This window comes from Catellatospora tritici (genome assembly GCF_019083965.1).
In the GTDB taxonomy this organism is placed as follows: Bacteria; Actinomycetota; Actinomycetes; order Mycobacteriales; family Micromonosporaceae; genus Catellatospora; species Catellatospora tritici.
This window is the reverse complement of the sequence record NZ_JAHRCY010000026.1, coordinates 57672-106529: the sequence shown is the minus strand read 5'-3', so window position 1 is coordinate 106529 and position 48858 is coordinate 57672. Positions and strand designations below refer to the sequence as shown.

Annotated in this window: 41 protein-coding genes (1 of these 41 cut by a window edge); 22 read left to right on the top strand and 19 right to left on the bottom strand. The window is 70.1% G+C overall.

Going from position 1 to position 48858, the window contains the following annotated elements:
• Positions 1–506, top strand: a 506-nt coding sequence (locus tag KUA19_RS36420; protein WP_217403528.1) for an RNA-guided endonuclease InsQ/TnpB family protein, incomplete at its 5' end; no start/stop codon positions are given.
• 105 nt (positions 507–611) lie between these two features.
• Here KUA19_RS36420 and KUA19_RS36415 read toward each other — a convergent pair.
• Entirely contained in the window at positions 612–2126 is a 1515-nt protein-coding gene (locus KUA19_RS36415) for an FAD-binding oxidoreductase (protein ID WP_217403526.1), read from the bottom strand.
• Between the two features lie 224 nt (positions 2127–2350).
• Between KUA19_RS36415 and KUA19_RS36410 the strand changes: the two genes are divergently transcribed.
• Positions 2351–4027 carry a protein kinase domain-containing protein gene (locus KUA19_RS36410; RefSeq protein ID WP_217403525.1) on the top strand — a complete coding sequence of 559 codons (1677 nt, stop codon included), beginning with the start codon at positions 2351–2353 and terminating at the stop codon, positions 4025–4027.
• A gap of 151 nt (positions 4028–4178) precedes the next feature.
• On the opposite strand, the gene KUA19_RS36405 is transcribed toward KUA19_RS36410, so the two are convergent.
• The 4 genes from KUA19_RS36405 to KUA19_RS36390 form a co-directional block, all read right to left on the bottom strand.
• Positions 4179–5594, bottom strand: a complete 1416-nt coding sequence (locus tag KUA19_RS36405) for a carbohydrate-binding protein (RefSeq protein ID WP_372451983.1) — start codon at positions 5592–5594, stop codon at positions 4179–4181.
• 181 nt (positions 5595–5775) lie between these two features.
• Positions 5776–7329 (bottom strand): DHA2 family efflux MFS transporter permease subunit, encoded by a 1554-nt coding sequence (locus tag KUA19_RS36400; RefSeq protein WP_217403523.1) that lies wholly within the window; start codon positions 7327–7329, stop codon positions 5776–5778.
• 376 nt (positions 7330–7705) lie between these two features.
• On the bottom strand, positions 7706–8596 hold the full coding sequence (locus tag KUA19_RS36395) for a Sco1979 family transcriptional regulator (RefSeq protein WP_217403521.1): 891 nt from the start codon (positions 8594–8596) through the stop codon (positions 7706–7708).
• A 71-nt stretch (positions 8597–8667) separates the two neighbouring features.
• Positions 8668–8898, bottom strand: coding sequence for a DUF397 domain-containing protein (locus tag KUA19_RS36390; protein WP_217403519.1), 231 nt, complete (start codon positions 8896–8898; stop codon positions 8668–8670).
• Between the two features lie 264 nt (positions 8899–9162).
• On the opposite strand from KUA19_RS36390, the gene KUA19_RS36385 reads away from it, so the two are divergent.
• Complete coding sequence (locus KUA19_RS36385; protein WP_217403517.1) at positions 9163–9426, top strand: hypothetical protein; 264 nt, start codon at positions 9163–9165, stop codon at positions 9424–9426.
• A gap of 98 nt (positions 9427–9524) precedes the next feature.
• On the opposite strand, the gene KUA19_RS36380 is transcribed toward KUA19_RS36385, so the two are convergent.
• The 3 genes from KUA19_RS36380 to KUA19_RS36370 form a co-directional block, all read right to left on the bottom strand.
• Positions 9525–10589: a cobalamin-independent methionine synthase II family protein gene (locus KUA19_RS36380; RefSeq protein WP_217403515.1), complete on the bottom strand. Its 1065-nt coding sequence runs from the start codon at positions 10587–10589 to the stop codon at positions 9525–9527.
• A 372-nt stretch (positions 10590–10961) separates the two neighbouring features.
• The gene (locus KUA19_RS36375; protein ID WP_372451984.1) at positions 10962–11765 is read right to left on the bottom strand and encodes an SAM-dependent methyltransferase; all 804 of its coding nucleotides are present in this window, start codon (positions 11763–11765) and stop codon (positions 10962–10964) included.
• A 186-nt stretch (positions 11766–11951) separates the two neighbouring features.
• A complete protein-coding gene (locus KUA19_RS36370) occupies positions 11952–14702 on the bottom strand; it encodes an AbfB domain-containing protein (protein ID WP_217403511.1) in 2751 nt (916 codons plus the stop codon).
• 185 nt (positions 14703–14887) lie between these two features.
• Here KUA19_RS36370 and KUA19_RS36365 point away from each other — a divergent pair, with 185 nt between their 5' ends.
• The 10 genes from KUA19_RS36365 (at position 14888) to KUA19_RS36320 (ending at position 30260) form a co-directional block, all read left to right on the top strand.
• Positions 14888–15964 carry an ABC transporter substrate-binding protein gene (locus KUA19_RS36365; protein WP_254550665.1) on the top strand — a complete coding sequence of 359 codons (1077 nt, stop codon included), beginning with the start codon at positions 14888–14890 and terminating at the stop codon, positions 15962–15964.
• Positions 15965–16039: 75 nt separating this feature from the next.
• Complete coding sequence (locus KUA19_RS36360) at positions 16040–17548, top strand: sugar ABC transporter ATP-binding protein (protein ID WP_217403509.1); 1509 nt, start codon at positions 16040–16042, stop codon at positions 17546–17548.
• Positions 17545–18495, top strand: coding sequence for an ABC transporter permease (locus KUA19_RS36355; RefSeq protein WP_217403507.1), 951 nt, complete (start codon positions 17545–17547; stop codon positions 18493–18495). The genes KUA19_RS36360 and KUA19_RS36355 overlap by 4 nt, the downstream gene beginning before the upstream one ends.
• Positions 18492–19514, top strand: coding sequence for an ABC transporter permease (locus tag KUA19_RS36350; protein ID WP_217403505.1), 1023 nt, complete (start codon positions 18492–18494; stop codon positions 19512–19514). Before KUA19_RS36355 ends, KUA19_RS36350 begins: the two co-directional genes overlap by 4 nt.
• 53 nt (positions 19515–19567) lie before the next feature.
• Complete coding sequence (locus KUA19_RS36345; RefSeq protein WP_217403503.1) at positions 19568–20590, top strand: LacI family DNA-binding transcriptional regulator; 1023 nt, start codon at positions 19568–19570, stop codon at positions 20588–20590.
• Positions 20583–21467, top strand: coding sequence for a phosphotransferase family protein (locus tag KUA19_RS36340; protein WP_217403501.1), 885 nt, complete (start codon positions 20583–20585; stop codon positions 21465–21467). Before KUA19_RS36345 ends, KUA19_RS36340 begins: the two co-directional genes overlap by 8 nt.
• 202 nt (positions 21468–21669) lie before the next feature.
• Positions 21670–24897: an NACHT domain-containing protein gene (locus KUA19_RS36335; protein ID WP_217403499.1), complete on the top strand. Its 3228-nt coding sequence runs from the start codon at positions 21670–21672 to the stop codon at positions 24895–24897.
• A gap of 75 nt (positions 24898–24972) precedes the next feature.
• Positions 24973–26370, top strand: coding sequence for a dihydrolipoyl dehydrogenase (gene lpdA, locus KUA19_RS36330; protein ID WP_217403497.1), 1398 nt, complete (start codon positions 24973–24975; stop codon positions 26368–26370).
• A 90-nt stretch (positions 26371–26460) separates the two neighbouring features.
• Positions 26461–27804: an alpha-lytic protease prodomain-containing protein gene (locus KUA19_RS36325; protein ID WP_254550664.1), complete on the top strand. Its 1344-nt coding sequence runs from the start codon at positions 26461–26463 to the stop codon at positions 27802–27804.
• Positions 27805–27896: 92 nt separating this feature from the next.
• Positions 27897–30260: a M4 family metallopeptidase gene (locus KUA19_RS36320; RefSeq protein ID WP_217403495.1), complete on the top strand. Its 2364-nt coding sequence runs from the start codon at positions 27897–27899 to the stop codon at positions 30258–30260.
• A gap of 30 nt (positions 30261–30290) precedes the next feature.
• On the opposite strand, the gene KUA19_RS36315 is transcribed toward KUA19_RS36320, so the two are convergent.
• Both KUA19_RS36315 and KUA19_RS36310 read right to left on the bottom strand, forming a co-directional pair.
• Positions 30291–30830, bottom strand: a complete 540-nt coding sequence (locus KUA19_RS36315; protein WP_217403493.1) for a hypothetical protein — start codon at positions 30828–30830, stop codon at positions 30291–30293.
• 149 nt (positions 30831–30979) lie between these two features.
• Positions 30980–31891, bottom strand: coding sequence for an NADP-dependent oxidoreductase (locus KUA19_RS36310; RefSeq protein ID WP_217403491.1), 912 nt, complete (start codon positions 31889–31891; stop codon positions 30980–30982).
• Positions 31892–32559: 668 nt separating this feature from the next.
• Here KUA19_RS36310 and KUA19_RS36305 point away from each other — a divergent pair.
• Complete coding sequence (locus tag KUA19_RS36305; protein WP_217403489.1) at positions 32560–33378, top strand: AfsR/SARP family transcriptional regulator; 819 nt, start codon at positions 32560–32562, stop codon at positions 33376–33378.
• An 18-nt stretch (positions 33379–33396) separates the two neighbouring features.
• On the opposite strand, the gene KUA19_RS36300 is transcribed toward KUA19_RS36305, so the two are convergent.
• Complete coding sequence (locus KUA19_RS36300; RefSeq protein ID WP_254550662.1) at positions 33397–34119, bottom strand: ScbR family autoregulator-binding transcription factor; 723 nt, start codon at positions 34117–34119, stop codon at positions 33397–33399.
• Here KUA19_RS36300 and KUA19_RS36295 point away from each other — a divergent pair.
• The 5 genes from KUA19_RS36295 to KUA19_RS36275 all read left to right on the top strand — a co-directional run bounded on the left by KUA19_RS36295 (position 34079) and on the right by KUA19_RS36275 (position 38895).
• Positions 34079–35020 carry a ScbA/BarX family gamma-butyrolactone biosynthesis protein gene (locus KUA19_RS36295; protein WP_254550661.1) on the top strand — a complete coding sequence of 314 codons (942 nt, stop codon included), beginning with the start codon at positions 34079–34081 and terminating at the stop codon, positions 35018–35020. The two genes, KUA19_RS36300 and KUA19_RS36295, sit on opposite strands and share 41 nt — an antisense overlap.
• Positions 35021–35023: 3 nt before the next feature.
• Positions 35024–35953, top strand: coding sequence for an NAD-dependent epimerase/dehydratase family protein (locus KUA19_RS36290; RefSeq protein ID WP_217403483.1), 930 nt, complete (start codon positions 35024–35026; stop codon positions 35951–35953).
• Positions 35954–36099: 146 nt separating this feature from the next.
• Positions 36100–37371, top strand: coding sequence for a beta-ketoacyl-[acyl-carrier-protein] synthase family protein (locus KUA19_RS36285; RefSeq protein ID WP_308167848.1), 1272 nt, complete (start codon positions 36100–36102; stop codon positions 37369–37371).
• A complete protein-coding gene (locus KUA19_RS36280) occupies positions 37368–38585 on the top strand; it encodes a ketosynthase chain-length factor (RefSeq protein WP_217403481.1) in 1218 nt (405 codons plus the stop codon). The genes KUA19_RS36285 and KUA19_RS36280 overlap by 4 nt, the downstream gene beginning before the upstream one ends.
• A gap of 46 nt (positions 38586–38631) precedes the next feature.
• Entirely contained in the window at positions 38632–38895 is a 264-nt protein-coding gene (locus KUA19_RS36275) for an acyl carrier protein (RefSeq protein WP_217403480.1), read from the top strand.
• Positions 38896–38971: 76 nt separating this feature from the next.
• Here the strand turns inward: KUA19_RS36275 and KUA19_RS36270 are convergent, their stop codons facing one another.
• Together KUA19_RS36270 and KUA19_RS36265 are read right to left on the bottom strand one after the other, a co-directional pair.
• On the bottom strand, positions 38972–39526 hold the full coding sequence (locus tag KUA19_RS36270) for a YceI family protein (protein ID WP_217403479.1): 555 nt from the start codon (positions 39524–39526) through the stop codon (positions 38972–38974).
• A 118-nt stretch (positions 39527–39644) separates the two neighbouring features.
• Positions 39645–40712, bottom strand: a complete 1068-nt coding sequence (locus tag KUA19_RS36265; protein ID WP_217403478.1) for an LLM class flavin-dependent oxidoreductase — start codon at positions 40710–40712, stop codon at positions 39645–39647.
• 203 nt (positions 40713–40915) lie between these two features.
• On the opposite strand from KUA19_RS36265, the gene KUA19_RS36260 reads away from it, so the two are divergent.
• Complete coding sequence (locus KUA19_RS36260; protein ID WP_217403477.1) at positions 40916–41422, top strand: flavin reductase family protein; 507 nt, start codon at positions 40916–40918, stop codon at positions 41420–41422.
• A gap of 139 nt (positions 41423–41561) precedes the next feature.
• On the opposite strand, the gene KUA19_RS36255 is transcribed toward KUA19_RS36260, so the two are convergent.
• Complete coding sequence (locus KUA19_RS36255; protein ID WP_217403475.1) at positions 41562–43064, bottom strand: MFS transporter; 1503 nt, start codon at positions 43062–43064, stop codon at positions 41562–41564.
• Positions 43065–43163: 99 nt separating this feature from the next.
• On the opposite strand from KUA19_RS36255, the gene KUA19_RS36250 reads away from it, so the two are divergent.
• Positions 43164–43781 (top strand): TetR/AcrR family transcriptional regulator, encoded by a 618-nt coding sequence (locus KUA19_RS36250; protein WP_217403474.1) that lies wholly within the window; start codon positions 43164–43166, stop codon positions 43779–43781.
• On the opposite strand, the gene KUA19_RS36245 is transcribed toward KUA19_RS36250, so the two are convergent.
• The 3 genes from KUA19_RS36245 to KUA19_RS36235 all read right to left on the bottom strand — a co-directional run bounded on the left by KUA19_RS36245 (position 43769) and on the right by KUA19_RS36235 (position 46561).
• Entirely contained in the window at positions 43769–45235 is a 1467-nt protein-coding gene (locus KUA19_RS36245; RefSeq protein ID WP_308167847.1) for an MFS transporter, read from the bottom strand. The genes KUA19_RS36250 and KUA19_RS36245 overlap by 13 nt on opposite strands.
• Before the next feature lie 16 nt (positions 45236–45251).
• Positions 45252–45980: an SDR family NAD(P)-dependent oxidoreductase gene (locus tag KUA19_RS36240; protein ID WP_217403472.1), complete on the bottom strand. Its 729-nt coding sequence runs from the start codon at positions 45978–45980 to the stop codon at positions 45252–45254.
• Positions 45981–46111: 131 nt separating this feature from the next.
• Positions 46112–46561, bottom strand: coding sequence for a nuclear transport factor 2 family protein (locus KUA19_RS36235; protein ID WP_217403470.1), 450 nt, complete (start codon positions 46559–46561; stop codon positions 46112–46114).
• 170 nt (positions 46562–46731) lie between these two features.
• Between KUA19_RS36235 and KUA19_RS36230 the strand changes: the two genes are divergently transcribed.
• Complete coding sequence (locus KUA19_RS36230) at positions 46732–47646, top strand: MBL fold metallo-hydrolase (protein ID WP_308167846.1); 915 nt, start codon at positions 46732–46734, stop codon at positions 47644–47646.
• Between the two features lie 30 nt (positions 47647–47676).
• Here the strand turns inward: KUA19_RS36230 and KUA19_RS36225 are convergent, their stop codons facing one another.
• Positions 47677–48132 carry a nuclear transport factor 2 family protein gene (locus KUA19_RS36225; protein WP_217403468.1) on the bottom strand — a complete coding sequence of 152 codons (456 nt, stop codon included), beginning with the start codon at positions 48130–48132 and terminating at the stop codon, positions 47677–47679.
• A 2-nt stretch (positions 48133–48134) separates the two neighbouring features.
• A protein-coding gene (locus KUA19_RS36220) for an aromatase/cyclase (protein ID WP_217403467.1) crosses the window boundary here: on the bottom strand, positions 48135–48858 show its 3' portion. 215 nt of this gene lie beyond the right edge of the window; the window shows 724 of its 939 coding nt (coding positions 216–939); its start codon lies beyond the right edge, outside the window; the stop codon is at positions 48135–48137.

Here is a 48858-nt window from a genome sequence, read left to right as displayed (position 1 = left end):
TGCGCGCCGACGGCCTGCACAAACTCACCACCACCCTCGCCGCAACCTACGGCACCGTGGTCGTCGAGGACCTCAACATCAAGGCCATGATGGCCAACCGGCGCCTGGCCCGGCACATCGCCGACGCCGGCTGGGCCACCCTGCGCCGACAATTGGAATACAAGACCACCTGGAACGGCGGCCGGGTGGTCGCCGCCGACCGCTGGTTCGCCTCCTCGAAGACGTGTTCGTCCTGCGGCGCGGTGAGACCCAAGCTGCCGCTGCGGGTACGGACCTACACCTGCCAGCATTGCGGTCTGAGCTTTGACCGTGATCTCAACGCCGCACTCAACCTGCAGCAGTACGTCGCCCGGAGTGGCCGGCAGACGCTAAACGGCCGTGGAGCCGACCGTGAGACCACCCCCGTGGTGGCAGGTGGCTGTGAAACGACCACCCCGCACCACCTCGGTGGGTCAGACGGGGACCGTCGGCCGGCAACGGCCGACTGCAACACGAGTGCGCACTAAAGCGCACTCAATTGCAACGGTGGAGAGCTGCCATAACCGCCGAGGTTACCGCCGACAGCGACGATCGGCCGATCAGGTTCAGCTCAGGATCCGCACCCGCGACTGTCAGGGGAGGCGGACCGACTGCGCGTGACGGAAGGTGTCCGACGGGTCCCAGCGCGCCTTCACCTGCCGCAACCGCTCGTGGTTGAGGCCGAAGTAGAGCTCTGTCCACGGCGTGCCCGATGCGTTCCAAGCCGGGTCGGACAGGTCGACGTCTGGGTAGTTCACGTAGCAGCCGTCGAGCTGGTCGCCGGGGACCGGCACTCCTCCCCGGTCGGCGAACACCGCCCGGTACGCGTGCCGGATCCAGTCCAGGTGTCGATCGTCGTCAGCCGGGTCGGCCCAGTACACCTGCCACTGCACCTTCAGGACGCTGTCGCGGTGCGGGTAGGCGGTGGCGTCGGCGGCCACCGAGTTGATCGCCCCGCCGAACGAGTCGAGCTGCAGTTGGGCATCCGGGTGGCCATACTCCAGCGACGCCCAGATCGCGTCCCGCTGCGCCGCGGTGAACCCGCGCCTCAGGAACGCCGACTTGTACTTGGCCCGCAGCCCCAGGTCGCTGCCCGCCGCGAGCTGGTTGGCCCAGGCCCACTTGAGTTTGCGCGGCGCGGCCGCCTCGGGCAGCGCCGCGACCTTGCCCGCCTGCTCGGTCATCGGCGCGGCCGGACCGACCCCGGCGCCGACCTCGGCGACGAACGCGCGCAGCAGGCCCTCGGCGTCGGGGCTCGTCGCGTCCATCGTGGTGCGCAGGCTGATCCCGGCCGCCGCCCGGGTCGGCACCAGCAGGGCCGAGGCCAGTCCGGCGTACGGATCGGACACGTCGGCGTGGCGCTCGTGCCAGTCGCCGAAGTTGACCAGCAAACGATCGAAGCCGGCACGGTTCAGCGACTCCCATGGCCAGGTCGCGGCGTGTAGCCATACCTCGGCCGGGGGAGTGGGCAGCGCGAGCGCCGGTTCGGCCACGGCCTGCGGCGAGCGGAGCCAGAACCGGGTGACCACGCCGAACGTGCCGCCGCCACCGCCGGTGTGGGCCCACCACAGGTCGTGGTGCGGGTCGTGCGGGTCGCGGGAGGCGACGACCGCGCGTACGGTTCCATCCGCGTCGACCACCACCACCTCGACCGCTTCGAGGTGGTCGACGGTTAGCCCGTGCCGCCGCGACAGCACGCCATACCCGCCGCCGGTGAAGTGGCCGCCCACACCGACGCTGTGGCAGGAGCCGCCCGGGATGGTCACGCCCCAGTTCTTGAGCAGCGCCTTGTACACCGTGCCCAAGGTCGCTCCGGCACCGACGGCGAAGGCGGCGCGCTCCGGATCCCAGCCGACCGTGTTCAGCCCGGACGCGTCGATGAGCAGCGCGACGTCCGGGTGGGCGACGAAGCCCTCGTAGCAGTGGCCGCCGCCACGTACGGCGACGCGCCGTCCGGTCCGCACCGCGCGGGTCACCGCGTCCACCACGTCGTCGGTGTCGCGTACGCGGTGGATCTCGTCGGGCTTGCCGGTGAAGCGACGGTTGACCGCCCGCGCGAGCTCGGCGTACGCGGGGTCGGCGGGTCCCAGGATCAGCGCGTCCGACATGCGCGCCACCCTACTAGAAACAAACCTAAAAGTAACCGGGCCTCGCGAAGCGGTGCGCGCGTTGCACTGGCACCCCCGTTCGCGCGGGATCGAGGGCGGGCGTCTCGAACGGACGTCTACCGCGCAGGTTGTAGGGACGCGTCTGTCCTACCACGAGGGTTCGAGCCGCGACCTCCATCAGCCGCCGGACGACCGGCGGCCCATCCATCGGGGATGCTCGTGCTGTGACCGGCCTCAGCGAGCAGCCCGCCGATCAGCGTGGACCCGCCCTCGTCGGCGCCGTCGAGGGCTACACCGACCTGGTGCGCATCGGCGTCGGCGGTTCCAGCGTGGTCTACCGCGCCCGGCAGGAGCTGCTGGCCCGCACGGTCGCGCTGAAGGTCTTCGCGGCTGGCGCCGACGAGCGGGCCTACCAGCGCTTCCAGCGCGAGGCTGAGCTGACCGCCCGACTGAGTGGACACCCGAACGTGGTGACCGCGCTCGACTCCGGCGTCACCTCCAGCGGCCAGCCGTACCTGGTCACCGCCTTCTACGAGCGCGGCTCGCTGCACGACCGGATCGCCGCCGACGGGCCGCTGCCCGCCGCCGAGGTCGCCCGGATCGGCGCGAAGATCGCCGACGCGCTCGCGGCCGCGCACGAGGTCGGCCTGCTGCACCGCGACGTCAAACCCGCCAACATCCTCGTCTCGCGGTACGGCGAACCCGCCCTCGCCGACTTCGGCACCGCCCACCTGGCCACCGGTCAGGCATCAGCGACGCGCCTGGACGTGTTCTCGCCCCACCACGTCGCCCCCGAAGTCCTCGGCACCGGCAAGTCCGGCCCCGCCGCCGACGTGTACGCCCTCGGTTCCACTCTCTACCACCTCGCGACCGGCCAGGCCCCGCACGCGACCGACGACGGCACGCTCGCGACCGTGCTGTGGCGGGTCGTCAACGCCCCGGTCCCGGTGCTCGACTGCCCCGACCTGCCCGGACTCGCTCCGGTGCTGGCCCGCGTGATGGCCAAGGAGCCGGGCGACCGCCACGCGTCGGCGCGTGAGTTCGCCACCGCGCTGCGTGCGCTCGTCGCCGACGACGCGCTGGCGCAGCCGGTGCCGAATACCCCGGCCGAGCCGGTGACCGACCTGCCGGTGCCGGAGCCGACCGTGCCGATCGCCGCCGTCGCGCCGCCGCCGTGGCACCGGCGCCGCCCGGTGCTGGTCGGCGGGGCGGTGGCGCTGGTCGCGGTGGTGACAGTCGCGATGACGCTCACCTACAACGGTGCCGGGCAGCCCGCGGCGGGTCAGGTCGGGCAGTCGCCGGTCGCGGCGGTCGCGGCGCCGTCCGCGGCGGTCGAGGTGCCCTCGCCGGGCACCGCCAGCGCGGCGGCCGCGACGGTCGCACCCGGTCCGGGGCGATCGCCGCAACCGCAACCGCAGCCGACGACCGCACCGCGGCGCCCCACGCGGCAGCCGACGGTCGCGCCGCCCGCGAAGCCCGGTCCGCTGCTGAGCAACGGAACCTTCGGCAGCGGGACGTCGCCCTGGTGGGGCAGCGTGCCCGCGGTGAAGGTGTCCGGCGACGGCGGGCGGCTGCGCGCGGTGATCGCCTCCGGCACGCCGAACCCCTGGGACGCGATGGTGGCGCACGACTTCTCGCCGCTGGTCAAGGACGCGTCGTACACGCTGTCGTTCGACGCCTCGGCGTCGGCGCGCAAGACGTTCCCGATCACGGTGCAGATGGGCGGCAAGCCGTACACGAACGCGATGTGGAAGAGCGCGACCGTGGACACGTCGACCCGGCACTTCAGCTACACGTTCACGCCGTCGTTCGGCACCGACTGGGGGCTGGTCTCGTTTCAGCTCGGCGCCAACGGGTCGTTCACGTTCTGGCTGGACAACGTGACCCTGACCCGCGGCTGAGCGTCGGCGCGTCCGGCGCGGCCGTCGGTGCGACGGGGTCAGCCCAGGTCGGCGCAGGTGTCGATGATATTTACATCAACAGATGTGATGTGCGGGCGGTTCCGGCCGGTGGCCCGGTCCCAGGTGCGAGCCGGGCCACCGGTGGGTTGGATCAGCGGCCCTGCAGCGACTTCACGTTGTCGCCGAAGGTCCAGCTCTTGCTGCCGTCCCAGTTGATGGACCAGGTCATCAGGCCCTTGAGGCTGCCGCTGAAGCTGTTCCACGACTGCGACACCAGGCTCGGCGTCATGTAGCCGCCGCCGGCGCCCGACTGCGCGGGCAGGCCGGGGACCTGCTTGTCGTAGGGCACCCGGATGGTGACGCCCTGGATGGTCAGACCGTTGTTGAGGCAGGTGGTCTGCGTGGTGAAGCCCTGCACGGTGCCCGCGGAGTACGAGTCGCCGGAGCAGCCGTACATGCTGCCGTTGTAGTACTGCATGTTCAGCCACCACAGGCGGCCGTTGTCGGCGTACTTCTTGACGATCGGCAGGTAGGCGCCCCAGATGGAGCCGTAGGTGACGCTGCCGCCGGTGACGTACGCGGTCTCCGGCGCCATGGTCAGGCCGAAGTTCGACGGCATCTGCGCCAGCACGCCGTCGATGATGCGGATGAGGTTGGACTGCGAGGCCGACAGGGTGTTGATGTTGCCGCTGCCGGTGAGGCCGGTCTCGATGTCGATGTCGATGCCGTCGAAGTTGTATGTCTTCAGGATCGGCACGATCGTGGCGACGAACTTGTCGGCGACGGTGCTGGAGCTGAGGTCGATACCGGCCGCGGCACCGCCGATGGACAGCAGGATCGTCTGCCCGGCCGCCTTGGCGGCGCACATCTCGGCCGGGGTCGCGACCTTGACGCCCGCGTCCATGCCGTCGGCCCACAGGGCGGTTCCGTCAGAGCGGATCACCGGGAACGCGGCGTTGATGACGTTGTAGCCGTGCTGCTTGATCCGGCTGTCGGTGATCGGAATCCAGCCCAGGCCGGGGTGCACGCCGTTGGACGCGCCGTCCCAGTTCTCCCAGTAGCCGACCAGCACCTTGCCCGCCGGGCGGGACTTGACCGCGCAGGTCGTGCCGCCGGGGGAGGTGGACGGGGTCGGCGACGGGGAGGTCGGCGGCGACACCGAGGGCGACGGCGAGGCCGACTTCGACGGGGACGGCGACGGGGAGACCGAACGCGAGGGCGACGGCGACGGCGACGGCGGGGTGGTGCCGTCGCAGGCGCCGAGGTCCTTCCACAGCGACGGGGTGGCGGCGGGGTTCCAACCGGCGCCGACGTAGGCGGTGTGGGTCACCAGGGCCTGGTACAGCCGACCGTTGTAGGTGACCTGCGTGCCCACGGTGTAGGTGTTGCCCTCGGCCCAGGCCGGGGCCGTGCAGGCAGCCAGTGCGGTTACCGCACCGTTGGGCTCGGCGGCCTGGCCGCTGGGCATGGAGACCATGGCCACCGCGAGGGTGACGGCCGCGCTGGCGGCAAGCGCGACCGCCCAGCGCGCCGCACGGCGCGGTGTCCGAAACGAAGTGTTCGACATCACGCAATTATTAGTAAGGTTTACTTTTAAGTAAATGGGTACAGGGATGCCAATCTGGAGATCATCTACAGTGGACGCCCAGGTCCGGAAAACAGGAAGGCCCGGCTCATGTGAGCCGGGCCCGGTGCCGAACCGGGCCGCCCGCATCCCCGCCTGGTGCGAGCGGCCCGTCCGGTGCCTGTCAGTGCATCGCGAACGCCGGCTCGGCCGCCTGCCCCTCAGCCTTGACGACCTTCTTGCGCGGCAGGAACAGCGCCGGGATCACGCACAGCGCGACCAGCACCATCGCCACCAGGTAGGTGCTGCCGAACGCGCTGGCCAGACCCTCCTTGCCGGCGGCCAGCACCGGCGCGGGCACCTGGTCGGCCGGGATCGCGCCCTGCGCGACGGCGTAGTACGCCTTGGCGGTCTGGTCGGCGAGCACCTTGTTGGTGAGCACCACGGCCATGACGGCGGTGCCGATCGATCCGGCGGTCTGCTGGACGATGTTCATCATCGTCGAGCCGCGGGCGATCTGGCCGTCGGTGAGGCTGCTCATGGCGGCCGACATGATCGGCATCATGGTCAGGCCCATGCCCATGCCCAGCACGAACAGCGCGCCCAGCAGCATCAGGTACGACGTGTCGGCGCCGACCTGGGTGTAGACCGCCAGCGCGGCCGTGATCAGGGCGATGCCGGTCAGCACCAGCTTGCCCGGACCCATCTTGTCGGTGAGCTTGCCACCGATCGGCATGGTCAGCATCGCGCCGAGGCCGTTGGGGGCCAGCAGCAGACCAGCGTCGAGGGTGCCCTCGCCGCGTACCTGGATGAAGTAGCTCGGCAGCAGCAGCATCGAACCCATGAACGCCACCGAGAACAGGGTCATCGTGATGACCGAGATGGTGAGGTTGCGGTCGTTGAACAGGCTGAGGTCGATCAGCGCGTGCTGCTTGCGCAGCGCGTGCAGCACGAACGCGATGACCAGGACCAGGCCGATTAGGCCGGGCACCAGCACCTTGGTGGACGCGACCTTGCCCTCGCCGGCGATGGAGGACACGCCGTAGAGGAACAGGGCCAGGCCCGGCGACAGCAGCAGCATGCCGAGGAAGTCGAAGGACTCCGACGGCTTCGGCTCGTCCTTGGCCAGCACCCGCCAGGCGGCGACCAGCGCGATCAGGCCGATCGGCAGGTTGATCAGGAAGACCCACTGCCAGTTGAAAGACTCGATCAGCCAGCCGCCCAGGATCGGGCCGCCGATCGGGCCGAGCAGCATCGGCACGCCGAGCACCGCCATGACGCGGCCGATGCGCTCCGGGCCGGCGGCCCGGGTCATGATCGTCATGCCGAGCGGCATGAGCATGCCGCCGCCCAGGCCCTGCAGCGCCCGGAACGCGATCAGCGGGCCGATGTCCCAGGCGAAGCTGCACAGCACGGAACCGGCCACGAACAGCACGATCGAGGTCAGGTAGAGGCGCTTGGTGCCGAACCGGTCGGCGGCCCAGCCGGTGACCGGGATGACCGCCGCCAGGGCCAGGGTGTACGCGGTCATGGTCCACGCGACCGTGGCCGGGGTCGAGTGGAACTCGCGTCCGAAGGTCGGCAGGGCGACGCTGACCACCGTGATGTCGAGGATCGACATGATGGCGCCCAGCACCACCACGCCGGCGACCTTGAGGACAGCGCTGTCCAGCTTCTCGGTCGCGGCCGGTGGGGCCACGGGATCAGCCGTGGCTGGCGGGCTGCTGGCAGTGGTCATGCGGGGGCTCCTCTTGCTTGTCGACTTTTCGGGCGCTGAACCAGCTATCGGTCCTAATCTGACATCAACGCCTTACGCCATCGTCGCAGCTCGGTTACGAGTGGCCGCAGGGTAGTCACCCTTCGGTGGCGCTCGACACTTGCGACCTGGGAATTTCGTCGTACGCTCGAGGTTTTCGCAGGTTGGGCGGCAAAACCATCGGCAGGCGTCGACCGAGCCGGGCAACGGGCCGTCGCGTCTGGTGGGAAAACCGCTAGCCTCGCACCGATTTGCGAACCTCGGGTCAGCCGGATGGCAACGTTGTCGGACAGGTTGGCGACCCGGTCGTGAGCTGCGGAGTTACCAAATCGTTACCCCTGGGCGGGGCCGCGACGGGTCAGTCGCGGTCCAGGTCGCGGGCGATGCCCTCCAGGATGCGCGGAGTCTGCGCCGGGGGAGCCGCCTCGACGCACAGCTGCTCCATCACGGTCAGGTACCGCTCCACGTCCTCGCGCTTGTCCAGGTAGAGGGCGCTGGTCAGCTGCTCCATGTATGCCACGTCGGGCAGGTCGTGCTCGGGGAAGCGCAGCAGCGCGAAAGATCCGCTGTAGGCGGCGTGCCCGCCGTGGGCGAACGGGATCACCTGCAGCGTCACGTTGGGCAGCTTGGTGGCTTCGAGCAGCTTGGCGATCTGGGCCCGCATGACCGCCCGGCCGCCGACCGGACGCCGCAGCGCACCCTCGTCGACCACCGCCCAGAAGTGCGGCGGGGCGGGCCGGGTGCGGGTGAGGATCTGCTGGCGGGTCATCCGCAGCTCCACGCGCCGGTCGACCTCGGCGGTCGGCTTGCTGCTGTGCCCGAGCATGATCACCGCACGGGCGTAGTCGGGAGTCTGCAGCAGGCCGGGGACGAACTGCACCTCGTACATGCGGATGATCTGCGCCGCCGACTCCAGCCCCAGGTACGACTGGAACCAGGCCGGGTAGACGTCGCCGTACTGCTGCCACCAGCCGGGCTCGTTGGCCTGGCGGGCCAGCGCCATCATCGACTCGCGCTCGGCCGTGTCCGTGACGCCGTAGAAGGTGAGCAGGTCGGCGACGTCGCGCTCCTTGAAGCCGACCCGCCCCAGCTCCATCCGGCTGATCTTCGACTCCGACGCGCGGATGTGCCAGCCGGCGTCCTCGCGGGTGATCCCGCCGGCCTCACGCAGGCGGCGCAGCTGGGCGCCGAGCAGCATTCGCAGGACGGTAGGGCCGCCGCCTGCCCCGGCCTCCGGGTCCGCCGCCATTCGCCCACCACCCCGCTGATCTCGTTGCGCATACTGTCCCAAAGGGAGGCCCGACTGTCGAGAAGCAACGATCAGGAAAGTAGATCGTCGAAGTCGCCGTCGTAGACGCCCAGCAGGAACGCCGACATCTCGGCGGGAGTGTAGAGCAGGACCGGGCCGCCGGGATCGCGGGAGTGGCGTATCGCGTAGCCCCCGCCGGGCAACCGACCGATCTCGACACAGTTGCCGTCGGCACCGCTGCGCTCACTCTTTCGCCAGGTCACCGCGGCCAGCTCCGGTGCTGCGCCGTGGGTGTGCGTCATCCCGTGCTCCTTCTGCCCCCCACGCCAACGACACGTGCACCAGCGGTTGCATCTGCACGTGCATTTGACGCTTGCTTTTGCACAGGATACCCGTGCATCATGGTTGCAGCTAAGTCAGATAGTTCGATGGAAGCGAGACCACCGCCACCCCCGGCACCAGTGCGAACGCGACCTGGCAGCTCTGCAGACGGCACGGACCCCTCCCGGAACCGTCTGGGCACCGCGACACACCGCTGTACCGCGTTACGGGAGGAATCACGATCCATGCCACGACCGAAGGTGCACCCGGACCGGCGAGAGCTGGCCGAAGTCGAGTCCACGGAGTCCTACGCTCCGCGTGACCGGGTCTGGGTATTCCGCGAGGGCGAGTGGGATCCGGGCATCATCTACGACGCCTCGGGCTTCGCCGCCACGGTCATCTGCCGCTCGGCCTCGGCCCGCGGCAATGAGATCGAGATCAGGACGGCACGCTTCCTGGCCAGGCGAGACTCGATCGTCCCCGCGATCGATACGCTCACGTACGTGTGAGGTACGTGCCAGGCGGGCCGGGTACGGGCAGCGGTGCGAGCCGCCCGTACCCGGCCCGATTCGTCTGCGCTGTCGCCCCATGCGGCGCAGCGCAGCCGTCAGACGCCCAGTTGTGCCGCGGCCAGGGCGGTTCCCTCGATACGCGCGCGGACCTTGGCGAACGCCGTGTCCCGTGAGGTCGAGGTGTCGTCACCGAACGGTGAGAACCCACAGTCGTCGGTCGTGCCCAGCCGCTCGGTGCCCAGGTGCTCGGCGGCGCGCAGGACCCGGTCGCGGACCAGCTCCGGCGTCTCCACCACCGGGTCGATCGGATCGGTCACCCCGACGAAGACCTGCTGTCCGTCGCGGACGTGGTCGGCGATGACCCGCAGCGCCCGCTCGGGCTCGGCCTCACTGGCCAGCTGGACGAAGAAGGCGCCCGCGTTCAGTTCGAACAGCCGGGGCAGCAGTAGCGCGTAGTCGACGTCGGCGCTGTGGGTGGAGTCCTGGTCGCCGCCGGGGCAGGTGTGCACCCCGATGCGCGCCCGCTCGGCCGGGCTGAACCGGGCAAGTACCTGGTTGTTCAGGTCGATGAACGAACCGAGCACACCGCCGGACGGATCGAGCTTCAACGCGAGCCGTCCCTCGGTGAAGTCGATCTGCACCCGGTGCGCCCCGCCGTCCAGCGCGCTGCGGATGTCGGCCTCCGCCTCGGCGATGAGGTCGGCGACGAACTGGTCGCGGTCGTAGCCCGCGATGCCGTCCTGCGGGTAGAGCAGGCTCAGTGCGGACGCGGCGATGACGGCCTGCTTGACCGGCACCGTGGCGTGGCGCTGCGCGGCGGTGAGGTAGCTGCCGACGCGTACCCCGTAGCGGAACGGTCCGGCTGTGAGTCTGGGCAGCTGTCGGGTGTGGCCGTCGGCGAACGGGATGACAGCCCCGTCGGGAGCGAGCGCCGTCACGCCCTGCAGCGGGTATGTGGCGAAGCTGGGCTTGCTCTGCTCGCCGTCGGTGACGACCGGGGAGCCGAGCTCCTCGAACCGCTTGATGGTGTCACGGACGGCCGCGTCGTACAGGGCGTCGAGGTCGTCGGACGAGATCCTGCCCGCGGCGTGGTCGGCCAGCCCGGCCAGCAGCTCGGGGGATCGGGGGATGCTGCCGATGGGCTCGGTGGGAATACTCATGCGCGTCAGTCTAATGTGGACTGTCGGGGAAAGGCGTGATCTGCATCGATCTGAGGTGAATGTTGTGTTACGTCACCGTGGCCGATGGGTCGCTCGCCCGACACAACGAGCCCGCCCCGATCCGGTCACGCCCTCCACCGGTCACATTTCGGCGCTCGCCGTGCGCGAAGATGCGTTCAATTTCGGGGAAACTGCGCGAATCAAGGCGGGCATTCGTGCAGTTTCCCCGAAACTGCAGCCACGGCGGCGGGGGCGACGGCAGCGGGGGCGCGCGGAACGGCGGCGGCGCGGTCGGGGAGGGGAAGCCCTGCCTCGACCGCGCCGCGCGCGTACTGCGAGATATGTCCGCCGGACCGAGCCGGCTTCATCGGTCTAACGCTTGCGGGCCACGCCCGCCCAGTAGAACGCCGCGGCCGGGTCCTCGACCTGCTCCTCCGGTCGCCACCCCATCACCGGAACCACGCCCGGCTCGATGAGCTCCCAGCCGTCGAAGAACCGCTCCACCTCGGCCTTGGTGCGCGGGATGACGGTCATGCCGCCGCGCTCGGCCGACGACCGGATCATCTCCATCGCCTCCTCGTCGAACTCGCGACCAGGGTGCGTGACGACCAGGTAGCTGCCCGAGGGCAGCGCGTCCATCAGGGCGCGAGTGTGCGCCCACGGGTCTTCTTCGGTCTTGAGCAGCATCAGCACCGCGATCATCATCAGCGCCACCGGCTGGTTCAGATCCAGGGTGGCCAGCAGCGCGGGGTCGTTGAGGATGCGGGCGGGGTCGCGCAGGTCGGCGTGGATGTACTCACTGCGGCCCTGCTCGGAGCTGATCATCAGAGCACGTGCGTGGACCAGCACGATCGGGTCGTTGTCCACATAGACCACACGGGTCTCCGGTGCGATCTCCTGGGCCTCCTCGTGCAGGTTCGGCCGGGTCGGGATGCCCGTGCCGATGTCGAGGAACTGGCGGATGCCCGCCTCGGCGACCAGGTGCCGCACGGCGCGGCCGAGGAACCTGCGGTTCTCCTTCGCCATCGTCTTGATGGTGGGGATGGCTTGGATGAAGGCCTCGCCCATGGCCCGGTCGGCGGCGAAGTTGTCCTTGCCGCCCAGCCACCAGTCGTACATGCGCGCCGAGTGCGCGACGCTGGTGTCCACGCCGGGCGGCGCGACCTCCTCGCGCACCTTGCTGTCTTGCGACACGAGACGCTCCCATCGACCCTCGTTGGTGAGTGAGGGAAGCAGCATAGAACGTGAACCTGAGTGGAGGTATACCGACCGCCACGAAAGCATTACCTAGCGATCATGAAGCCGGACCGCACGCCGGCGTGGGTGCGTGCGGTCCGGCGGTTCCGGATCAGCGGTCGGCGATCACGGCGCCCAGGGCGCCACCACCTTCCAGCTGGTGTCGGCGTCGTAGTTGGTCGGGTTGTCGCTGGCGTTCGGGCCGCCCGGCGCGGCGATCCAGGCCTCGGCGGCGTAGTGGCGCAGCCGGTAGCCGTTGATGTTGATGGACTCGAAGGTGACGTTTCCGCTGCCGTACCGGCCCGGCTGGGCGCAGAACGTCGCGTCGTTGTTGAACAGCGTGCTGCCGTCCGACGGGTCCTTGTGGATGCGGAACGCCGCGTGGCGCAGATAGTGGCCGGGGAAGTTGCGCGACTCGAACGAGTAGCAGCTCGGGTCGGCCAGGCCACGGCGTACGTAGAAGGTGGCGTCCGCCTTGAGCGTGGCGGTGCTGCCCGAGTTGACCACCTCGGTGTAGCCGAGGGAGGCGGAGTGGCGCAGGAACCGGTCGGTGAATCCGGGCGTGACCACCTGGAACGACTGGGCGACGTTGAGGGTCAGGTCGGCGCCGCTGCGCCACCACGGCGGGATGCCCGCCCAGGTCGCGTCGGCGGCGAAACTGGTCGGGTTGTCCCAGGCATTGGCACCCGAACTGTTGGCGATGTACACCTCGGACGCGATGTGCCGCAGGTACCGGCCGGGGAAGTTGTACGACTCGAGCGAGCTGCCGCCACCGGCCAGCCCCGCCCGGACGCAGAACGTCGCGTCGGCCTTGAACCCGGCGCTGTTGTCGTTGACGTCGCGCCGGATCCGGTAGCCGGAGTGGCGCAGGTACTGGCCCGGTGCGCCGCGCGACTCCAGCGACACGCAGTTGGCGTCGGCCAGACCGGCCCGTACCCAGAAGGTGGAGTCCTTCTTGAGCGCGTCGGCGCTGGCGGCGTTGACCACCGAGGTGACGCCGAGGTTGGCGGCCACGCTCAGCGAGCGGTCGGTGCAGCAGGAGGTGGTGACCTTCAGCGACACCAGCTGGTTGACCGGCAGGTAGGTGCCCTGCGCGGCCGCCTTCACCGAGTTGTTGACCGCGGTGACCTGGGCGAAGTTCATCTTCTGCACCGCGCGGTCGTAGGTGTGGAAGCCGTTGACCTCGTTCTCCACGTCGGTCGGCTCGGTGTAGACCGATGCCGACAGGCCGCGGGTGCTGATCAGGTCGCGCAGCTGGCTGGTGATCGAGACATAGCGCTGGGTCAGCGACGCCGAGTCCGGCAGCATCTCGTAGCCGAACCCGTTGCCCGGCGACCACTCGTGGCCGGACACCCGCAGGCCGAGGCCGCCGTACTCGCCGAGGACCGCGATGCGGCTGGCGGTGGGCAGCTGTGGCTGACCCGGTCCGACGTAGATGTGGTCGTCGATGGTGTCGCCGTTGCCGCCGTCGAACCCGCAGCAGTTGGAGCCGGAGTTGTTGGTGACCAGGCGGCTGGGGTCCCAGCTCTTGACCAGGTCGGCGATGCGGGCGGGCTCGTACTCGCCCCAGCCCTCGTTGAACGGCACCCACAGCACGATCGACGTGATGCCCTTGAGTTGGTCGATGATGCGGTGCAGCTCGACCTCGAAGTTGGTCTTGTCGGCCGCCGAGGGGGTGAAGCCGGTCTTCATGGCGGGCATGTCCTGCCACACCAGCAGGCCCAGCTTGTCGGCGTGGTAGAACCAGCGGGCCGGTTCGACCTTGATGTGCTTGCGGACCATGTTGAAGCCCAGCGCCTTCTGCTGCTCCAGGTCGAAGCGCAGCGCGGCGTCGGTCGGCGCGGTGTAGATGCCGTCGGGCCAGTAGCCCTGGTCCAGCGTGCCCAACTGGTAGACGAACTTGCCGTTGAGCACCGGGCGCAGCACGCCGCCGACCATGGACTTGCCGATGGAGCGCATGCCGAAGTAGCCGCCGACCTGGTCGCCGCCGCCGGTGCCGGTGAGCGTGACGCGCAGGTCGTACAGGAACGGGTCGTCAGGGGTCCACAGGTGCGCGTTGGGCACGTTGACACGCAGGTGCGCGCCGGGTGCGCCGGTGGCCGAGCCGACCACGACGCCGCCGCTGAGCACCTCGGCGGTGACGCCCTGGGCCGAGCCGCTGACCTGGGCGACCAGGTCGAGCTGTCCGGCGGGCAGGTCCGGGGTGGTGTCCAGGCGGGTGACGCGGGCGGCGTTCGTGGGCTCCAGCCATACCGTCTGCCAGATGCCACTGGCGGCGGTGTAGAAGATGCCGCTCGGGCTGAGTCGCTGCTTGCCCAGCGGGATGCCGGTCGCGTCGACGGGAGAGTAGACCCCGACGATGATCTCGTTGGTGCCGCCGTTGAGCGCGTTGGTGATGTCGAAGGTGAACGCGTCGTAGCCGCCGCTGTGGCTGCCGATCGACACGCCGTTGACCCACACCGAGGCGCGGTAGGTGACGGCACCGAAGTTGAGCTGCACTCGCCTGCCCGACCAGCCGGCTGGGACGGTGAAGGTGCGCCGGTACCACATGTTGTTCTCGTGCCGCTTGATCCCGGACAGGGCCGATTCGATCGGGTACGGCACCAGCACGGTCTCGGCCAGGGTCTGGCCGGTCGGCGGGGTGTTGAGGTTGGCCGCACCGGCGAACTGCCACTGGCCGTTGAGGCTCTGCCAGTCGGGGCGGGTCAGCTGCGGGCGGGGGTACTCGGGCAGCGGGTTGGTGAGCGAGACCTGGCTCGTCCAGGGCGTGGACAGCGGCGGGGTCTTGGGAATGTAGGCGGCCTGCGCCGGTGACGCGGCGGTGACGAGCACCGTCGTGATCAGACTCAACGCGGCCAGACCTGCTCTGACTTTCATGCGGGGCAACTCCTCGGGACGGCGGGGTTGTCACGAGATGGACATCTTGCTGTCATCGATACCTGGCTGTATAACGTTATAGAGCCTAGGCCTGGGACTCTCCAATCTCCACAATTTAGTGATACGTGTCGAAATATGGCACGAAACTGGTTGACCGTCCATCCAGTACTCAGGAGATCCCTCAAATGAAGATCAGTTCGCGGACTTCCGTCCGTGCCGCAGTCGTCCTACTGGGCGGCGCGATGATGTTGTCGGCCTGTACCAAGGCCGAGGACAACGGCACCCCGGGCACCGACGCCAGCGCCGGTGCGCAGGTCGTCGCCTCGGCAAGCGCCGGTGGTCCGGGCTGCACGCTGCAGCAGTACGGCGGCGAGAAGCTCGACCTCAAGAACGCCATCGTCGGCTTCTCGCAGTCGGAGAAGGAGGCCAACCCGTTCCGGATCGCCGAGACTCAGTCGATCAAGGACGAGGCGGCCAAGATCGGCGTCAAGCAGCTGCTGGTCACCAACGCCCAGTCGCAGCTGTCCAAGCAGATCAGTGACATCCAGGACATGCTGAACCAGGGTGCGCAGTTCCTGATCGTGGCGCCGCTCAACTCCGACGGCCTCGAGCCGGCCCTGGCCGCCGCGGCCGCCAAGAAGGTGCCGGTGCTGACCATCGACCGCAAGGTCAACGCCGGTGCCTGCAAGGACTACCTCGCCTTCCTCGGCTCGAACTTCGTCGAGCAGGGCAAGCGTGCCGCCGACGCGATGGTCAAGGCCACCGGTGGCAAGGGCAAGGTGGCGATTCTGCTCGGCTCCTCGGGCAACAACGTCACCACCGACCGCACCAACGGCTTCGTCGACCAGATCAAGGCCACCGCGCCGGGCATCGAGATCGTCGCCCAGCAGACGGGCGAGTTCGCCCGGGACAAGGGCCAGGCGGTGATGGAGCAGCTGCTGCTGTCCAAGCCGGAGATCACCGCCGTCTACGCCGAGAACGACGAGATGGCTCTGGGTGCGGTCACCGCGATCAAGGGTGCCGGCAAGAAGCCCGGCACCGACATCAAGATCGTTTCGATCGACGGTACCGCCAACGCGGTGAAGGCCATCGTCGACGGCACCATCAACGCCGTCATCGAGTCCAACCCGCGCTTCGGCCCGCTGGCCTTCGCCACCGCGGCCAAGTTCTACGGCAGCGAGTCGATCCCGGCCAACGTGATCATCTCTGACCGCGAGTACGACTCGGCCAACGCGGCCGCCTCCCTGTCCAGCGCCTACTGACCCACGCGCGGGCGCCCGGGATCCTATACGATCCCGGGCGCCCGCCCTCGACAGAAACGGGAGGCAGATCCGCCGATGCTGGACGTGCGCGGAGTGTCCAAACGCTTTCCCGGCGTGCTCGCACTGCAGGACGTGTCACTGACCGTCGCGCCCGGCGAGGTGCACGCCCTCGTCGGCGAGAACGGCGCCGGCAAGTCCACCCTGATCAAGGTGCTCACCGGCGTGTACACCCCGGACGAGGGCCAGGTGCTGCTCGACGGCGCGCCGGTCTCCTTCGGCAGCCCGCGCGCGGCGCAGCACGCCGGGATCTCCACGATCTACCAGGAGGTCAACCTCGTCCCGCTGATGAGTGTGGCCCGCAACCTGTACCTGGGTCGCGAACCGATGCTGCCCGGCGGGCTCATCGACTTCGGCCGCATGCACCGCGAGGCGGCGCAGACCCTGGCCCGCTTCGGCATCACCGTCGACGTGCGGCGCTCGCTGCGCTCGCTCGGCCTGGGCGCGCAGCAGATGGTGGCCCTGGCCCGCGCCGTCGGCATCGGCGTCGAGGTCAAGCTGCTCATCATGGACGAGCCCACCTCGTCACTGGAGCCGCGCGAGGTGCAGACCCTGCAGGCGGTCGTACGCGACCTGTCCGCGCAGGGGATCGCCATCGTCTACGTCAGCCACCGCCTCGACGAGCTGTACCGGCTGTGCGACCGGGTCACCGTGCTGCGCGACGGCAAACTCGTGCACAGCGGCAAGCTGGCCGACCTGGACCGGCTGCACCTGGTCTCGCACATGCTCGGCCGCGACCCGGCCACCGTCAGCCGCGAGGGCCTCACCGGCTTCGAGGGCCACCACGACACCGACGCCGAACCACTGGTCAGCGTACGTGGCCTCACCCGGCGTCACGTGCTGCACGACGTCTCCTTCGATGTACGCCCCGGCGAGGTCACCGGCCTGGGCGGCCTGCTCGGCTCCGGCCGGTCGGAGACCGCCAAGGCGGTCGTCGGCGCGCTGCCGCTCGACAGCGGCAGCGTCACCATCGGCGGCAAGCGGCTGCGGCGGCTCAACCCGGCCGCGGCCATCCGCGCCGGGATGGTGCTGCTGCCCGAAGATCGCAAGGCCGAGGGCATCGTCCCGGAGCTGTCGGTGCGGGAGAACATCGTGCTGGCCGCGCTGCCGCGCATCTCCCGGTTCGGGCTGGTCTCGCGCAAGCGGCAGGACCGGATCGTGGAGACGTTCATGCAGCGGCTGCGGATCAAGGCGGCCAGCCGGGAGCAGCCCGTCGGCGAGCTGTCCGGCGGCAACCAGCAGAAGGTGCTGCTGGCCCGGTGGCTGTGCCTGCACCCGCGCCTGCTGCTGCTGGACGAGCCCACCCGGGGCATCGACGTCGGCGCCAAGGCCGAGGTCCAGGCGCTGGTCGACGAGCTGGCCCGCGACGGGCTGGCGGTCGTGCTCATCTCCTCCGACCTGGAGGAACTCGTGGAAGGAGCCGACCGGGTGGTCGTGCTGCGCGCCGGTGCCGTCACCGGTGAACTCACCGGCGACGAGGTCACCGAGGCCGGGCTGATGGCGGCGCTGGCGGGGGAGCAGGCATGACCGACCTCGCCCTGCCCCGCACCGCCCGCCTGTCGGCCGCCCTGCCCCAGTACGGCGTCTACGCCGCGGTGCTGGTGCTGCTGGCGTTCAACACCATGTTCACCGACAACTTCCTCACCGGCGCGAACCTGCGCACCCAGCTGATCCAGGTCGCACCGGTGCTGATCGTGGCGCTGGGCATGGCCATGGTCATCGGCACCGAGGGCGTGGACCTGTCGGTCGGCTCGGTGATGGCCCTGTCGGCCGCCGCGCTGCCGCTGTACCTCGGCTACGGCATGTGGCCCGCGATCGTCATGGCTCTGCTCACCGGCCTGATCGTGGGTGCGGTGAACGGGCTGCTGGTCGCCGTCGTCGGGCTGCAGCCGATCGTGGCCACGCTCGCCCTGCTGGTCGGCGGCCGGGGCCTGGCCCTGGTGCTGGCCGGTGGTCGGCTCAAGCAGATCGAGAACGCCGACCTGCTGGCGCTGGGCTCCGACGACATCCTCGGCATCCCGATCGTCGTGGTCATCGCGGGGCTGCTGTCGCTGGCGGTGGGGCTGCTGGTGTCGCGGACGACGTACGGCCGCCAGCTGGTGGCCATCGGCGGGAACCGGGCGGCGGCAACGCTTGCCGGGCTGCCGGTGCGCCGCGTGCTGCTCGGCACGTACGTGCTGTGCGCGGTGCTCGCCGCGCTGGCCGGGGTGCTGGCCACGGCCCGGCTCACCGCCAGCGACCCGTCGGCGATCGGCAACCTGATGGAGCTGTCGGCCATCACCGCCGTGGTCGTCGGCGGCACCCCGCTGTCCGGCGGCCGGATCCGGGTGCTCGGCACCGTCGCCGGTGCGCTGCTGATGCAGCTGCTGCGGGCGACCCTGATCAGCCACAACCTGTCCGACTCGACGGCGCAGATGGTGCAGGCCGCCATCATCCTCGGCGCCGTCTACCTGGCCCGGGAGCGACGCCGATGAGCACCACGTCCACCCTCGCCGCCCCCGCGCCGCAGCGGCACGAGGTGCCGGTCGAGCAGCCCACCCGCGGCGAACGCGTCGCCGGGCTGCTGCAACGCCACGGCGCCCTGGCGGTGCTGGCCATCGCCGTGGTCGTTGCGTCGATCCGGTTCCCGTCGTTCGGCACGGTCGGCAACGCGCAGGGCATCGCGATCCAGTCGGCGTTCCTGGCGATCGTCGCGCTGGGCATGACCTTCGTCATCATCGGCGGCGGCATCGACCTGTCCGTCGGGTCGGTGTTCGCCCTAGGCGGCGTGCTCGCCGCGTACGGCTCGCGCTGGGGGATGCTCGGCGCGCTGCTGCTGCCGCTGCTCGTGTGCGGGGCGATCGGGCTGGTCAATGGCCTGCTCATCGCCAAGGCGCGGCTGGCGCCGTTCATCGTGACGCTGGCCGGCCTGCTCGGGGCGCGCGGGCTGCTGCTCGCGCTGACCGACGAGGGGGCGCAGACGTACCTGATCGACAAGGCGTCGGCGTTCGCGAAGCTGGGCCAGGGCACCTTGCTCGGGCTCGGCTACCCGGTGTGGCTGGCGCTGCTGGCGTTCGCGGTCGGCGGGGTGCTGCTGCAGCGTACCCGCTATGGGCAGGCGATCTTCGCCGTCGGCGGCAGCGAGCAGGCGGCGGCGCTGATGGGGCTGCCCGTGGCCCGGGTCAAGCTGATCACCTACACCGCGAGCGGGCTGCTGGCCGGGTTCGCCGGGGCGCTGAACGCGGCCCGGCTGTCCTCCGGCGTGACCATCCTCGGCGTGGGGATGGAGCTCGACGCGATCGCCGCGGTCGTCATCGGCGGCACGCTGCTGGTCGGCGGGGCGGGCAGCGTCAGCGGCACGCTGTGCGGCGTGCTGCTGCTCGGCGTGATCCAGAACGTGATCAACCAGATCGGCACACTCGACTCGTCCTACCAGTCAGTGGTGAGTGGAGCGTTCCTGATCGTGGTGGTGGTCGTGCAGACGTACCTCAGCCGGAGCCAACGCCTACGTTGACGCTCGGTGACCGGCCATGATGACAATGAGCAATGAGCGGAGGAAGCCCAGCGGTGGGGGTCAGTCTCAAGGCGATCGCCGCGCGAGCCGGTGTTTCGTTGGCGACGGTTTCCAACGTGATCAACGGATACCGGCCGGTCGGCGAGGCCACCAAGGCGCGGGTGCAGCAGGCGATCGACGAGTTGGGGTACACCCCCAACCTGTCCGCCCGGCACCTGCGCCGGGGCCGCACCGGCATCATCGCCCTTGCCATCCCGGAGTTGAACAACCCGTACTTCGCCGAGCTGGCCGGGGCGGCGATCCGGGAGGCCGGGCGGCACGGGTACACCCTGCTGCTCGACTACACCGACGGTGACCGGGAGAAGGAACTCCTGGTCAGCGACGGGTTCCGGGAGCAGATCATCGACGGGCTGATCCTCAGCCCGGTGCAGCTGGACCGAGCCGCCGTGCTGGCCCGGACCAGCTCCACCCCGCTGGTGCTGGTCGGCGAGAGCGTGTACGACGTGCCGTACGACCACATCGCCATCGACAACGCCGCGGCCAGCAGCGCCGCGATGCAGCACCTGATCGGCCTCGGTCGGCGGCGCATCGCGTTCGTCGGCGCCCACGCCGACGCCCGCCGCCAACCCGCCCACCTGCGGTTGCGCGGCTACGAGGACGCGCTGGCCGCAGCCGGGCTGCGCTTCGACGCGGGCCTGGTGGCGACCACGCCGACGTTCGGGCGCGGCGACGGGGCGGCGGCGGTGCATCGGCTGCTGGACAGCGGGCAGCAGCTCGACGCGGTGTTCGCCTACAACGACCTGGTCGCCATCGGTGCGATGCGGGCCCTGCACGAGCGCGGACTGCGCGTGCCCCAGGACGTCGCGGTGATCGGGTTCGACGACATCGAGGAGGGGCGGTTCAGCAGCCCGACCCTGACCACGATCTCGCCGGACAAGGAGAGCATCGGGCGACTGGCGGTGTCCGCGCTGATCGCGCGGGTCGAGCAGCGCGGCACCGAGCAGCCGCGCGAGGTGCAGCCGTCATGGGAACTGGTGCCGCGCGAGAGCACCGTGGGGGTGGTCGCCCGTGGCTGACCTGGACGCGGCGGCCCGTGCCATCGCTGCGCTGCACGGCGTGCCCGCCGACCAGGTGCGCCAGGTGCCCGGCGGCATGGACAACCATGCGTTCACCCTGGGCGAGCACCTGTTCCTGCGCATCGCCCAGGAGGGGAGCGAGGAGCAGCTGTGCCGGGAGCCGCTGGTCATCGGTCCGGCGCGGGCCGCCGGAGTGCGCACGCCCGCGATCATCGCGTACGACGACAGCCTGCGCCTGACTCTCGCCCCGTACCTGGTGCAGGAGCGGATACCCGGTGTCGACCTGGCCTCGGCGGCGTCGCCCGCCGGGCCGCACCTGCTGCGCGAACTCGGCCGGGACCTGGCCCGGCTGCACTCGCTGGCACCGGTGGCGGGGCTGCACGTGGAGGTCGGCGGCGACCCGGCCGATCTCGTCGACGCCATGGCCACCGTCGGCCATCTCGACCTCGATACCGCACGGTGGCTGAACGGATGGTTCGCCCGCCTGGACGAGCAGTGCCCGCCCGAGGGCGCGGTGGTGCTGCATGGCGACGTCGCGCCGCAGAACATCCTGGCCGGGCCCGACGGCTGCTACCGCGCGCTGGTGGACTGGGGCGACACCCACCTGGGCGACCCGGCGGGCGACTTCGCAAAGCTGCCCCTGCCCGATGTGGTGGAGATGCTCGCCGGATACCGCGATCAGTCGCCGGACACGACGGTCACCGAGGCGGCGATCCTGCGGGTGCACCTGCACTGGGCGCTGGCGCGGTTGCGCGACCCGGTGCCGCAGCCGGGGCGGCGCCACTGGACCGCCCCGCCTGCCAGCAGGATTCTCGGGCTGCTCCGATTCGCCGCCTCCGGACCGGCGCAGCCGTGGGCGGCCCTGCTGGCGCCGTGAGCTGGCGAGGCGCGTCGCGGTCGGCGGTCTCGCCCACAGGCGTCTTCCACCGGCACTGATGTCGGTTGTCCAATAGGGATACGATGGCCGATCGTCGTGTCCACGCCGGTCGGCAAGGACTCCCCGTTGCGCGTTACACCTCATACGGTGTGGCCACACCGTATGAGGTGTAACGCGCTCATAGCGAGTGCGGTGAGGGCAGTTGAGCGGGATCGAGATCGCCGCGATCGGGCTGGGTACGCAGGTCGCTCGCATCGCATGTGGGGTCTGGGTGGCCGACGAGTCGTTGTCGGGCCAGATCGGGAGCAGCCTGATCGACGTCGTCTCGCAACGCCTGACCAGCACGCGCGAGCAGCGGCAGTTCCGGCGTGTCTGGGAGCAGGCCGCCGAACTCGTCGCCGATCGCATCGAGCCGCTGATCCACGCCGAGTTCCGGCGGCTGGACGAGGGCGAGCGGATCGCCGTCATCGACGCCGTCGCGGCGACCTTCCGGGCGGCGTCGCTCAACGAGGCGGACCTGTTCGCCCGCGACCTCGACGCGGGCTACCTCGATCGACATGTGCGGAGCCAGGACCCCGGGCGTGTCGATCGGGCGGGGCTGGTCCAGGATGGGACTGCCCTGTACAGCCTCCTGCTTCGGGAATGCTGCGCATATGTGATCGAGATCGTGCGTACGCTGCCGCAGGCGGGCATCGTCGCGTTGACGGAAGTGCTCCGCCGCGAGCGGCAGGTGTTGGACGACCTACGGACCGTGCTGGAGCGGCTGCCCGCCCGGCGTGGGCTGGACGACTTCGAACGCGACTACCGCCAACTGGTCGCCAACCAGCTCGATCGGGTCGAGTTCTTCGGTGCGACCCTCTCGGAGAGCAGCCGTCGGTACCCGCTGTCGGTCGCCTACCTGAGCATGAGCATGAGCGGCGACTTCACCTTTCCGAGCGAGGAGCCGACATCGCCGGAGCGAGGTATGAGCACCGCTTCGTCGGCCACGGTCGACACGGTGCTCGCGGATCGCCGGAGATTGTTCGTGCGAGGCCAAGCGGGCATCGGCAAGACCACGCTGCTGCAGTGGATCGCTGTACAGAGCGCCCGGAGCAACTTCTCCGGACAGTTGAACGGGTGGAACAACACGGTTCCGTTCTTCATCCCGCTACGGCGCTTCGCCACCGGCGATCTGCCGGGGCCGGAGCGCTTCGTGGCGGATCTCGGCCGCCACATCGTCGCCGAGATGCCCGGTGATTGGGCCCACGCCCAGCTTCGGGCGGGTCGGGCTGTCGTGCTGATCGACGGAGTGGACGAACTCGCTGAAGACCTGCGTCAAGAGGTGCGAACGTGGCTGAGTGCACTGGTGGGGACGTTCCCGGAAGCTCGTTACGTGATCACGTCTCGGCCGGCGGCCGCCCCGGCCGATTGGCTCGATCATGACGGGTTCACCGTCGCCGAGATGGAACCCATGTCGCGCAGTGACGTGCCGGTGTTCGTCCGGCGCTGGCACGACGCGATGCGGGACCAGTCGGCGGGCGCGGACGAGCGGGCGGAGTTGGATCGCTGTGAAGCCAACCTGCTCCAGGAACTCACCACCCAACGCCATCTGCGGCAGTTGGCCGGATACCCGCTGCTCTGCGCACTCCTGTGCGCCCTGCATCGGGATCGGCGTGGACACCTGCCGACAAACCGCATGGAACTCTACGACGTCGCGCTGCAGATGCTCTTGGACCGCCGCGACCATGAGCGGCGGATCAACCACGGCCCGACGCTGAGCCGCACGGACAAGATGCTGCTCCTGCGGGACATCGCCTACTGGCTCATCCGCAACAACTGGCTGTCGACCTCGGCCGCCCGGGTCGAGGAGCGCATCGAGACGAAGCTGCGGTCGATGGGGCACATCACCTCGTCCGCCGCCGAGGTCTACCAGGCGCTGGTCGAACGCAGCGGACTCATCCGCGAACCGGTGGACGGCCAGACCGACTTCGTCCACCGGACCTTCCAGGACTACCTGGCCGCAGCCGAGGCGGTCGCCCAGGGCGACATCGGCGCGTTGATCGCGAACGCCTCCACGGACCTGTGGAGCGAAATGGTCATCATGGCCTCTGGCCATGCGACCTTCGGGCAACGCGAACAGCTCCTCAACGGTCTGATCGAGTTGGCCGGCGGGGAGCGTGACCGGCATCAGGGGGATTCGCTGCGCCTGTTAGCACTGGCGTCGTTGGAGACGGCCCCTGAGTTGTCTCCAGGGCTGCGTACGTTGATCGGCGCGACCGCAGAGGCGCTGATACCCCCGCGAACGATGGCGGCTGCTGAGTCGGTCGCAGGTTCAGGCGACCTCGCGCTGGACCTCCTGCTCCGTTCCACACCGCGCCGTGCCGTCGAGGCGGCAGCCACGGTCCGGGCCTTGGCTCGCATCGCCGACCCCGCGGCATTGGACCTGTTGGCACATCTGGCGAAAGGCGTCAGTCGAAGCGTATTCGACGAGATTGTCTCGGCGTGGTCGAGTTTCGATGCGGAAGTCTACGCCCGCGTGGTGCTGCGGGACAGTCCGCTCGAGCCAGCATTCGGTGGGCACCTGCGAGTATCTAGAGCAGAACATTTCAGGGCTGCCAGGCATCTGCGGAACCTCTGCGGATTGACCTATGACGGCAATGAGGTGCCGGACTTCGCTATTCTGGGGCAGCTGCCCCAATTGCGCTTTCTCCAGATGCCGAACTCGGTGATCGATGATATCGAAGTCCTGCGGGGTGCTTCCATTGAAGAACTGAACGTTTTCGGCGGCTCAGATGAAGCCATGCATCCATTGGATGTGAGCCGAGCATCGGAAGTGGCGAACCTACGACGCTTGACCTCGCTGCACCGGCAGTGCAGGAGCAGGGCTGCTCTTCCGCCTTCCATCGTCGATGTCAGCCTGTTCGATCCGAGCCGTGACATGCTGGAGGTGTTGCAGGACTCAACGGATCTGGAAGCGCTCCGACTGCGGCACGCACGGGGACTGAAAGACCTGCGCTCGCTGTATTTTCTGACCAATCCGCTACGGATCGGTCTTCAGTACTGCATGAACCTGGCCGACATCTCATCCGTTGGCAGGTGGGCGAGCAGTCTCATCGTGCTCGAGCTGCTCGGGTCGTACTCGTTCGATCTGGGTCCGCTGGCGGAACTTCATCAACTGCGGACCCTCTACGTGAACAGTGATCTCCTCGACAAGATCTCTCCGGTCAGGCTGCGCGCACTCGAGTCCTTGGACATCCTGGCCGATCACGCGGAGCTCGATCTGGGCACCGTCAACTTTCCACCCCAGCTCCGCCGTGTTCGCATCTTCGGTACCCTGGCCGAGCTGCGGCTGGGACGACTGGCCCATAGGCCCGATGTGACCGTGTCCGTCGCACGTAAGGTGAGGATGATCTCACCTCGCGGGCATCTGTGTCGGATTACTCGATGGTGACCCTCCTCGAACGGGGACGGGCCGGTCGCGTGGAATGTCTGTCGTGTCGCACCGTGCTGTGTACCATCACGCCACGTGAGTGAGAACTTTGATGTGGTGGTACTCGGGGCCGGTCCGGGCGGGTACGTGGCGGCGATCCGGGCGGCGCAGCTCGGTCTGCGAGTGGCTATCGTCGAGTCGCGCTACTGGGGCGGTGTGTGCCTCAACGTCGGCTGCATCCCGTCCAAGGCGCTGCTGCGCAACGCCGAGCTGGCGCACCTGTTCACGCACGAGCGCAAGACCTTCGGGATCGAGGTCGACGGCGAGGTCCGGTTCGACTACGGTGCCGCGTTCCGGCGCAGCCGCCAGGTGGCCGACGGCCGGGTCAAGGGCGTGCACTACCTGATGAAGAAGAACGCCATCACGCAGTTGGAGGGCACGGGCACGTTCACCGGCCCGCACACGATGCAGGTGGCCATGGCCGACGGCACCCGGACGCTGGAGTTCGGGCACGCGATCATCGCGGCCGGGGCGACCGCGCGGCTGCTGCCGGGCACCTCGCTGTCGGACCGCGTCGTCACCTACGAGCAGCAGATCCTGTCCGAGCAGCTGCCGGGCAGCATCGTCATCGCCGGGGCCGGCGCGATCGGCGTCGAGTTCGCATACGTGCTGCACAACTACGGGGTGAAGGTCACCATCGTGGAGTTCCTGGACCGGATGGTGCCGCTGGAGGACGAGGAGGTGTCCAAGGAGCTGGCCAAGCAGTACCGCAAGCTGGGCATCGACGTGAAGGTCGGCACCCGGGTGGTCGGCATCGACGAGTCGGGCGACCAGGTCGCGGTCACGATTGCGGGCAAGGCGGGCGAGGAGGTCATCAAGGCCGACCGCGTGCTGCAGGCCATCGGGTTCGCGCCGAACACCACCGGGTACGGCCTGGAGCACACCGGCGTCGCGCTGACCGACCGGGGTGCGATCGCGGTGGACGGCCGCTGCCGGACCAGCGTTCCGCACATCTTCGCCATCGGCGACGTGACCGCCAAGCTCATGCTCGCGCATGCCGCAGAGGCGATGGGCGTGATCGCGGCCGAGACGATCGCGGGCGCGCCGACGATGGAGCTGGACTATGCGATGATCCCGCGCGCGACGTTCTGCCAGCCGCAGATCGCGAGCTTCGGATACACCGAGGCGCAGGCCCGCGAGCGTGGGATCGACGTGAAGGTGGCGAAGTTCCCGTTCAGCGCGAACGGCAAGGCGCACGGCCTGGCCGACCCGGTCGGGTTCGTGAAACTGCTGTCCGACGCCGCGACCGGCGAGCTGGTCGGCGGGCACCTGATCGGACCGGAGGTGACCGAGCTGCTGCCGGAGCTGACCCAGGCGCAGCTGTGGGAGGCGACGGTCGAGGAGATGTCGCGCAACGTGCACGCGCACCCGACGCTCGGCGAGGCGGTCAAGGAGGCCATCCACGGCCTGGCCGGACACATGATCAACATGTAGTCGCGGGCGCGGCGGTCCGCTTTCCTGTCGTGAACGGTAGGAGTCAGACGGCAATACAGAACTGTTAAGTAAGTTCATAGATTCGCCTGCATGACTGACAGAAAGTGGATCGCGGCGCTGGCCGCCACGGTGGCCGCCTCGGTCGCCCTGGTGGTCGCCCCGGCCGCCGTGGCCGGGACAGCCCAACCAGCCGCGGCGCCCGTCGCCGCGGACCGGGGCATGGTGTCCGAACTGGCCCGTACCCTGCGTATCAGCCCGGAGCAGGCACTGGCCCGGCTCGGTCGCGAAGCGGCCTTCGCCCGGACCGAGGCCAGCCTGCGCCGTACGCTCGGCGCCGGATTCGGCGGCGCCTACCTCGACTCCGACGCCTCGGTGCTCACCGTCGCCGTCACCGGCACCGCCGCGGCGGCGACGGTGCGCGCCGCCGGGGCGACCCCGGTGCTGGTGAGGCGCAGCGAGTCCGGTCTCAGGCAGGCGGCGGCCCGCCTCGACCGCCTCGCCGCACAGGCACCCGCGCAGGTCCCGGGCTGGTACCCGGACGTGCGCACCAACACCGTCGCGGTCCTCTACCGCGACGGTGGCCTCGCCGCCGCGAAGGCCTGGGCCGCCGCCGGTGGCCTGGACCCCGCCACGGTCCGGTTCGAGGCCAGCGCCGAACAGCCCCGACCGTTGATCGACGTCGTCGGCGGCAACGCGTACTACATCGGCAGCGGCACCCGCTGCTCGGTCGGGTTCGCCGTCACCGGCGGGTTCGTCACCGCCGGGCACTGCGGCACCAGCGGCGCCACCACCACCCAGCCCAGCGGCAGCTTCGCCGGATCGAGCTTCCCCGGCAACGACTACGCCTGGGTACGGGTCGCCGCCGGCAACACGCCCCGCGCGCAGGTCAACCGCTACCCGGGCACCGTCTCCGTGGCCGGTTCGCAGGCGGTCGGGGTCGGCGCGTCGGTATGCCGCTCCGGCTCGACCACCGGCTGGCACTGCGGCACCGTCAACGCGCTCAACAGCTCGGTCACCTACGCCCAGGGCACCGTGACCGGTCTGATCCGCACCAACGTCTGCGCCGAACCCGGCGACTCCGGCGGCTCGCTCATCGCCGGTGACCAGGCCCAGGGCGTCACCTCCGGCGGCTCAGGCGACTGCACCTCCGGCGGGACGACGTACTTCCAGCCCGTCAACGAGATCCTGCAGACCTACGGGCTGACGCTGACGGTCACCGGCGGCACCCCGCCGACCTCACCGGGCCCCAGCACCTCGCCCGGCAACCCGGGCGGCTGCGGCGGCCTGCCCGGCTGGAGCGCCACCACGGCGTACACGCCCGGCGCGAACGTCGCGTACCAGAGCCGCCGCTACGAGGCGACCTGGTGGTCGACCGGCGCCGAGCCCGGCGCGCCCGGTTCCTGGGCGGTCTGGGCCGATCGCGGCGCCTGCTAGCACGAATCCTCCCCCGAGGGTGGCCGGGACGGCCCACCAGAAGCCGTCCCGGCCACCCGCCCCGCATCCCTCGATAGAAGGAGAACCTCCTCGTGAAATCCATCGGCCTCAGACTCACGTTCGCGGCCACCGCCGCGGCGGTGGGTCTCGCCCTGGTGCTGCCGGGCGTCACCGGCGCGGCGGCCAGTCCCGCCGCCGCCCCGGTTCCGGCACCCGACGCGGCCACCCTCGCCGCGACCGCCGCCGACCGTGTCGCCGCCGGCGGCGTGGACGCGCTGGCCAAGGGCCCCAATGAGACGTTCGTACGCCGCAACGTCGTCGCCGGGTCCGGCGGCTTCCAGTACGTGTCCTATGAGCGCAGCTACCGCGGCCTGCCCGTGCTCGGCGGCGACGCGGTCGTGGTCACCGATCGCGACGGCACCGTCCGCGACACCGCCTCGGCCCTCGGCCGTGGCGTCGACCTGGCCACCACGACCCCGAAGGTCACCGCCGCCAAGGCGACCGCGGTGGCGCGCCGCCAACTCGACCGGGTCGACCGTGCCGCCGCCGCGCAGCTCGTCGTCTTCTCCACCCGCACCGGGGACCGGCTCGCCTACGAGGTCGTCCTCGAAGGTGCGCGGCGGCAGGCGCCCAGCCGTCCGCACGTGATCGTCGACGCGATCGGCGGCACGGTGCTCGACGTGCGGGACGACGTGCGGCTGGGCGCCGGCAACGGCTACTTCAATGGCCAGGTCAGCATCGCCACCAGCGGGTCGGGGTCGTCATGGTCGATGACCGACAACACCCGGCCCGGCGTGCGCTGCGGCGGTCAGGGCGGCACCGCCTACACCGGCACCGACGACGTGTGGGGCAACGGCTCGGGCACCAACCTGGAGACCGGCTGCGTCGATGCGCTGTACGCCGTGCAGCGTGAGTGGGACATGCTCGGCGCGTGGTTGGGCCGCAGCGGCATCGACGGCAACGGCGGCGGCTTCCCGGCCCGGGTCGGGCTGAACGAGGTCAACGCGTACTGGAACGGCAGCTACACCAACTTCGGCCACAACCAGGCCAACAACCGCCAGGCCACGCCGATCGACGTGGTCGCGCACGAGTACGGCCACGCCATCTTCCAGACCACGCCCGGCGGCGCCGGATCCGGCAACGAGAACGGCGGCATCAACGAGTCCACCGGCGACATCTTCGGCTCGCTGACCGAGGCGTACGCCAACAACCCCAACGACCCGCCGGACTTCCTCGTCGGCGAGGAGGTGGACCTGGTCGGCGGCGGCCCGATCCGCAACATGTACAACCCGTCCGCGGTCGGCGACCCCAACTGCTACTCCTCGGCCATCCCCAGCACCGAGGTGCACGCGGCGGCCGGTCCGAACAACCACTGGTTCTACCTGACCGCCAACGGCTCGTCCGGCGGCGGCGGCAACCCCGCCAGTCCGACCTGCAACGGCGGCACGGTCACCGGTGTCGGCCTGCAGAAGGCGGGCCAGATCTACCTGGCCGCGCTGAACATGAAGACCTCGTCGTGGCGCTACGTCAACGTGCGTACGGCCACGCTGCGGGCCGCGGTCAACCTGTTCGGAGCCTCGTCGGCCGAGTGCCGTACGGTCAAGGCGGCCTGGGACGCGGTCAGCGTGCCCGCGCAGTCGGGTGAGGCCCAGTGCACGACGAACCCGGGCAACGACTTCTCGCTGACGGTCAGCCCCGGCAGCGGCTCGGTGCAGCGCGGCTCGTCGGTCACCACCACGGTCTCCACCGCGACCACCTCGGGCAGCGCGCAGACGGTCGCGCTGACCGCGAGTGGCCTGCCGTCCGGGGTGACGGCGAGCTTCAGCCCGTCGTCGGTCACCTCCGGTGGTGCCAGCACCCTGACGCTGACCGCGAACGCGTCGGCGGCGACGGGATCGGCCGCGATCACGGTGACCGGTACCGGTTCCGCGGCGACGCACACGGCCACGTACGCGGTCACGGTCACCACCGCGCCGGGTGGCAACGACTTCGCGGTGACGCTGTCGCCGTCGTCGGCGACCGTGGCGGCCGGTGGTTCGACGACCTCGTCGGTCGGCACCAGCACCACCTCGGGCAGTGCCCAGACCGTGAACCTGTCGGTGACCGGGGCGCCGACCGGGGTGACCGCCTCGGTCAGCCCGTCGTCGGTCACCTCGGGTGGCTCGGCGACGCTGTCGGTGTCGGTCGGCGCGAGCGCGGCGGCTGGGACGTACACGCTGACCGTGACCGGTGTCGGGACCGGCGCGACCCACACCGCGACCTTCACCCTGACCGTGACCGGTGGCGGCGGCGGTGGCTGCGGCGGCCTGCCCGCCTGGAGCTCCACCACGCCGTACGTGCCAGACGACGTGGTCTCGTACAACGGGCGACGCTGGAAGGCGACCTGGTGGTCGACCGGCGCGGAGCCCGGCGCGCCCGGCTCGTGGGCGGTCTGGTCCGACCAGGGCGCCTGCTGAGCCTGGTGGGGGAGGGACGGCTGCCCGACTTCAGGGGGCAGCCGTCCCGGCCGTCAACCGTGTGCGGCGACCGCGCCGCGTGCGTCCGTCACGTCGGCGGCGGCCTTGGCCCCATGCGCGGGACGAGGGCGGGGTCAGCCAGAGCGCGGTCCAGGCCCCCTCGGGCCCGCTGATCAGCGGATCGTGCTCATACCGGGGGTTCTCGGCGGAGACCGTCCAGTCGAGACGCGACCGGCGCCCGCGCGCGGTGGCGCCCTCGGTCGGGCCGGTGCTGCCGTCGGCGCGGCCGCTGCCGGGCGCGCGCTTCAGCCAGGCGATCCGAACCGATGGCTCCGGGCTGGTCATCAGGTGCGCGCAAGACAGGTGTGCCGCGTGGGCGAGCCGGGCATCCCGGCGCCGGCGCGGCGACAGGCCGAGGCTCGACCAGGCTGTCCTCGCCCGCAGCGCCAGCGGCGTGCTGGCCACGACAGCGGTCCACCAGGCGACCACGAACACGGCGACGGCGCCGAGGCGCGCAACGGCGCGGCTGCGGCGCTCGTAGCCTGCGGCTGGGTCGGTGCGATCGGGCACGGAACCAGCATGCACCCATAAATCCTATGGGGCCAGTAGGAATTACATGTTGGGACGGCGCGCGACCAGGTACTCGTCGGACGCGTGTCCGAGAGCCATGCGGGGCCGCCGAGGATGCTGTGTCGCGGCCCCGCATGAGGTGGACCGGGTCAGACGAGGAGCACGACCTTGCCGCGCCCGTGTCCCGACTCCACGGCGCGGTGAGCGTCGACGACCTCGACGAAGGGGAAGGTCCGCACCGGCATGACGACCTTGCCGGCGGCGGCCAGCTCGATCACGGCGGCGAGTCGCTGCGGCGACCGCGGTGCGAAGACGCCGCGACCACCGTACTGACCTGCGGTGACCGGGTCGGCGATGGTGCCGATCCGGGACCGGTCGGCGATCAAGGCCGCCGACGACGCGATCGCTTCCTGCCCGCCGATGGCGTCCAGCGCCACGGTGACACCCTGGGGCGCGGCCTGGCGGACCCGGTCCACCAGGCCGGGACCGTAGGCGACCGGAATCGCGCCGAGTTCACGCAGGTAATCGTGGTTGCCGGGGCTGGCAGTGCCGATCACGGTCGCCCCGGCCTCGCGGGCCAGCTGGACCGCCACCGTGCCGACCGATCCGGCCGCGGCGTGCACCAGCAGCGTGTCGCCCGAGGTGACCCCCAGGTTCATCAGCGCGCCAGAGGCGGTCTGCGCGGCGGCGACCAGGCCGCCGGCGGTCAGGATGTCCAGCTGGGCGGGCTTGGCCACGACCTGGGTGGCCGGGGTGACGACGTGCTCGGCGTAGGCGACCGAGTTGGCCGAGCCCAGGACCACGTCGCCGATGGAGAGTCCGGTTACCCCCTCGCCCAGCTGGTCGACCACCCCCGCGAACTCGTTGCCCAGGGACGCGGGGAACGTGACCGGCATCCGTCCGGCCATGTCGCCGCGTCGCACCTTCACGTCGATCGGCTGCACCCCGGCGACCTTCACCCTGACGCGGATCTCGCCCGGCCCGGCCACGGGTTCCTCGACGTCCACCAGTCGCAGGACCTCGGGACCGCCGTATGCATCGTATTTCACGACAAGACTCATGGCCCCCAGCATTCAAGATGAAGTGCACTTGAGGTCAAGTATCCAATGTGGTGACCTTCGTCTCGGTCGGAGACGCTTTCATGTCGGCGTCCGCGCCTTATCGCGGGGGTGTCGGCGGTCGAATGGCGGACAGGCCGTCAAACCTCATTGTCGGAATCATGACCGGCATGGTCCGCTGTCTCTCCCGTCGAGTGTGACCGCAGTTTTCGATCTTGCTGCAGGCGGTCAAGGCATCGACTTGGCTCGATTATCAAGATCGTATCACCAAGATCGAGAGACTATGTTCGGTACCGTTCGCCGTCAGGTCCCACCGAGGGCCGCATTTGAGTCGAGCGCGCGCGGCGACGGCCACCGTCCTGATGCTACGTTGATGTCCTCTGTCGGAATGTCGCTGAGCTGCCCGTTCGGGTCGTGGATGGAATGCCCACAAACCATCATCAATCAAAGTTCATAAATTAACTTGTCGTGACATCGACTCGGCTCGCTTGACATAACCGACCGGACGGTTTGAGGATGGGCGCGTCGTGCGGGGACCGAGGCCGCGTTGCTGCGGCGGGTGTCCGCGTCGGCCGGGGGTGCGGCATGGTGGCGGCCACCGCATGAGAATCCGATCCTGCTGACGCCCTAAAGGCGGTGGCGCACGTCGAACAGACCCACTGGGGGAAGAGATGGACGTCAAAGTACTAGGCAATTTCAGTGCGGTGGAGAATGGCAGACAGGTGACGCCGTCAGCGGCGAAACCAAGGACGCTCCTGGCGCTGTTGACCCTCTATTCGGATCAGGTTCTGCCGGTCAGCGTGCTCATCGAGGAATTGTGGGGCGAGAACCCGCCCAGAAGCGCGGCGACCACACTGCAGACGTACATCCTGCAGATTCGCCGGCTCATCAAGAACGCACTTCCGACCGACGCCGACTGCGACTGCAAGATGGTCCTGCGCACCGAGCAGAACGGCTATGTCCTCGATCGGCGCGGCGGCTACCTCGACGCGGCGGAGTACAGCCGCTGCCTCGTCTACGCCACCCAGGCGATGCAGAACAACGACTACCAGATGGCCTCGCGGCGGTTCAGCGAATGCCTGAAGCTGTGGCGAGGACCGGCGCTGGTCGACGTGAAGACCGGTCCGCGGCTGGAGGTGGAGGCCACGCGCCTGGAGGAGTCCCGGCTGGGTGCCCTCGACCGCCGGATCGAGTGCGACCTGATGCTCGGCGCCCACCACGAGATCCTCGGTGAGCTGGCCGCACTGACCGCGCAGTACCCGATGCACGAGGGCCTGCACCGGCAGCTCATGCTGGCGCTCTACCGGGCGGGGCGGCGATCGCACGCACTGGACGCGTTCCGCCGGCTGCGCGGTGTGCTCAACGACGAGCTCGGGCTGGAGCCCTCGCCGCGACTGCAGGCACTGCAACGAGCGGTGTTGGAGGCCGACCCGGTACTGGAGCTGTTCGAAGCCGCCCGACCCACCCTCGGTCTGCTGCGCGCAGGCTGACAGCCTGTTGCCGCCCGGTCAGGTCCGGGCGGGCGGCCAGCCGGTCACGAAACGCGATCGCCGTCGGGGCGGCACCAGCGCGGGCAGCAGCAGGTCCCACATCTGGGTGATCCGCTCGGTCAGATCCTTGCGCCCGGTCAGCACCTCCGACGTCAACTGGATGCCGGTGAACGCGCCGACCACCATCCGTGCCGCGTCGTCCACCACCACCTCCTGACGCACATCGCCGTGCTGTTGGGCCCGCGCCAGCAGTTCCCGGATCACGCCGATCCACGCCTGGTACGGATCGGGCATGGGCGCGGTGAAGGAGGCGTGCTCGATGACCAGCCGGATGGCACCGCGCATCCGCGGGTTGGTCTTCAACTCGTCGGCCACCTGGTGGGTGAGGTCGATGGTCTCCTGAAGGCCCCGGCCCTCGGGCAGTCCGGCCTGGATCACCTCGAACTGCTCGTGGATGACCGCGTAGGCCAGCTCCTCCTTGGAAGCGAAGTGAAAGTACAGCCCACCTTTGGTGACGGACGCGATCTCCATGATCTGCACGAGGCTCGCGCCCTGGTAACCGTGCCGGTCGAACACCTCCGCGGCCGCGTCGATGATCGCCACACGGGTACGGGTCGCCCGCTCCTGCAGGTATCTGCTTCCCCTCGGGGAAGCCGCACCTTCTCCCTCACGCACCACCTCATAATCCCGGAGCCCGACGATGACAATCCTTTCGGCCAGTGCTGATTTGATAGACGACATTCCTATCATCCGGCTTGATTTCAGCCGGACCGTGCCTCGACAGCTGGTGCACCGGGCCGCCGTGTCGGAGGTGCTGCTCACCGACTGGCGGTCCGACCAGGACGCGCGCTTCGCGGTGGGTGCCCAGTGGCCCAGGGGACACGGCTTTTTCCACCCTATCGGACGGCGCTGGCACGATCCGATGATCGTCGCCGAGACCATCCGCCAGGCGACCATGCTGATGGCCCGGACCAAGTTCGCGGTGCCCGAGGGCCACCAGTTCGTCATGCACGCGCTGGCCTTCCACGTGCGGGAGCGTGGCCTGATCCTGGCGGACGCACCGACCGACGTCGTGGTCGAGGTGACCGGTCACGACGTGGACGTGCGGGGCAAGGAATTGCGTGGGATGCGCGCCACCGTACGACTGATCCATCGGGATAGCTTGGTGGGGGAGGGGCAGACTCGATTCACCTGCCTGTCCCCAGCGGTGTACCGGCGGCTGCGCGGTGACGCGGGCCGCCCGCCGCATCAGGGCCGGGCCCAGGAGATCGAACCCGAGCTGGTGGGCAGGCATCGGGCCCAGGATGTGGTCCTGGCCCGTCATGACGACCCGCACAGTTGGTGGCTGCAGGTCGACCCGGATCATCCCGTGTTCTACGACCACCCGGTCGACCACGTGCCCGGTATGGCGGTGCTGGAGGCGATGCGGCAGGCCGCCCACCTGGCGACCGGTTCGGGTCTACTGCTGCCGCTGTCGCTGGCGGCCGTCTTCCACCGGTACATCGAGTTCGACCAGCCGTGCGAGGTTCGGGCCCACGCCGGAACGCCCGACCCGGAGGGCGGCGAGCCGGTGCGGATCGAGGTGGTGCAGCAGGGGTTGCTGTGTGCCGAGGGCACGCTGACCATCCGCAGCGTCGGCTGACCGGTGTCGGAGCAGACGCTGCTGGTGACGGGCGCCGGCGGTTTCATCGGCGGGGCGGTGCTGGCCGCGCTCGACGCCGACTACGGCGACGCGTGGCGGGTGCGGGCGGTCGTCCACCATCGCCACCCACCCGCCACACGGAGCATCGCCGTCCAGACCGTACGGGCCGATCTGGCCGAGCCCGGACCGCTGCGCGGACTGTGCGACGGCGTGCACACGGTGCTGCACCTGGCCACCCAGATCGGCGGTGATCCACGGCTGTGCCGCGCCGTGAACGAGGACGGCACGGCGCGGCTGCTGGCCGAGGCCCAGCGGGCGGGCGTCGCCCGGATCATCCAGGTGAGCACCACCGCGGTGTACGGCCCCGGCCCGCACCGGGGCGCCACGGAGGGCGAGCTGGAGACCGTCCCGGTATCGGCCACCAGTCTCACCCGGTTACGCGCCGAGCAGGCCGTACGGGACGCCGGTGGCGTCGTCCTGCGGCCGCCGCTGGTGTACGGCACCGGTGACGTCTGGGCGGTGCCGACCCTGGTCCGATTGCTGCGCCAGTCGGGAGGTCTGCCCGGCGGCGGCACCGCGCGGCTCTCGGTGATCGCGGTCGAGGACCTCGCGCGTGCCGCGGCACGGCTGACCGTGTCGCCCGAGGTCACCGGTGTGTTCCACGCCTGCGATCCGCGACCGTCGACGCTGCGCCGGATCGCGGCCGCGCTGACCCGGGAACTCGGCGTGGTCCTGCCCACGTCCGCCGTGTCGTACCAGGACGCGCTCGGTCGGCTGGGCGACAGCGGTCTGTCGGAACGGCAGCTGCACATGATCACCGCCGATCACTGGTACACCTCGCATCAACTGTGGGCACGACTGGGCATCTCCCCAGGTCCTGGGCTCGCGGCGCGGTTGCGGAGGCATGCCGACTGGTACCGCTCGGTGCTGTGACCGGCGGGCGGGGCGCGGATCACGTCCGCGCCCCGCTCCATCGCAGCGCGACGTCTGCCCGAGGCCCCGTCAAGGTGCGTTCAAGTCCACCTGTAGTCGCCGTTGCCATGGTTGGCCAGCGTAGAAAACGCCGAAGGAGGGCCATCGTGACGGAAAGACGGGTTGTCATCACAGGTATCGGCGCCATAGCGCCAGGGGCCGTCGGCGCGAAGCTCTTCTGGGAGTTCATCACCTCGGGGCAGACCGCCACCAGGGCCATCTCGTTCTTCGACGCGTCCGCCTTCCGATCCCGGATCGCGGCCGAGTGCGACTTCGACCCGGCGGCCGAGGGGTTGAGCCTGCAGCAGATCCGGCGGATGGACCGGGCGGCGCAGTTCGCCGTCGTGGCCGCACGCGAGGCCGTCGCCGACAGCGGCCTCGATCTCGCGGACACGCGGTCGGAGCGGGTCGGGGTCACCATCGGCAGCGCTGTCGGCGCGACGATGAGCCTGGACCGCGAGTACGCGGTGGTCAGCGACACCGGGCGAAAATGGCTGGTGGACCCGGCGTACGCGCTGCCCCACCTCTACGACTACCTGGTGCCGAGCTCCATCGCCGCGGAGGTGGCCTGGGCTGCCGACGCCCAGGGACCGGCGGTGGTGGTCTCCACCGGCTGCACCTCCGGCCTGGACGCCGTGGGCCACGCGCGCGAGCTGATCCGCGAGGGTTCGGCCGACGTGATGATCGCCGGGGCCACCGACGCGCCGATCTCGCCGATCACGGTCGCCTGCTTCGACGCGATCAAGGCGACATCCCCGCGCAACGACGACCCCGCCCACGCCTCCCGCCCGTTCGACCGCAGCCGCAACGGTTTCGTGCTGGGTGAGGGCTCGGCGGTGTTCGTGCTGGAGGAGCTCGAGCACGCCAAAGCCCGGGGTGCGCACGTGTACGCCGAGATCGCCGGGTTCGCCTCGCGGTGCAACGCGTACCACATGACCGGGCTGCGGGCCGACGGCCGGGAGATGGCCGAGGCGATCCGGGTCGCGATGGACGAGGCCCGGGTCAACGCCGACGACATCGACTACATCAACGCGCACGGCTCGGGCACCAAGCAGAACGACCGGCACGAGACCGCGGCGTTCAAGCTGAGCCTCGGGCAGCACGCCTACCGGACCCCGGTCAGCTCGATCAAGTCGATGATCGGGCATTCGCTGGGCGCCATCGGCTCGCTGGAGATCGCGGCCAGCGCGCTGACCATCCAGCACGGGCTGATTCCGCCCACGGCCAACCTGCACGAGCCCGATCCCGAGTGCGATCTGGACTACGTGCCGCTGGTGGCCCGGGAGAAGCAGGTCGACACGGTGCTGACGGTCGGCAGCGGCTTCGGCGGGTTCCAGAGTGCCATGGTGCTCTCCCGGGTCGCGGACGGTGTGGCATGAGCGCGCCGCGGGCCGTCGTCACGGGCATCGGCGTGGCCGCGCCCAACGGGCTCGGCACCGCGGCCTGGTGGGCCAACACCCGGGCCGGGGTCAGCGCGATAGCTACGCTGACCAGGTTCGATCCGCGATCGTACGGGTCGGTGCTGGCCGGAGAGATCAACGACTTCGAGGCCGCCGAGCACATCCCGAGCCGCCTGCTGCCGCAGACCGACCACATGACCAGGCTCGCGCTGTTCGCCGCCGACGAGGCGCTGACCGACTCCGGGGCCGGACCCGAGCACCGTCCGGAGTACGGCGCGGGAGTGGTCACCGCGAGTTCGGCGGGCGGGTTCGAGTTCGGGCAGCGGGAACTGCAGGCGCTGTGGGGCAAGGGCGGAGAGTACGTCAGCGCGTACCAGTCGTTCGCGTGGTTCTACGCGGTCAACAGCGGGCAGATCTCCATCCGGCACGACATGCGCGGACCCAGCGGCGTGCTGGTCAGTGACGGCGCGGGCGGGCTGGACGCGGTTGGGCAGGCCCGTAGGCACGTCCGCAAGGGCGTTCCGCTGCTGGTCACCGGCTCGGTGGACAGCGCGCTGTGCCCGTGGGGCTGGGTGTCGCTGACCGCCAGCGGGCGGCTCACCGGGCAGGCCGATCCCGACCGGGCCTACCTGCCGTTCGACGCCGACGCCAGCGGCCACGTCGCCGGTGAGGGTGGCGCGATCCTGGTCGTGGAGGCCGAGCAGGCCGCCCTGGCCCGGGGCGCCCGGGTGTACGGCGTGATCGCCGGTTACGCGGCGACCTTCGACCCGCACCCCGACTCCGGTCGGCCTCCGGCGCTCGGCCGGGCAATCGAACTGGCCCTGGCCGACGCGCGGGTGTCGGCGTCCGACGTGGACGTGGTCTTCGCCGACGCGGCCGGATCGCCGGACCTGGACCGGCAGGAGGCCGACGCGATCACCGAGGTGTTCGGCCGTCACGGCGTCCCGGTCACCGCCCCCAAGACCATGACCGGCCGGCTGTACTCCGGCGCCGCCGCGCTCGACCTCGCGGCCGCGCTGCTGAGCATCCGCGACGGGGTGGTGCCGCCCACCGTCAACGTGCGCCAACCTGCCGACGGCACCTTCCTGGACCTGGTGACCGAGGCCAGGACCGGGCCGGTGCGCACCGCGCTGGTGCTGGCCCGGGGCCACGGCGGATTCAACGCCGCCGTCGTCGTCACGGCGCACGGCTGAACTTCCCGTCCCACCGCTTCGCGGACCATCAGTGAGGAGAGAACACATGGCGGAGATAGTCCTGGACGACCTGATCGTGGCGCTGCGGGAGGCCGCTGGTCAAGACGAGCAGGTCGACCTGAACGGGGACGTGCTCGACAGCACGTTCGGTGAGCTCGGTTACGACTCGCTGGCCCTGCTGCAGACCACCGGCATCGTCGAGCGTGAGCACGGCATCAAGCTGGCCGACGAGGCTGTCGTCGAGGCCGACACCCCGCGCAAGTACCTCGAACTGGTCAACCGGGCCTTGGTCGAGGTCGCCCGAGCTTGAGCGACGAGCCCTGACACGACGCAGGCCCGCCGTTTTCGGCGGGCCTGCGGTCATTTCGCTGCTGGTGGCCGTGAAGTCAGGGCCGGTAGACGCACTGCACCTCGATCGTGATATCGATCTTGTCGCCGAGCAGAGCCCGGTCGCCCTGCAGCGGGATCTCCCACTCCACGCCGAACTGGCGGCGCGTGATGGTCGTGGTGGCGCTGAAACCGGCCCGAGTGCCGCCCCAAGGGTCGGGAGAGACGCCGTTGAACTCGACCTCGAGGGTCACCGGACTGGTCACGTCCTTGACGGTCAGTTCGCCGTGCAGCGTGCCCGAGGCGCCGTGCAGGTCGATGCCGGTGCCGGCGAAGCGGATCCGCGGGAAGTTCGCGGTATCCAGGATCTCGCCGCTGATCACGTGGTTGTCGCGGGTGGTGCTGTGCGTGTCGAGCGAGGCGACCTGGATCTCGGCGGTGACGGTCGAATCGGCCAGCGGCGCGGCCACGGTGATGGCGCCGCTGAACTCGGTGAAGACCCCACGGATCTTCGTCATCAGATGGCGGATGGTGAAGCCGATCTCGGAGTAGACCGGGTCGATGACCCAGACTCCGGGCTTCAGATCGGCCAGGGCCAGTGAGGCTGAGCTCATCGTCTCTCCTTGGGCGTGCGGAATGGGTGTGCACGGGGGCGCACGTGGCCGGGGACGCCCGCAGGCGCCCCCGGCCGGACACGACTGGCGCCGATTTCGGGGCCGTCGCCAGTCGGGCTCAGGTGGTGGTGGACAGCTTCGGCGCGACCTGCTCGGCGAACAGGCGCAGCGTCCGCTCGCCGTGCTCGGCGGCCAGGTGTCCGGAGTGGACCGCCAGGCTGAGGGTCAGGTCGTCGCCGTACCACTCGGCGATCTGCTCCAGTTGCGCCCGCACCTGCGCCGGGGTGCCCGCGAGCACCTTGTTCTCGGCGAGCTTGGCCTCGAAGCTCAGCCGGGTGCTCTGGTCGGCGAGCTTCTCGTACCCCGGATACTGGGCGCTGGTCACCTTGGCCCAGGAGCTCACCGCGGCGCCGAGCGCGGCGCCGTTGCGCTCCTCGTCGTAGCGCCCGATCCGGTGGGCCTCCTCGGTCGAGTCGGCCACCCAGGCCGGGTAGCTGAACTGGATCTGCTCGGTCCCGGCGGCGCGGCCGCCGCGCACCCAGGCGTCCCGGAACACGGCCAGCCGCTCCTGGATCTGCTCCCGCTGCAGGATCGCCGGAACGAGCATCAGGTTGTGCCCGGCCAGCCCGGCGGCCTCGCAGGACTCGACGCTGCGCGCGGTGGTCACGAACACCGGCGGGTGCGGCTGCTGGACGGGGCGCGGCAGCAGGGTCACCGGGCCGAAGCGGTAGAACTCGCCCGCCCAGGTGACGTTCTCGCCGGACCAGAGCAGTTTGGCGGCCGCGATCCCCTCGTCGAAGCGCGGACGGCTCTCGTCGAGCGAGATGCCGAACGCGGCGAACTCGTCGGGCAGGAAGGCCCGTCCGAAACCGACGTCGAGGCGTCCCTTGGAGATGTTGTCCAGCATCGCGAGCTTGCCCGCCAGCTTGACCGGATGGGTGAACGCGGGGATGACCGCGCTGGTCCCGAGGCGGACGTTGGTCGTCCGCCCGGCGACGGCGCTGAGGAAGGTCACCGGGTCCGGGCTGTAACCGCCGTAGGTGAAGAAGTAGTGCTCGACCGTGCGGACGTGGTGGAATCCGAGCTCGTCGGCGAGCCCGGCCAGCCGCAGCGCGTCCTCGAAGTACTGGACCGCCGGTGTCTGCTCGGGACCCACGGTGGGAAAAAACGTGATGCCAAACTTCACGGGAAGCTCCGCTCTGGTCGCCTGCGAAATCCGATATGTCGACCCTCGCAGGGGGTGCTGGAACGCCGCTCAAGACCGCGTCGAGCCCCGGTCGGACGCGCCGCACCCACCTCTACCGGGGCTTGAGCCCGTTTCCACCGGGCGTTGCGAGCGTGGCGGTGGCGGGACTCCACCCGCCCGGCAGGAAAGGCGGTGACGCGGCAATGGCCGTCAGTCAGACGACGTTTCGCAGGGTGTTCGCCTCGTACCCCACCTCGGTCGCGGTGGTCACGGCCGTGGACGAGGACGGTGTGCACCGCGGCATGACCTGCAACACGCTGTGCGCGGTGTCCATGGATCCACCGCTGCTGCTGATCTGCGTGGACAACAAGTCCCAGACGTTGCCGGCGCTGGAGTTCTCCCGATTCTTCGTGGTGAACGTGCTGGCCGAGGGTGCGGACGACGTGTCGCAACTGTTCGCGAGCAAGGAGCCGGACAAGTTCGCCCGGTTCCGGCTCGATCCCGACATCGGTGGTCCTGTGGTGCTCACCGACCATGTGGTCGCCCATGCGGAGTGCTCCGTCCACGACATGGTGGAGGCGGGCGACCATTGGATCGTCCTCGGCCAGGTGATGTACGCCGAGGTCTACGACCGCCCGCCGCTGATGTACTACCAGCGCACCTACGCCGGATGGCCGATCAGACCGCCCGCGTCGCCGGTGTCGTCCTGATCGCGGGCCGGGTGGGACCTTCCCGGCCGGTGCCGCGCATGCGGGAGAAGCCATGCGCGGCACCGGCCAGGCCGCCCCGGGGCCGGTGGTGTGGGGCACGGAGTTGGCCCCGGGGCGGCGCGCCGCGACGCGGTGGTCCTCAGGCCCCTGCGGGGATCGACTCCAGGGACTCATCGGCGGTGGGGACCGCCGCGGGCGGCGAGAACGGGCCCGGCAGGAGCAGCCAGGCAAGGGGAATGGTCACCAGGGCGATCCCGGCCGCGACCAGCAGCGCCAGGCCGTACCCGTGGGTGAGGGCGGTGGCGGCGTCCGCTCCCGCGGCGACCTTGTCGGCGGTCGCGGTGCCGGCCAGGGTGGCCAGGACCGCGAGGCCGAGGGCACCGCCGACCTGCTGCGAGGTGTTGAGCAGGCCGGAGGCCAGACCCGACTCCTCGGGGCTGACGCTGCTGGTGCCCGCGACCGTGATCGAGACGAAGGCCAGGCCGCCGCCGAGTCCGACCAGGATCTCCGGCCCCAGCACCTGGAGGAAGTAGTTGCCGCCGGACACGCGGGACAGCCACAGCAGGCCGAGCGTGACGCCGATCAGGCCGATGGCCGCACCCGCGCGCAGGCTCACCTTGGCCAGCACCTTTCCGGCGCTCATCGCCGAAACCACGATCAGCACGGCGATCGGCAGCAGCGCCAGGCCGGAGACCAGCGGCGAGAAGCCGAGCACCAGCTGGGTGTAGAGGGCCAGGAAGAAGAACGTGGGCATGAAGGCACCGGGCAGCAGCAGGCTGACCAGGTTGGCGCCACGCAGCGCCGGGCGGCGGAAGATGCTCAGCGGTACGAGCGGCTGTCTGGTCTTGGCCTCGATCAGCACGAAGGCGAGCAGCAGCACCAGCGACAGCGCGCCCAGACGCAGGGTCTGGGCCGAGGTCCAACTGGTCTCGCCGGCGTTGACCAGCACGTAAACCAGCAGGATCAGACCGGCCGTCACAGCGAACGCGCCGAACAGGTCGAAACTGCCGCGCCGCTCGGCCCGCGCCACCGGCAGCAGCCGGAACGCCAGAATCGCGGCGACCAGGCCGACGGGCACGTTGACGTAGAACACCGACTCCCAGCCGAGCAGGTCGGTCAGCACCCCGCCGAGGATGTAGCCGACGGCGCCGCCGGCCCCGGCCACCGCGCCCCAGACGCCCAGGGCCTTGTTGCGGGCGGCTTTCTCCTCGTCGGTGCCGTCCGGAAAGACGACCAGCAGCAGCGACAGCGCGGCGGGCGAGACGACGGCGGCGGTGAGGCCCTGCAGGCCACGGAAGACGACGAGCCAGGCCGGTGACGGTGCGAATGCCGCCGCTCCGGAGGCGATGGTGAACAGCAGGATGCCCGCGACGAACAGGCGCCGTCTGCCGAGCAGGTCGGCCAGGCGCCCGCCGAGCAGCAGGAAGCCGCCGAACAGCAGCGTGTAGCCGTTGGTGACCCAGGACAGCTCACTCTGGGTGAACGACAGGTCCGTCGCGATCGACGGCAGCGCGACACCGACGATCGCGGCGTCGAGGATGAGGATGAACTGCGTGATGGCCAGCAGGGCCAGTGCCGGCCCGGTTCGGTAGACCCTGGCCGGCGCGGCCGTCTGCGCCGGTACACGCGGTGGTTGTGGCATCGGTACACCCCGAAACTGGAAGAGGAATTACGGTTCCTCTTACAGAGGCTAGCGGAATCGAAACTCCGTTTCAATAAATCGGCTGGTACAGTTCGTTTCATGACGGACACCGGTGTGGCCACCCCCCGGCCGCTGCGCGCCGACGCCCGGCGCAACCGCGAGCGGATTCTCGCCGCGGCCAACACCGTCTACGCCGAGCACGGCAGCGGCATCCAGATGGACGTCGTGGCACAGCAGGCGGGCGTCGGCGTGGGCACCCTCTACCGGCACTTCCCGGAGAAGGAGGCGCTGCTGGTCGAGCTGGCGTCATACCGCTTCCGCGAATGCGTGACCGAAGCCGACCGGGCACTGGCCGAACCCGACACCTGGGGCGCGGTCGAGGGCTTCGTGCGGCGCATCGCCGACTACCGGCTGCTCGACGCCGGGCTGCGCGACACGCTGGCCGCCCTGGCCCCGGGGCGCTGCCACTGCCCGGCCGAGCGCGACGAACTGGTGAAGCGGCTCGACGAGCTGATCGGCCGGGCCCGCGCCGACCACCTGGTCCGCGACGACCTGACCGGCAGCGACTTCCTCGCCCTCATCAGCGGCCTCGGCACCGCCATCGGCCAGGGCGCGGGCAGCGGAATGCTCGCCGACGTCCTGCTCGCCGGGCTGCGGGCCGGTGGCTCGGCGCCGCAGGCCCGACGAGCGGGACGGCTGGCGCGTCAGCCCGCCTGACCTGGCTTGGCGAGCGGTTTCAGCAGCAGCAGGGTCGCGATCGAACCGAGGATCACCAGCACCGCCGACACCAGGAACGCCGCCTGGTAGCCCACCAACAGGTCCTGCGGTGTGGCCTCGCCGGACCCCGCCGCCGCGGAGGTCCGCGCCGCGGCCAGCGTCGCCAGCGCGGCCAGGCCCACCGAGCCGCCGATCTGACGGGAGGTGTTCAGCAGGCCGGACACCAGGCCCGCCTCGGTGCTCGCCACGCCGGAAGTCGCGAGCATGGCGATGGGCGTGAAGGCCAGGCCCATACCCGCGGAGATCAGCATGCCCGGCACGATGACCGCGAGCCAGACACCGGTATCGGTCCCGGCCCGGGACTGTAGCAGGAAGCCGGCCGCCGCCAGCACGGTGGCGATCAGCACCAGCCGCCCCGGCGTGATCTTCTTCAGCACGTACGGGCTGCTGCGCGCGGCCACGACGATGGTCAGCGTGTGTGGCAGGAAGGCCACCCCGGCGGCCACCGGGCCGAAGCCCCGCACGTTCTGCAGGTACAGCGACACCAGGAACCACATCGAGAAGAACGCCCCGCCGAGCAGCGCCATCACCGTGTTCGCGCCCGAGACCGAGCGCGTCCGGAACAGCCGTAGCGGCAGCAGCGGATGGGCCGACCTGGTCTGCCACCAGACGAACACCGCCAGCAGCACCAGGCCGGCGACCAGCGGCAGCAGCGTGCGGTTGGTGGCCCAGCCGTGGTCGTGGCTCTGCACCACGCCGTACTCCAGCAGGAACAGGCCACTGGTGACGGCGATCGCGCCGAACACGTCCACCTTCGGTCTGGTGCGCTCGGCCCGTCCGGTCAGCAGCAGCACCGCGCCCACCACGGCCAGTACGCCGACCGGCACGTTGATCAGCAGCACCCACCGCCAGGACAGGTAGCCGGTGAGCAGCCCGCCGATCAGCGAACCCGCCGCGCCGCCCGCCGCGCCCACGGCGCTCCAGGTGCCGATGGCCTTGGCCCGCCCCGGGCCCTCCGGAAAGGATGTGGTGAGGATGGTCAGGGTGGCCGGGGCCAGCACCGCCGCGCCGATGCCCTGGACGAACCTGGCCGCCACCAGCACCCCGGCGTTGGTGGCGAGCCCGCCGACGAGGCTGGCCAGGGTGAACAGCCCGATGCCGGCGACGAAGGCGGCACGTCGGCCGACGATGTCGGCGGCCCTGCCGCCCAGCAGGAGGAACCCGGCGAAGGCCAGCGCGTAGGCGTTGACCGTCCACTGCAGGTCCGCCGCGCCGAAGTGCAGGGCATCGCCGATCGCCGGCAGCGCCACGTTCACCACCGAGACGTCCAGCACGACCATGAACTGGCCCAGGCACGCCAACGCGGTCACCAGGCCGGGGGAGCGGGTCGCCGCAACGGTGGTGGACGGCTCCACCACCGGTTCGGCGACGGTCGTGCGATCGTGCTCTGCCACTGTCACTCCGTTTCTCTCATCGCAAATGAACGCCCCCGTCGACGAGCAGGACCTCGCCCGTCGTGTAGGGACCGACGGCCATCGCGTACACCGCTTCGGCGACGTCCTCGGGCCGGCCGATGCGGCGCAGCGGCGCGCCTGCGGTCACGTTCGCCCGCGGCTCGATGAAGTCGGTGGTCCACGGGGTGTCGATCAGGCCGGGGGCGACCGCGTTGACCCTGATCTCGGGACCGATGCTGGCGGCCAGCAGCCTGGTCATGTGGTTGACGGCGGCCTTGCTGACCGCGTACGGCAGCGAGCTGCCGGCCGGGCGGCTGCCAGACACCGACGAGATGTTGACGATGGCGCCGTTGCCGGTGGCCCGCAGGTGCGGGACGGCGGCGACGGTCACCTGCCAGGTGCCGATGACGTTGACGTCGAAGACCTCGCGCCACACCTGCGGAGTCGCCCCTTCCAGGTCGTGGTGTGGGATGACCTTGGTGGTGCCGGCGTTGTTGACCAGCAGATCCAGCTGTCCGAACCGGCTCACCGTGGCTGAGACCAGGTCCTGCGCCTGGGCCTCCACGGCGATGTTCGCCTGGTGGTATGCGGCTTCGGGCAAGGCGTCGGCGAGTTCCTTGCCCTGACGGACCGAATGGGACGAATTTACCATTACGCGCCAACCGGCGGCACCCAGCCGCCGGGCGACCGCCGCGCCGATCCCGGAAGACGATCCGGTCACCAGTGCCACAGGTTTGTCTGCCATTGCCAGCTCCTTCAACGGTGGAATGAGTTCACCGTCAGACCGGGCGCCCCGCTGCGGGGAAGAGCCGCGGTCCTGACGAACCTTTGCCGATCGGACTTGAGAATCGCTTGAGCCGGTGCGCGCGTCGGCGCTCAGCGGGGTGTGGGCACGTCGGTGCGGACCGTGCGCGAGTGGTTGAGCAGCCGACCCTCGTCCCGGACCAGGACGTCCTCGACCTCGCACGTCGGCTCGATGGAGACGGAGCCCTCAGCGTCCGTACGCGTGATGATGGCCGAGAACCTGGTGCGGATGACGCCGTCGGGGCCGACCTCCCCGACCAGCATGTTGAACCAGTGGCGGCGGGCGATCCCCTGCCGGCTCAGGCTCTCCAGGTTGGCCTGGGTCTCCACGCCGATGCGGTGGCGGCCGCTGACGACCTCACCCCGGGGCAGGTGCACGAACTTGCCGTCCTCGGTGAAGGTGGCCGCGAACCCGACGCCGTCCTCGCCGTCGAGCAGCTGCGTCTGCCGCGCGTAGAAGTCCTGAAGCTCGAAGTAGAGGTCGACACCGATGGCGCCGACCGCGTCGCTGGCTTGGGACATGAATCCTCCTCGATCGCCGAACGAACCGCAGTTTTGGCGACCGGGCTGGAGGACAGGTCGAACGGTGCTCGACTCCCGGTGGGCGCGCGCTCGATCGACCGGCTCTCCAGCCGGGCTCGATGCGCCTGGACCAGCATGGACGCGATCCAACCAGGAAAGGAAGCGGCACCGTGGGCTCTGCCAGCAGCACTCCCGGACTCGTCGAGATCGCCGACGGGGTCTTCGTCTACCTGCAGCCCGACGGCGGGTGGTGCCTGAACAACGCCGGCGTGGTCCTCGACGGCACCGGCCTGGCCGTCGTGGACACTGCGGCGACCTCGCGCCGGGCCACCGCGCTGCGAGAGGCGATCCGGGCCCGTACGGCCGTGCCGCCGCGGCTGCTGGTCAACACCCACCACCACGGCGACCACACCTTCGGCAACTTCGTGTTCGCACCGGAGAGCGTGATCGTGGCGCACGAGGAGGCCCGTCAGGAGATGGCCGACTCCGGCCTCGGACTGACCGGGCTGTGGCCCGACGTCGACTGGGGGCCGGTCGAGGTGACCCTGCCGGCGGTGACTTTCCGTGACGAGCTGCGCCTGCACATCGGCGACATCCGGGTCGAACTGCTGCACCTGGGTCCGGCGCACACCACCAACGACGTCGTGGTGGCCGTCCCGGACCGGGGCGTGGTGTTCGTCGGCGACATCGCGATGGCCGGGGTCACCCCGTTCACGCTGATGGGTTCGGTCGAGGGTTCGCTGCGGGCGATCGAGCGGCTGCGCAAGCTCGGCCTGAACACGATCGTCTGCGGGCACGGACCGGTCACCGACCAGCGGGTGCTCGATGAGACCGAGGCCTACCTGACCTGGCTGCAGCGGCTGGCCCGCGACGGGGTGACCGCGGGGCTGAGCCCGTTGGAGCTCTCCCGCGAGGCCGATCTCGGCGAGTTCGCCGACCTGCTGGACTCCGAGCGCCTGGTCGGCAACCTGCACCGGGCGTACGCGGAGCTCGGCGGGGCCGTGCTCGGTGCTCCGCTGGACGTCGTCGGGATCTTCGGCGAGATGGTCGACTTCCACGGCGGACTGCCCACCTGCCACGCGTGAGGCAGGCGGGCAGTCCGCTGGGGCCGTGGTTCAGACGGTGGCGTCGTGCGACACCCAGCGGTGCCGCACCAGCCACCGGCCGTCGGCGAACACCAGGCTGTCGGTGGCCTCCGTGCTGGCGTAGATCTGCAGCTGCCCGCCCGCGGGCGTCGCCATCGCGATGCCGTAGTAGCTGGTGCCCACCACGCCGTCGTCTTCCAGATGCACCTCGAGCATGCCGAACCAGTGTCGGCGCGTCCTGCCCTCGGTCACCAGTTGGTCTATCCGGCGACGCGCGGCGACCGCGATGTCGTGACGCCCGCGCAGCGCGGGGGCCACGCTCTGGTGGAACACCCCGTCCTCGGTGAACGTGTCCGCCCAGGCCTCGGCCTGGCCCGTGTCGAGCAACCGCATCTGCACCGAGTAGAACTGCTGGATCTGGAAGTACAGCTCGGCGCTGACCGCCGCCAACGGCGTGTCCAGCGCGGGCGTCTCCAGCGAGGTCATCCTCACGCCCCTTCCGCGAACGCCTTGGCGTGGCGCAGCGTGGCGGTGCTGTTGGCGCTCAGGGCCTTCTGCACGTACGCGCGGGCGTCGGCGACGGTGGCGCCCACGCCCAGGATCTGCTCGACCGCCTCGCGTTTGATGACCACCGTGTGCTGCGAGGTCGCGGTGACCCCATCGCCCTCCGACGTCAGCTGCCAGTACCCGGTGTGCAGGGTCATCAGGGCGGGCACCTTGATCTGCTTGTACACGATGCGGTCGGGCGGCAGGCAGACCCGCACGGACACGGTCGTGTGGGTGGAGCCGTCGGCGGTCCGGGTGTCCATGCTCAGTTGCTGGATGCCCGGGGTGTCCTCGCGCAGGTCCACGGTGGCCACGTGCGGCAGCCGCTCGGACCAGCGGTCGGCCTCGTTGATGAAGTCGTACACATCGGACAGCTGGCCGTTGATGTGCAGCGAGTCCTCGAAGCTGAGCCGCAGCTCGTCGAGGCCCGCGATCTCCTCGGCGGCCGCCTTCAGTGAGGCCAGCTCGGTGGTGCTGTTGTGCTCCACCGCCCGGTCGATCCAGGCGATGTTGTCCGGGTCGTCGCCGACGGCGGTGAAGTCGTGCGTCAGCACCACCCGCGAGCGGTCCTCCGACAGCTGCTCGACGAACCAGCCGCCGCCCATCGAGGCCACCGGCGGCTGGGACACCTCCTGGCGGAAGGTGATCCGCAGTTCGTCAGGATCG

What these genes read in the sequence shown, in the direction of transcription:
- KUA19_RS36415 (WP_217403526.1), bottom strand. Translation starts at nt 2,126, where the DNA reads ATGTCGGACGCGCTGATCCTGGGACCCGCCGACCCCGCGTACGCCGAG.
- KUA19_RS36405 (WP_372451983.1), bottom strand. Translation starts at nt 5,594, where the DNA reads ATGTCGAACACTTCGTTTCGGACACCGCGCCGTGCGGCGCGCTGGGCG.
- KUA19_RS36400 (WP_217403523.1), bottom strand. Translation starts at nt 7,329, where the DNA reads ATGACCACTGCCAGCAGCCCGCCAGCCACGGCTGATCCCGTGGCCCCA.
- KUA19_RS36395 (WP_217403521.1), bottom strand. Translation starts at nt 8,596, where the DNA reads ATGGCGGCGGACCCGGAGGCCGGGGCAGGCGGCGGCCCTACCGTCCTG.
- KUA19_RS36390 (WP_217403519.1), bottom strand. Translation starts at nt 8,898, where the DNA reads ATGACGCACACCCACGGCGCAGCACCGGAGCTGGCCGCGGTGACCTGG.
- KUA19_RS36385 (WP_217403517.1), top strand. Translation starts at nt 9,163, where the DNA reads ATGCCACGACCGAAGGTGCACCCGGACCGGCGAGAGCTGGCCGAAGTC.
- KUA19_RS36380 (WP_217403515.1), bottom strand. Translation starts at nt 10,589, where the DNA reads ATGAGTATTCCCACCGAGCCCATCGGCAGCATCCCCCGATCCCCCGAG.
- KUA19_RS36370 (WP_217403511.1), bottom strand. Translation starts at nt 14,702, where the DNA reads ATGAAAGTCAGAGCAGGTCTGGCCGCGTTGAGTCTGATCACGACGGTG.
- KUA19_RS36365 (WP_254550665.1), top strand. Translation starts at nt 14,888, where the DNA reads ATGAAGATCAGTTCGCGGACTTCCGTCCGTGCCGCAGTCGTCCTACTG.
- KUA19_RS36360 (WP_217403509.1), top strand. Translation starts at nt 16,040, where the DNA reads ATGCTGGACGTGCGCGGAGTGTCCAAACGCTTTCCCGGCGTGCTCGCA.
- KUA19_RS36355 (WP_217403507.1), top strand. Translation starts at nt 17,545, where the DNA reads ATGACCGACCTCGCCCTGCCCCGCACCGCCCGCCTGTCGGCCGCCCTG.
- KUA19_RS36350 (WP_217403505.1), top strand. Translation starts at nt 18,492, where the DNA reads ATGAGCACCACGTCCACCCTCGCCGCCCCCGCGCCGCAGCGGCACGAG.
- KUA19_RS36325 (WP_254550664.1), top strand. Translation starts at nt 26,461, where the DNA reads ATGACTGACAGAAAGTGGATCGCGGCGCTGGCCGCCACGGTGGCCGCC.
- KUA19_RS36310 (WP_217403491.1), bottom strand. Translation starts at nt 31,891, where the DNA reads ATGAGTCTTGTCGTGAAATACGATGCATACGGCGGTCCCGAGGTCCTG.
- KUA19_RS36305 (WP_217403489.1), top strand. Translation starts at nt 32,560, where the DNA reads ATGGACGTCAAAGTACTAGGCAATTTCAGTGCGGTGGAGAATGGCAGA.
- KUA19_RS36295 (WP_254550661.1), top strand. Translation starts at nt 34,079, where the DNA reads ATGACAATCCTTTCGGCCAGTGCTGATTTGATAGACGACATTCCTATC.
- KUA19_RS36300 (WP_254550662.1), bottom strand. Translation starts at nt 34,119, where the DNA reads ATGTCGTCTATCAAATCAGCACTGGCCGAAAGGATTGTCATCGTCGGG.
- KUA19_RS36280 (WP_217403481.1), top strand. Translation starts at nt 37,368, where the DNA reads ATGAGCGCGCCGCGGGCCGTCGTCACGGGCATCGGCGTGGCCGCGCCC.
- KUA19_RS36275 (WP_217403480.1), top strand. Translation starts at nt 38,632, where the DNA reads ATGGCGGAGATAGTCCTGGACGACCTGATCGTGGCGCTGCGGGAGGCC.
- KUA19_RS36270 (WP_217403479.1), bottom strand. Translation starts at nt 39,526, where the DNA reads ATGAGCTCAGCCTCACTGGCCCTGGCCGATCTGAAGCCCGGAGTCTGG.
- KUA19_RS36260 (WP_217403477.1), top strand. Translation starts at nt 40,916, where the DNA reads ATGGCCGTCAGTCAGACGACGTTTCGCAGGGTGTTCGCCTCGTACCCC.
- KUA19_RS36255 (WP_217403475.1), bottom strand. Translation starts at nt 43,064, where the DNA reads ATGCCACAACCACCGCGTGTACCGGCGCAGACGGCCGCGCCGGCCAGG.
- KUA19_RS36250 (WP_217403474.1), top strand. Translation starts at nt 43,164, where the DNA reads ATGACGGACACCGGTGTGGCCACCCCCCGGCCGCTGCGCGCCGACGCC.
- KUA19_RS36240 (WP_217403472.1), bottom strand. Translation starts at nt 45,980, where the DNA reads ATGGCAGACAAACCTGTGGCACTGGTGACCGGATCGTCTTCCGGGATC.
- KUA19_RS36235 (WP_217403470.1), bottom strand. Translation starts at nt 46,561, where the DNA reads ATGTCCCAAGCCAGCGACGCGGTCGGCGCCATCGGTGTCGACCTCTAC.
- KUA19_RS36225 (WP_217403468.1), bottom strand. Translation starts at nt 48,132, where the DNA reads ATGACCTCGCTGGAGACGCCCGCGCTGGACACGCCGTTGGCGGCGGTC.